Origin of the sequence: Pseudovibrio sp. M1P-2-3 (assembly GCF_031501865.1) — a bacterium.
In the GTDB taxonomy this organism is placed as follows: domain Bacteria; phylum Pseudomonadota; class Alphaproteobacteria; order Rhizobiales; family Stappiaceae; genus Pseudovibrio; species Pseudovibrio corallicola.
This window is the reverse complement of record NZ_JARRCW010000001.1, coordinates 4415001-4472671: the sequence shown is the minus strand read 5'-3', so window position 1 is coordinate 4472671 and position 57671 is coordinate 4415001. Positions and strand designations below refer to the sequence as shown.

General features: G+C 49.0%; 56 protein-coding genes and 1 tRNA gene (2 of these 57 cut by a window edge). 32 read left to right on the top strand and 25 right to left on the bottom strand.

Annotation, left to right across the window (positions count from 1 at the left end; genetic code table 11):
- Positions 1-1153: the 3' portion of a diaminopimelate decarboxylase gene (gene lysA / locus P6574_RS19725; RefSeq protein ID WP_310621909.1), read on the top strand. Its footprint begins 119 nt before the window's first position; the window shows 1153 of its 1272 coding nt (coding positions 120-1272); its start codon lies off the left edge, out of view; it ends in the stop codon at positions 1151-1153.
- A gap of 75 nt (positions 1154-1228) precedes the next feature.
- Complete coding sequence (locus tag P6574_RS19720) at positions 1229-3784, top strand: TIGR02302 family protein (RefSeq protein WP_310621908.1); 2556 nt, start codon at positions 1229-1231, stop codon at positions 3782-3784.
- A gap of 7 nt (positions 3785-3791) precedes the next feature.
- Here the strand turns inward: P6574_RS19720 and P6574_RS19715 are convergent, their stop codons facing one another.
- The 4 genes from P6574_RS19715 to ftsE all read right to left on the bottom strand — a co-directional run bounded on the left by P6574_RS19715 (position 3792) and on the right by ftsE (position 7136).
- Positions 3792-4580 (bottom strand): lysophospholipid acyltransferase family protein, encoded by a 789-nt coding sequence (locus P6574_RS19715; protein ID WP_310621907.1) that lies wholly within the window; start codon positions 4578-4580, stop codon positions 3792-3794.
- Between the two features lie 62 nt (positions 4581-4642).
- Positions 4643-5368, bottom strand: coding sequence for a YdcF family protein (locus P6574_RS19710; RefSeq protein ID WP_310621906.1), 726 nt, complete (start codon positions 5366-5368; stop codon positions 4643-4645).
- 42 nt (positions 5369-5410) lie between these two features.
- Positions 5411-6352 (bottom strand): cell division protein FtsX, encoded by a 942-nt coding sequence (locus P6574_RS19705; protein ID WP_310621905.1) that lies wholly within the window; start codon positions 6350-6352, stop codon positions 5411-5413.
- Positions 6353-6476: 124 nt separating this feature from the next.
- Complete coding sequence (gene ftsE / locus P6574_RS19700; RefSeq protein ID WP_310621904.1) at positions 6477-7136, bottom strand: cell division ATP-binding protein FtsE; 660 nt, start codon at positions 7134-7136, stop codon at positions 6477-6479.
- A 581-nt stretch (positions 7137-7717) separates the two neighbouring features.
- Between ftsE and hpt the strand changes: the two genes are divergently transcribed.
- Positions 7718-8263: a hypoxanthine phosphoribosyltransferase gene (hpt, locus tag P6574_RS19695; RefSeq protein ID WP_310621903.1), complete on the top strand. Its 546-nt coding sequence runs from the start codon at positions 7718-7720 to the stop codon at positions 8261-8263.
- Between the two features lie 390 nt (positions 8264-8653).
- Here hpt and P6574_RS19690 read toward each other — a convergent pair.
- Positions 8654-8730: transfer RNA gene (locus P6574_RS19690), tRNA-Arg, on the bottom strand.
- Between the two features lie 166 nt (positions 8731-8896).
- Here P6574_RS19690 and P6574_RS19685 point away from each other — a divergent pair.
- A complete protein-coding gene (locus P6574_RS19685; RefSeq protein ID WP_310621902.1) occupies positions 8897-9952 on the top strand; it encodes a bifunctional transcriptional activator/DNA repair enzyme AdaA in 1056 nt (351 codons plus the stop codon).
- 78 nt (positions 9953-10030) lie between these two features.
- Here the strand turns inward: P6574_RS19685 and P6574_RS19680 are convergent, their stop codons facing one another.
- Positions 10031-10966: an IS110 family RNA-guided transposase gene (locus P6574_RS19680; protein WP_310618894.1), complete on the bottom strand. Its 936-nt coding sequence runs from the start codon at positions 10964-10966 to the stop codon at positions 10031-10033.
- Positions 10967-11255: 289 nt separating this feature from the next.
- On the opposite strand from P6574_RS19680, the gene P6574_RS19675 reads away from it, so the two are divergent.
- Together P6574_RS19675 and P6574_RS19670 are read left to right on the top strand one after the other, a co-directional pair.
- Positions 11256-11633: a winged helix-turn-helix domain-containing protein gene (locus tag P6574_RS19675; protein WP_310620137.1), complete on the top strand. Its 378-nt coding sequence runs from the start codon at positions 11256-11258 to the stop codon at positions 11631-11633.
- Entirely contained in the window at positions 11605-12210 is a 606-nt protein-coding gene (locus P6574_RS19670; RefSeq protein ID WP_310620136.1) for an IS630 family transposase, read from the top strand. Before P6574_RS19675 ends, P6574_RS19670 begins: the two co-directional genes overlap by 29 nt.
- A gap of 12 nt (positions 12211-12222) precedes the next feature.
- Here P6574_RS19670 and P6574_RS19665 read toward each other — a convergent pair whose 3' ends face one another.
- A complete protein-coding gene (locus P6574_RS19665; protein ID WP_310621901.1) occupies positions 12223-13212 on the bottom strand; it encodes an IS481 family transposase in 990 nt (329 codons plus the stop codon).
- Between the two features lie 172 nt (positions 13213-13384).
- Between P6574_RS19665 and P6574_RS19660 the strand changes: the two genes are divergently transcribed.
- On the top strand, positions 13385-13789 hold the full coding sequence (locus P6574_RS19660) for a VOC family protein (protein WP_310621900.1): 405 nt from the start codon (positions 13385-13387) through the stop codon (positions 13787-13789).
- Positions 13790-13843: 54 nt separating this feature from the next.
- On the opposite strand, the gene P6574_RS19655 is transcribed toward P6574_RS19660, so the two are convergent.
- Positions 13844-14791, bottom strand: a complete 948-nt coding sequence (locus tag P6574_RS19655; protein WP_310621899.1) for a hypothetical protein — start codon at positions 14789-14791, stop codon at positions 13844-13846.
- A gap of 156 nt (positions 14792-14947) precedes the next feature.
- A complete protein-coding gene (locus P6574_RS19650; RefSeq protein ID WP_310622211.1) occupies positions 14948-15145 on the bottom strand; it encodes a hypothetical protein in 198 nt (65 codons plus the stop codon).
- On the opposite strand from P6574_RS19650, the gene polA reads away from it, so the two are divergent.
- Together polA and P6574_RS19640 are read left to right on the top strand one after the other, a co-directional pair.
- Entirely contained in the window at positions 15132-18071 is a 2940-nt protein-coding gene (gene polA, locus P6574_RS19645) for a DNA polymerase I (protein WP_310622207.1), read from the top strand. The two genes, P6574_RS19650 and polA, sit on opposite strands and share 14 nt — an antisense overlap.
- A gap of 52 nt (positions 18072-18123) precedes the next feature.
- Positions 18124-18921, top strand: a complete 798-nt coding sequence (locus P6574_RS19640; RefSeq protein WP_310621898.1) for a hypothetical protein — start codon at positions 18124-18126, stop codon at positions 18919-18921.
- 52 nt (positions 18922-18973) lie between these two features.
- On the opposite strand, the gene P6574_RS19635 is transcribed toward P6574_RS19640, so the two are convergent.
- From P6574_RS19635 to hrcA, 3 genes are all read right to left on the bottom strand, one after another.
- Positions 18974-20218 (bottom strand): serine hydrolase domain-containing protein, encoded by a 1245-nt coding sequence (locus P6574_RS19635; RefSeq protein ID WP_310621897.1) that lies wholly within the window; start codon positions 20216-20218, stop codon positions 18974-18976.
- Positions 20219-20764: 546 nt separating this feature from the next.
- A complete protein-coding gene (locus P6574_RS19630) occupies positions 20765-21571 on the bottom strand; it encodes a HesA/MoeB/ThiF family protein (protein ID WP_310621896.1) in 807 nt (268 codons plus the stop codon).
- Positions 21572-21586: 15 nt separating this feature from the next.
- Positions 21587-22654 (bottom strand): heat-inducible transcriptional repressor HrcA, encoded by a 1068-nt coding sequence (gene hrcA, locus P6574_RS19625; RefSeq protein ID WP_310621895.1) that lies wholly within the window; start codon positions 22652-22654, stop codon positions 21587-21589.
- A gap of 217 nt (positions 22655-22871) precedes the next feature.
- On the opposite strand from hrcA, the gene rph reads away from it, so the two are divergent.
- The 5 genes from rph (at position 22872) to P6574_RS19600 (ending at position 27937) form a co-directional block, all read left to right on the top strand.
- On the top strand, positions 22872-23591 hold the full coding sequence (gene rph / locus P6574_RS19620; RefSeq protein WP_310621894.1) for a ribonuclease PH: 720 nt from the start codon (positions 22872-22874) through the stop codon (positions 23589-23591).
- A gap of 4 nt (positions 23592-23595) precedes the next feature.
- Entirely contained in the window at positions 23596-24228 is a 633-nt protein-coding gene (gene rdgB / locus P6574_RS19615; protein WP_310621893.1) for an RdgB/HAM1 family non-canonical purine NTP pyrophosphatase, read from the top strand.
- 9 nt (positions 24229-24237) lie between these two features.
- A complete protein-coding gene (gene hemW, locus P6574_RS19610) occupies positions 24238-25398 on the top strand; it encodes a radical SAM family heme chaperone HemW (protein WP_310622206.1) in 1161 nt (386 codons plus the stop codon).
- Between the two features lie 370 nt (positions 25399-25768).
- Entirely contained in the window at positions 25769-27037 is a 1269-nt protein-coding gene (locus P6574_RS19605; RefSeq protein WP_310621892.1) for a polyhydroxyalkanoate depolymerase, read from the top strand.
- Between the two features lie 159 nt (positions 27038-27196).
- On the top strand, positions 27197-27937 hold the full coding sequence (locus P6574_RS19600) for a M48 family metallopeptidase (RefSeq protein ID WP_310621891.1): 741 nt from the start codon (positions 27197-27199) through the stop codon (positions 27935-27937).
- Between the two features lie 10 nt (positions 27938-27947).
- On the opposite strand, the gene P6574_RS19595 is transcribed toward P6574_RS19600, so the two are convergent.
- From P6574_RS19595 to P6574_RS19585, 3 genes are all read right to left on the bottom strand, one after another.
- The gene (locus P6574_RS19595) at positions 27948-30167 is read right to left on the bottom strand and encodes a transglycosylase domain-containing protein (RefSeq protein ID WP_310621890.1); all 2220 of its coding nucleotides are present in this window, start codon (positions 30165-30167) and stop codon (positions 27948-27950) included.
- A 143-nt stretch (positions 30168-30310) separates the two neighbouring features.
- Positions 30311-31255 (bottom strand): GNAT family N-acetyltransferase, encoded by a 945-nt coding sequence (locus P6574_RS19590; RefSeq protein WP_405048123.1) that lies wholly within the window; start codon positions 31253-31255, stop codon positions 30311-30313.
- 484 nt (positions 31256-31739) lie between these two features.
- Positions 31740-32126, bottom strand: coding sequence for a hypothetical protein (locus tag P6574_RS19585; RefSeq protein WP_310621889.1), 387 nt, complete (start codon positions 32124-32126; stop codon positions 31740-31742).
- Between the two features lie 303 nt (positions 32127-32429).
- Here P6574_RS19585 and P6574_RS19580 point away from each other — a divergent pair, with 303 nt between their 5' ends.
- Positions 32430-32717 carry a GIY-YIG nuclease family protein gene (locus P6574_RS19580; RefSeq protein WP_310621888.1) on the top strand — a complete coding sequence of 96 codons (288 nt, stop codon included), beginning with the start codon at positions 32430-32432 and terminating at the stop codon, positions 32715-32717.
- 509 nt (positions 32718-33226) lie between these two features.
- On the opposite strand, the gene acnA is transcribed toward P6574_RS19580, so the two are convergent.
- Entirely contained in the window at positions 33227-35905 is a 2679-nt protein-coding gene (gene acnA / locus P6574_RS19575; protein ID WP_310621887.1) for an aconitate hydratase AcnA, read from the bottom strand.
- A 405-nt stretch (positions 35906-36310) separates the two neighbouring features.
- Between acnA and P6574_RS19570 the strand changes: the two genes are divergently transcribed.
- The 9 genes from P6574_RS19570 to P6574_RS19530 all read left to right on the top strand — a co-directional run bounded on the left by P6574_RS19570 (position 36311) and on the right by P6574_RS19530 (position 42803).
- Entirely contained in the window at positions 36311-36763 is a 453-nt protein-coding gene (locus P6574_RS19570; RefSeq protein ID WP_310621886.1) for a cupin domain-containing protein, read from the top strand.
- 83 nt (positions 36764-36846) lie between these two features.
- Entirely contained in the window at positions 36847-37617 is a 771-nt protein-coding gene (locus tag P6574_RS19565) for a cupin domain-containing protein (protein WP_310621885.1), read from the top strand.
- Positions 37618-37682: 65 nt separating this feature from the next.
- Entirely contained in the window at positions 37683-38366 is a 684-nt protein-coding gene (gene ccmA, locus P6574_RS19560; RefSeq protein ID WP_310621884.1) for a heme ABC exporter ATP-binding protein CcmA, read from the top strand.
- A 5-nt stretch (positions 38367-38371) separates the two neighbouring features.
- A complete protein-coding gene (ccmB, locus tag P6574_RS19555) occupies positions 38372-39031 on the top strand; it encodes a heme exporter protein CcmB (RefSeq protein WP_310622204.1) in 660 nt (219 codons plus the stop codon).
- A gap of 115 nt (positions 39032-39146) precedes the next feature.
- Positions 39147-39920: a heme ABC transporter permease gene (locus tag P6574_RS19550; protein ID WP_310621883.1), complete on the top strand. Its 774-nt coding sequence runs from the start codon at positions 39147-39149 to the stop codon at positions 39918-39920.
- Entirely contained in the window at positions 39921-40115 is a 195-nt protein-coding gene (gene ccmD, locus P6574_RS19545; protein WP_310621882.1) for a heme exporter protein CcmD, read from the top strand.
- On the top strand, positions 40115-40726 hold the full coding sequence (locus tag P6574_RS19540; protein ID WP_310621881.1) for a DsbE family thiol:disulfide interchange protein: 612 nt from the start codon (positions 40115-40117) through the stop codon (positions 40724-40726). The genes ccmD and P6574_RS19540 overlap by 1 nt, the downstream gene beginning before the upstream one ends.
- 223 nt (positions 40727-40949) lie before the next feature.
- On the top strand, positions 40950-41702 hold the full coding sequence (locus tag P6574_RS19535) for a DUF1223 domain-containing protein (RefSeq protein WP_310621880.1): 753 nt from the start codon (positions 40950-40952) through the stop codon (positions 41700-41702).
- A 213-nt stretch (positions 41703-41915) separates the two neighbouring features.
- A complete protein-coding gene (locus tag P6574_RS19530) occupies positions 41916-42803 on the top strand; it encodes a cation diffusion facilitator family transporter (RefSeq protein WP_310621879.1) in 888 nt (295 codons plus the stop codon).
- A 595-nt stretch (positions 42804-43398) separates the two neighbouring features.
- Here P6574_RS19530 and P6574_RS19525 read toward each other — a convergent pair.
- The 4 genes from P6574_RS19525 to P6574_RS19510 form a co-directional block, all read right to left on the bottom strand.
- On the bottom strand, positions 43399-43656 hold the full coding sequence (locus P6574_RS19525) for a hypothetical protein (protein ID WP_310621878.1): 258 nt from the start codon (positions 43654-43656) through the stop codon (positions 43399-43401).
- Positions 43657-43899: 243 nt separating this feature from the next.
- Positions 43900-45219 carry an ammonium transporter gene (locus P6574_RS19520; RefSeq protein WP_310621877.1) on the bottom strand — a complete coding sequence of 440 codons (1320 nt, stop codon included), beginning with the start codon at positions 45217-45219 and terminating at the stop codon, positions 43900-43902.
- 24 nt (positions 45220-45243) lie between these two features.
- Entirely contained in the window at positions 45244-45594 is a 351-nt protein-coding gene (locus P6574_RS19515) for a P-II family nitrogen regulator (RefSeq protein ID WP_310622203.1), read from the bottom strand.
- A gap of 890 nt (positions 45595-46484) precedes the next feature.
- Positions 46485-47039 (bottom strand): DUF924 family protein, encoded by a 555-nt coding sequence (locus P6574_RS19510; RefSeq protein ID WP_310621876.1) that lies wholly within the window; start codon positions 47037-47039, stop codon positions 46485-46487.
- Positions 47040-47176: 137 nt separating this feature from the next.
- Here P6574_RS19510 and P6574_RS19505 point away from each other — a divergent pair, with 137 nt between their 5' ends.
- Positions 47177-47422 carry a sulfurtransferase TusA family protein gene (locus P6574_RS19505; RefSeq protein ID WP_310621875.1) on the top strand — a complete coding sequence of 82 codons (246 nt, stop codon included), beginning with the start codon at positions 47177-47179 and terminating at the stop codon, positions 47420-47422.
- Positions 47423-47621: 199 nt separating this feature from the next.
- On the opposite strand, the gene P6574_RS19500 is transcribed toward P6574_RS19505, so the two are convergent.
- Positions 47622-47777, bottom strand: coding sequence for a hypothetical protein (locus P6574_RS19500; protein WP_310622210.1), 156 nt, complete (start codon positions 47775-47777; stop codon positions 47622-47624).
- Between P6574_RS19500 and P6574_RS19495 the strand changes: the two genes are divergently transcribed.
- A complete protein-coding gene (locus P6574_RS19495; RefSeq protein ID WP_310622202.1) occupies positions 47724-48179 on the top strand; it encodes a low molecular weight protein-tyrosine-phosphatase in 456 nt (151 codons plus the stop codon). The genes P6574_RS19500 and P6574_RS19495 overlap by 54 nt on opposite strands.
- Here P6574_RS19495 and P6574_RS19490 read toward each other — a convergent pair.
- A complete protein-coding gene (locus P6574_RS19490) occupies positions 48176-48961 on the bottom strand; it encodes a phosphatase PAP2 family protein (protein WP_310621874.1) in 786 nt (261 codons plus the stop codon). The two genes, P6574_RS19495 and P6574_RS19490, sit on opposite strands and share 4 nt — an antisense overlap.
- 212 nt (positions 48962-49173) lie before the next feature.
- On the opposite strand from P6574_RS19490, the gene P6574_RS19485 reads away from it, so the two are divergent.
- Positions 49174-49797, top strand: coding sequence for a 2-hydroxychromene-2-carboxylate isomerase (locus P6574_RS19485; RefSeq protein ID WP_310621873.1), 624 nt, complete (start codon positions 49174-49176; stop codon positions 49795-49797).
- Between the two features lie 6 nt (positions 49798-49803).
- Here the strand turns inward: P6574_RS19485 and P6574_RS19480 are convergent, their stop codons facing one another.
- The gene (locus P6574_RS19480) at positions 49804-50076 is read right to left on the bottom strand and encodes a PepSY domain-containing protein (protein WP_310621872.1); all 273 of its coding nucleotides are present in this window, start codon (positions 50074-50076) and stop codon (positions 49804-49806) included.
- A 228-nt stretch (positions 50077-50304) separates the two neighbouring features.
- Between P6574_RS19480 and P6574_RS19475 the strand changes: the two genes are divergently transcribed.
- Together P6574_RS19475 and P6574_RS19470 are read left to right on the top strand one after the other, a co-directional pair.
- Positions 50305-50880, top strand: a complete 576-nt coding sequence (locus P6574_RS19475; protein WP_310621871.1) for an isochorismatase family protein — start codon at positions 50305-50307, stop codon at positions 50878-50880.
- Between the two features lie 40 nt (positions 50881-50920).
- The gene (locus P6574_RS19470; protein WP_310621870.1) at positions 50921-51883 is read left to right on the top strand and encodes an AEC family transporter; all 963 of its coding nucleotides are present in this window, start codon (positions 50921-50923) and stop codon (positions 51881-51883) included.
- Positions 51884-51905: 22 nt separating this feature from the next.
- On the opposite strand, the gene P6574_RS19465 is transcribed toward P6574_RS19470, so the two are convergent.
- A complete protein-coding gene (locus tag P6574_RS19465; protein WP_310621869.1) occupies positions 51906-52667 on the bottom strand; it encodes an MOSC domain-containing protein in 762 nt (253 codons plus the stop codon).
- 216 nt (positions 52668-52883) lie between these two features.
- Here P6574_RS19465 and clpB point away from each other — a divergent pair, with 216 nt between their 5' ends.
- From clpB to P6574_RS19450, 3 genes are all read left to right on the top strand, one after another.
- A complete protein-coding gene (gene clpB, locus P6574_RS19460) occupies positions 52884-55487 on the top strand; it encodes an ATP-dependent chaperone ClpB (RefSeq protein WP_310621868.1) in 2604 nt (867 codons plus the stop codon).
- 160 nt (positions 55488-55647) lie between these two features.
- Complete coding sequence (locus P6574_RS19455) at positions 55648-56112, top strand: NUDIX hydrolase (RefSeq protein ID WP_310621867.1); 465 nt, start codon at positions 55648-55650, stop codon at positions 56110-56112.
- Between the two features lie 150 nt (positions 56113-56262).
- On the top strand, positions 56263-56868 hold the full coding sequence (locus P6574_RS19450; protein ID WP_310621866.1) for a DUF998 domain-containing protein: 606 nt from the start codon (positions 56263-56265) through the stop codon (positions 56866-56868).
- 146 nt (positions 56869-57014) lie between these two features.
- Here P6574_RS19450 and P6574_RS19445 read toward each other — a convergent pair whose 3' ends face one another.
- Positions 57015-57671, bottom strand: the final stretch of a protein-coding gene (locus tag P6574_RS19445; RefSeq protein WP_310621865.1) for a M23 family metallopeptidase. Its footprint extends 1305 nt past the window's final position; 657 of the gene's 1962 nt are visible here — the last part of the coding sequence; its start codon lies off the right edge, out of view; it ends in the stop codon at positions 57015-57017.

Below are 57671 nucleotides of genomic sequence, written 5' to 3'. Positions count from 1 at the left end.
TTACAAAGTTTTTGAACAAGCTTTTAGCGGAATAGAACATTTAGTTTGCTATGCAGTCAAGTCCAACTCCAATCAGGCTGTCCTGACACTTATGGCTAATTCTGGTGCTGGCATGGATGTTGTATCAGAAGGGGAATTGAGGCGGGCTTTAAGCGCGGGCGTCCCTGCGAACAAGATCGTATTTTCTGGCGTTGCAAAGAAGCGCAAGGAAATGCAATTCGCGCTGAAGGTCGGTATTTTATGCTTCAATGTAGAATCTGAGCCAGAACTGGAGCGCCTTTCTCGCGTTGCCCGTGAAATGGGAGTAACTGCCCACGTTTCGTTGAGAATCAACCCTGATGTTGACGCGAAAACCCATGCCAAAATCTCCACAGGTAAAGCCGAGAATAAGTTTGGGATTCCTTGGCAAAAAGCCCGAGAAATTTATGCTAAAGCGGCCTCCTTGGAGGGCCTAAAGGTTGTGGGCATTGATATGCATATTGGATCTCAAATTACATCCTTAGAGCCATTTGATAGTGCTTTCTCTCGAATTGGAGAGTTAGTGAAGCTCCTTAAAGAGGACGGTCATGATATCCAGCATGTAGATGTGGGTGGCGGTCTTGGGATTCCCTATGAAAAAGGTGCAGATGTTCCCGAACCTCTGGCTTATGCGGAAGTTGTGCGTAAACATGTCGAAACACTTGGATGTAAAGTAATTTTTGAACCGGGACGTATGATTTCCGGAAATGCGGGTATTCTTGTAACTGAAGCAGTCTATATCAAACAGGGTGAAGCGAAGAGTTTTGTTATTGTTGATGCTGCGATGAATGACTTGATACGTCCTACACTTTATGAGGCCCATCATGAGGTTGATGCGGTCAGTGAAGATCGGGAAAACGGTCCGCAATTTGTGGCTGATGTCGTTGGTCCTGTTTGTGAAACAGGCGATTATCTCGCTAAAGATAGACTCTTACCAAAGTTTGAGGAGGGAGATTTGATAGCTGTGCATTCCGCTGGCGCTTATGGTGCAACACTTTCCTCAACTTATAATACCCGCTTGCTTATACCGGAGGTCCTAGTAGATGGTGACCAGTTTGCCATTATCCGGCCCCGTGGGTCCTATCAAGACCTAATTGGCCAAGATGAAGTTCCTAATTGGTTATTAAATCAGTAAGGCTAATAGACCTAGCCCATACCGTTCTGCGGATTGTCAGGATATTTGCTGAAGCCTAAACTTTTCCCATAATACATGGCAAAAGGTGAGGCTTCAGTGAAGAGTGAAGCACAAACGTCTAGAGCCTCGAAAAAGAGGTCAGACAACAGCATTCAAGTTGCTCCGTCAGGTCATTTCCTCGGGTATCGATTTGAACGGCTTACTTTGCGAGCACGCCTAGTTCTTTTCTGGGAGCACTTGTCACGTGCAGCCCTTTGGCCGTTAATACTCATCATCATATATTGTGGGGTTAGCTTGCTTGGGGTGTGGTTATGGCTACCTTCTGCTCTCACAGTGATACTAATGATAGGAATGCTGACTGCATTCCTATTTTTTTGTAGAGATTTGCTAGCGGTACGCATTCCTAGCAAAATAGAAGCTTTGAAGCGTATTGAAGAAAGGAATTTTCTCTCCCACAATCCTTTACAAGCATTAGAAGATGTTGTCGGAGAAGAGAGGAGAGATAAACGCGGGAAAATCTTGTGGAAGGCTCACCGCGAGCGCATCCTTGAAAAATTACATGGCTTAAAAACTGGCTACCCCAATGCGCGATCATTTGTAAAAGACCCCTATGGATTTCGTGTGTTTGCTGTTCTTCTTTTGGTTGTAGGATTGGGAGGAGGCAGTGAGGACCTAAAGAATGCTTTAGTATCCCCATTTTATACAACTTTGGGACGAGATGAAGTACCTACGCGCGTTGATGCTTGGGTAACGCCGCCAGCCTATACTCAAGAAGCGCCTATTTTTCTGAGTGGAGACCTTGGAAAATTGAGAGTTGAAGGTACTCATATTGTAGTACCACAGGGGAGTGAAGTTCTTATTCGTTCACAAGGGAAACGAGAAATAACGACTATTTTTCAGAGTATTAATGGGGCTAGAAAAATTATCGCAGGCGAAGTGAGATCGGCTCGAATACAAAGTAGTAACGTAAAGCAGCGGGATTGGAACTTTCGACTTCTTGAAAGTGGTATGTTGCAGCTGGAGAGTCCCAAAAACAAGCTCTACTCTTGGAGCTTCACGGTGAAATCCGACTTACCACCACGTGTAAAGTTTATTGAAGATCCTCAAAGGCAATTGTCTGGCAGTACAAAGTTCACATATTTTGTAGAAGATGATCACCGTGTGGTGTCCGGAGTAGCGCAGTTTGAAGTGCCCAAATCACAAGATAATGAAGAAAAAGAGAGGCGCCCCCTCGTAAAAGCACCTTCCTTTTCGCTTTCAGTACCAAATCAAAATATCAACTCTGGTGTGTCAGAGGTTTACAAGGATTTAACAACTCACCCGTGGGCTGGGGCGGATGTTGGTATTTCTCTGGTTGTAGAAGATGATGCAGGGCAAGAAGGGAAATCTCAAATTGTTCACTTTCGGCTCCCTCAAAAGAACTTTAACAAGCCTCTCGCTCGTTCGATTATCGAGCAGAGACGAACTCTTGCCATGGATGCAAGCCGACATGTGCAGGTTATTGATGCGATAGATAGCCTACTCCTTGCTCCTGAGTTTTTCATAAAGGAGGCAGGCCCATACCTTTCTCTACGTTTTGCTTACCAAAAACTGACGGCAGCACATAGCGATGAGGAGCTGGTGCCACTGTTGGATATGCTTTGGACTGTAGCACTTATCATTGAAGGTGCGGGTTTATCAAATGCGGAGCAGGCTTTACGGCAGGCACAGGAAGCTTTGCGAGAGGCGTTGGAAGCTGGAGCTTCAGAGCAGAAAATTACAGAACTTATGCAAGAGCTGCGCAAAGCACTCAATGAATATTTGGTGGCTTTGCAAGAACAGCAGAAACTGCATGCACAGCAAACACAACAGTCAGTTTTTGATCCAGATGCGCGACAAGTTAGGCCTCAGGACTTTGAAGATATGATGCGAAGAATGGAGGAGTTAACTAAGCTTGGTTCATTTGAAGCTGCACGAGAACTTTTAGCTCAAATGCAGGAAATCCTAGAAAACCTTTCCACGGAACAACCGCATTCACTATCTCAGCAGCAGCAACAAACAATGGATCTTCTTAATGGGCTAGAAAACATTATCGAAGACCAGAAGCAGCTTATGGATGAAACTCATAGATACGCTCAAAAAAATAAATCCGAATATGATCTTGAAGGGCAGGAGAGCGCTGAACGAACTGAGGAGCTGAAAGATAAACAGAGGGGAGTATCGGATGAACTACAAAAGTGGCTTGATGAGTTAGCCAACAACGGATTGAAGCCCAATAAAAATTTGAATAATGCTGAAGATTCAATGGCCAATGCAGAGGAGGCGCTAGGTGTAGGGGAGACAAGGCAAGCTGTTGGAGACCAAGGGGATGCAGTTAAAGATTTGCAACAGGGAGCTCAACAGTTGATCGAACGTCTTTTAAAGACAGGTTCGGGACCAGGCGCTCCGCCCAAAAGTGCATTTAATAGTGATCCACTTGGCCGTATGCGGCGAATGGAAGGATCTGAGTACGGCAGTAGAGTAGAGATTCCTGAAGAGGTAGACGTACAGCGTGCGCGGCGCATTCAAGAGGAGTTGCGCCGCAGGCTTTCGAATCAAAAACGCTCCAATACGGAACTGGAATATTTAGAGCGACTTTTAGATAGGTATTAGTCCTGCATTAATTTGCAGTCGCTCGGCTAGCGGTACGTTGCCTTTCACGCGCTTCTTTGATGATAATGTTATCTGGAGTTTCCTGAGCAGCCTCTTCAAAAAGCTCACTTGAAGTAGTTTCAATGCGCCTTTCTAATTCTTGTAAAAATGCACCCATTTCCATCCCGGGATGGATTGGCTTTAAAATCTGCGCCTTAATCGTTCCAGGAAAACGAAAAAAACGTCGTCTGGGCCAATAAACACCAGAGTTCACCGCAACAGGAATTACAGGACAGCCAAGCTCAGCGTACATATGAGCTATACCGACTTTATATCTGGTTTCGGCCCCCGCAGGCATTCTGGTTCCTTCAGGGTAAATGATAATGTTCCGGTCTTCTTCGATAGCTTCTTTCGCTTTTTCCATCATAGCGGCCAGTGCAACAGAACGTTTGCCTCGTGCAACCGGAATTTGCTTAAACTTCATAGTAAACCAACCGAAAAAAGGAACATACTGAAGTTCTTTTTTCAAAATAAATGTTGGGTCATGCAGCTTGGGTAAGAGTGCGAAGGTCTCCCAAGCGGACTGATGCTTCATTGCTATAATGCAACCTGCTTTGGGGATATTTTCCCAACCGGTAATCTCCGACTTCACGCCCGCAATCCACCTTAACCAGAATAGGTTGACGCGTCCCCAGGCTCCAGGAAGCCACATACCCCACTTTCTTGGAAGAATAAGAAGAGGGAGTGCTGCAAGCATCATTACAAGCGTGCAGATATAAAATATGGAATTAAAAATAAGTGATCTAATTGCTGTCATAGGTTCTAGTCACACCAGCCCTAGGAAACATCTATATTCAGAGTTCCTTTGGTAATTAAAAGTTAAGTTGTATGATAGGGCTTATATATACGTCCTACTTCAACCCTTATTCTAACGAGGATATACTTCACATATTCCCGAAATAGAAGCCTTGTTGTTGAATAGCTTTTATACCACTGCTGTAAATTTAACTCCGAATGAAAAACTGGAGCAGGGATCAACTCTACGGAAGGCATTTGTTTATGGAGTTCAAATATGGCCCTTGGCATGTGGTAGGCACTGGTAACGACAATTAGGTTAGAAATATGCTTCTGCTTAACCCAGGTAGCGGTTTCCTTGGCATTGCCAATGGTATTTAAAGCCTTTCTATCTATATCGATGCAGCACTTGAATAGGCCTTCATATTGGGGGGTATTCTTGATTATCTGTTGAATAGTAGTGTGTGGGTTCACCCCGGAAATCAGTAGACGATCAGCCTTGTTATTTGCCAATAGCTCAAGAGAGCGAGAGATTCTCTCCTTCCCACCAGTTAATACAACGATACCTTCGGCTTGTTCTAAAGGTTGTTCCAAATTTATCTTTGTTGTTTCGATGAACCAAAAAAAGCCTAAGCAAAATCCAACCAACATGATGCATATAGTTGCCAGCGTTGTATTTCTAATAAATTTGGGTTTATTTTTACTAGGCTGTACATGATACTTTGTATGAGACTCATCCGTATTTGCGGTCGGCATTAGCTGATCTAACGGTTCCTTCTCCCGAGGCTTTAAAGTTGTATCGTCTTTCATTATTGCACCGTATAGCTGGTCGTTACCCAATAAGATGTGACCTTATTCCATGTTTGCCAAATGGGAATGTACTGCCAATCTCGAAGTTAGAGCTGTAAGAAAGGCAACGAGTAATACAACGAAGATTATTCCCATGTAACCCATAGAGCCTATTGAGATTGAGCCAACTAAAGCCTGCATTTGGCTGGTAGCCTGAGATGCTACTGTACCACTGCTCAAGAGGTGAAGAAGAAGAAAGCACAAAATGGCAATGGCTCCACCTGCACCTCCGCCTTTTAATCCTAGAAACAGGAAGTGTTTTTGAAATTGACCAGCGATGAAACTGTTTTCAGCACCGACGAAATGTAGGACTTCTACAACATCCCTGTTGCCCGCCATAGCTGCGCGTGTAGCGAAAATAACTGAAAGGATCATTGAGCTGAGTACCAATATTAAAATGGCAAACCCACCAAAAACCACCGTATTGGCCATTGCGGATAGTTGCCGTGTCCATGTTCGATGATCATCTAAACTTGCTCCGCGAATATCTCTTTCGACAGTTTTTTTCATGTCAATTATATTAAGTGAACTTGGATCGGCTATTTCGACAAGAATCAAGCGAGGAACAGGCAGTTCCTCTAACGCGAGACCTGTGCCTAACCAAGGCTGCAGCAACTGCTGTGTTTCCTTGTCAGAGTAGGCGCGTGCTTGGCCAACCCCGGGAAATTCTTGGACAAGTGCAATTGTTCGATCTATCTCCTGAAGCATGTTTACCCCATCAGTGGGGCGTATCTGAACAGTGATTTCGCGTACAAGGTCATTATTCCAATCATTGGCTGCGTCACGGACTAAACTTACAAAGCCAACGGTTAAGCAAGCTAAAAAGCTCATGATAGCCACAACTAGAATTAAGGCGCGCCCAACAACTGCTTGTGGGGGAACTATTTGCGTTGAACTCTGTGATTTCAGCCCACCACGCTTTCTGGTTATTTTCTTACTACGCAACGTGTTGGAAGTACTGGACTTCCGTTTGATTGGGAGGGCTTGTCGTTTACTACGGTTTGGCCTGCCTTTGATTTTCTTTGGCCCTCTACTTTGAGGGAGCGTCCGCATAGCTGAAGAGTTGAGCTTAGTCATATATTGTCAACCGCCCTTCACTAAGCACCAAATGGCGTGCGTTTACTTGCTCCAGCAGATGTAAGTCGTGTGTTGCAATAAGAACAGAAGTACCCAGTCTATTCAATTCGATAAATAGGCGCACAAGCCTCCTTGCTAAAGGAGGGTCAACGTTCCCTGTGGGCTCGTCAGCCAGCAGAACTTCAGGTTGCGTGATAAGGGCTCTTGCAATGGCTGCTCTTTGTTTTTCCCCTCCCGAAAGAACAGGGGGAAGTACATGCATTCTATCACCAAGGCCTACCCATTTTAGAAGTTCAATCACATCTGAACGGTATTCATGTTCCATTTTCCCAACAACCCGATGGGGCAAAGCAACGTTTTCATAAGTGGTAAGGTGGTCAAGAAGTCGAAAATCTTGGAATACAACTCCAATCCTTCGACGTAATGCTGGAATATGTGCTTTGGGAATAGTTGCACAATCCCTTCCGAAAACGGATATCAGACCACGTGTTGGTTTTAAGGACATAAATAAAAGGCGAAGCAGGCTGGTTTTTCCGGCTCCAGAAGGTCCCGTAAGGAATTGAAAGGACTGAGGTTGGATATTGAAGGTCAAGTCCTTGAGTACTTCAGAACCCATTCCATATCTCAGACCAACATTCTCAAATCTTATCACTGAGAGCTCCTTCAGGCTAATCCTATGCAATTCATCGGGTAATTAAGAGCTGGCATAAAGTCACGTAAAATTTGTTATTTTCTAGTTCATATTGATCAAGTAGGTAGATCATATAGGAAATTACCATAAATATGCGCAACTATTAACCATAATGAAAAAGACGGCATTTGTGCATTAAAAGCCAATTTTTAGCCCTAAAAACAGTGCTATAAGGCCTCGTTCCTTTTGTGCCTTAAGAGCGCAGCTCTGAAGGTATTGAGAAGGAAAGTGTATAGCTATAACAACTGTGGGCTACCTAAAAAGGCTTTAATTGAAGAACTAAAAAGAAGACCTTTAGAGTCCAAGGATATATAAGAACACTGATTTACATTTTCATTTCCTTCAGGTTTTGATTGAAGGAAATGGAGCCTTCACAAAGAAAGGCTAGCTACACCAACTTGGTAGGGTGATGAATATGCACCTCGCCTGCTAAATAGTTGTTTCACCCGGCTCAGTTAGTGGTTGTTATGCCACCTTATTGAGCTCCTTACAAAAATACTGCGCTTTACAAGCGCCTTAAGAATAAGAGCGACCAATATAAGATGACGGGAGCACCGGAAATACACGTTCTCTACAGCCAAGAAGAGATCGCAGAGCGTGTTAAAGCTATTGCAACCAAGATTAGGCAGGATGAGTTGAAAGACCTGCTATTCGTAGCCGTACTTAAAGGAAGCTTTATTTTTGCAGCAGACCTTGCCCGAGCTCTTCATGAAGTGGGAGTTGAGCCGGAAATCGAGTTTTTGCACCTTTCAAGTTATGGAGCAAATACTGTGTCTTCTGGAACGGTGACGATACTGAAAGATATTGCAAGCGACGTCTCAAACCGGGATGTGATTTTGGTTGATGATATTCTGGAGTCGGGAAGAACACTACGTTTTGCTGCAGATATGATTAAAGAGCGTGGCGCAAAATCTGTACGAGTGGCAGCCCTTCTGGATAAGCCTATGTATAGAAAAGCGGATATTGAAGCAGACTATAAGGGCTTTGATTGTCCTGACAAGTTTGTTGTGGGCTATGGCATGGATATGGGACACGCTTGGCGACAGTTACCTTTTATCGGCTTCATTCCGCAGGATGGTGACAAGTAGCAAGCTACCTCGAAAGGCGTGGGTAGTCCTCGCCGGAATTTGTCATCAATATTCGAGCGCGTCTTGTTGCGCTGCATTCACGATTTAATACCTACTTCCGAAAATAAGTATTTTTCTCGGAGGTAGGCTATAACAGGTGTGCCTAAAAATAGTATTTAATCACTGTTTGTACAGAGCAACCTTATTTATAACTGATTTAGTGGAATTATACTTCGTAATCTACACTTTACTTTATTTGTCGGAAACGTGGCAGGCGGGATATATTGCAACATAAATTTCTCAGAACTTTAGTGCACAGTGAGACAACAGCGAACAAAAGTCGTTCTGCGTACATTGGTAATTGGCAGAAAATTTCCAACTTTACAACTTATTGATATTATTTAAGAAAAATGGTGCACCCGACAGGATTCGAACCTGTGGCCTCTGCCTTCGGAGGGCAGCGCTCTATCCAGCTGAGCTACGGGTGCTTTGGGCGATGAGTCTCGCGAATAAGGTTGTCTTTATCCGATCCAGAGACGGGGAGCAACGTTAGATAGCGTTTGCAGGTCATTTTGTGGATAGAATGGGAGAGAAAACTAAATAGGTGCCCGTTTTTGGGCTGTAGAGTGCGGACTGGACCTGTAGAATAAATGCATGTTGTTCAAATTACTAGATTATGATCGGCTGTATGAAGCTCTTCTCCGCCGTGATGCGGATTTTGACGGACGAGTGTTTGTTGGGGTGAAATCTACAGGAATTTTTTGCCGTCTAACTTGTCCTGCCCGTAAGCCAAAAAAAGAAAACTGTAAGTTTTTTGAGTGTGTTGCTGAATGTATGGAGGCAGGCTTTAGACCTTGCAAACGGTGTAGCCCGCTTACTCCTGCCGCAGAAGTAGATGTCACTATCAAAACTCTGATGAGAGCACTGGAAGACCAACCTTCGCGGCGTTGGCGAGAGAGTGATATTGAGCACCTTGGGTTTGATCCTTCTACTGTCCGTCGCAGCTTTAAGCGTCACTATGGCATGACTTTCTTGGAAATGGCGCGCATTTCTCGATTGCGTGAGAGTTTCACAACTTTGGCTGAAGGAGGGCGCGTAATTGATGCTCAAGTGGACGCCGGCTTCTCTTCTCCCAATGCGTTTCGTACAGCTTTTGCAAAGCTTTTGGGCGAAACTCCTGGAAGCTTTACAGAGGACGCTCTCTTAAAGGCGGATTGGATTGAAACACCTCTTGGTGCCATGATTGCTGTTAGTGATAAGTCTTCATTACACCTCTTGGAGTTTGTAGATCGCAAAGCTTTGCCAACGGAGTTGAATAAGCTGAAAAAGGCAGCTGGTGGACAAATTGGTATTGGCCGGTTTGAACCTATCAAGACGATTGAGGGTGAGCTTAACGCGTTTTTTGATGGAAGAAGCGATCAATTCAAAACACCTTTAACTCTTCATGGCAGTGCCTTTTCTCGGGACGTCTGGCGAGCTTTACGAGAAATCCCTACGGGGCAGACAAAAAGTTACAGCCAAATAGCGCATGATATTGGTAATGCAAATGCGGTTCGAGCGGTTGCAAGAGCAAATGGAGCAAACCAAATTGCGATCGTTATTCCGTGTCACCGAGTTATTGGTGCTGATGGAACACTTACGGGGTACGGAGGCGGTTTATGGCGGAAGCAAAAGTTGATTGAATTGGAGAGAACATTTTCAGGCAAATGAAAATCCTCTAAAGACAGCGGATAGGAGATTGTATCTCCCTAGAGGCTTCTGGGGGAGTACTTAGAGTATCCGTCTTGGTCAAGCCGTTTTTGGTTGCCATTGCCGGTCCGCTTTTATGAGAGCGTTTGCCAGTTCGATTAGCTTACGCATGAGAGCTATTATGGCGATTTTGGGAGGCTTACCAGCCGCTCGCATCTGGTTGTATTTGGCTTTCAGGTCTGGATTATAACGGCTGGCAACAACGGCAGGCATGTAGAGTGCATCGCGTACCGGCTTGCGCCCTGCTTGAATAAAAGCAGCGCCCCGCCAGCGTCCTGACTGGCGGGTCATGGGGGCCAGCCCCGCCAGAGCAGCGGCCTGTTTACGGGATAATTGTCCAAGCTCTGGCATTTCAATCACCAGCGCCGCGACGGCGACCTGTCCCAGCCCGGGAATAGAGTGTAAAATCTTTGCTGCCCGCGCCCTTTGAGGGCTCTGCTCAATTTGCTTTTGAGTTTCGGCGTTAAGGGCCTCCAATTGCTTTCGCACGAGTTTCAGGCGTTGCTGTGTCTGTTTGCGAACCAGGTTCACCCGTTGTGTTTTCAACCGGTTCTCCAGTTGCGTGGCTTCTTTTACAAGAGCTTGACGTGCAACGCGTATCTCTTTGAGATGACATAGGCTTGCATCGACTGGCTTGTCTGGTTCCAACTGGAAATCCTGCCCCATTTGGGCCAGCAGGCGCGCATCAATCCGGTCCGTCTTCGCCCTCTTGCCTTTGGCCTGTGCAAACCGGCGTGCTTGCCATGGGTTAACTTTGCTCAGAGGATAGGAACCCGACAATGCCAACTCAAAAGCGCCGTGATAAGAACCTGTGGGTTCAAAAATAATTCGAGCGACAGGCAGGCCTTTCAGCCAGCTTTTTAACTGTCTGTACCCTGCAGCTGTATTGGTAAACTGCTTGCTCTGCTCATCCGGCAGGCAGTACACATCAAGATGGTCTTTCGAAATATCGACACCAATGGTAACCTCAGACATCTTCGCAAGTATCCTATGCTTGTCGTGCAGAGCTTTGGGCTGCTGCGTATCCGTTCAGGCCTGTTGCGAAGACGGTGGCCGATCATACTCTAAAACGGTCCCTTGTGACCTAGCGCGTCCCGATCCGACCACCGCCACTGCCCTCCCGACTCAATACGGTGGCCATTGGCCTATATTCGCAGAAGACACTAAAAAGCATAAGACAAGCGTGTCGATACAGATTGGGTTCAGGATTCCCTAAACCAGTAATTTGTGATTCCATGTCTTTGAGGTGAGACGGGAGCCAAGCATGGGAAAACCACATCCAATTGAATTGCGAGAACGTGTTGTGTGCATGGTCGCAGAGGGGCACAGTCATCGATCAACAGCGGCACATTTTCGTGTTTCTGTTAAATTTGTGAATGACATGGTCCGTCTAAAACGGGAGACAGGCTCTCTTCTGCCCAAACGACAAGGTAATCCCGGTCGCGGAAAATTGAGTGGAGTTAAGGGGTGGGTCCGGCAACGCTTACAGGAAAGAGGAGAGCTGACCCTTGATGAATTGGTTTTGGAGCTATTCGAGCAACACGCCATCAAGGTGCACCGTTCTTCTGTTGGTCGACTCTTGCACCGCCTCGGGCTAACACACAAAAAAACACTTGCTGGCCGCAGAGCAAAAGCGCGCTGATATCCGCCATGAGCGTCATGTCTGGATTGCTCGTCGCCAACCTTTTATGAAGAGCCATTTGCATAGGCTTGTGTTTATTGATGAAACCAGCCTTAAAACCAATATGGTCAAGACAACCGGTTGGGCACCTAAAGGCGAGCGACTTCTTGATCACGCCCCTTTTGGTAACTGGAATACGCAAACCTTTATCGCCGCCCTCAGGCATGACCGCCTAGAGGCGCCTTGGGTCATAAATGCGCCCATGAACCGTCAGCGATTTGAACGGTATGTGGAAACGCAATTAACCCCAACTTTGAAAAAAGGAGATGTCGTTGTTCTGGACAACCTATCCTCACACAAAAGCACGAATGCGGCAAAAGCTTTGCAGGCTGTTGGAGCTTGGTTTCTATTCCTTCCCGCTTATAGTCCAGACCTTAATCCCATCGAGATGGCATTTGCCAAACTTAAAACTCTTATTCGAAAAATTGCAGCCCGTAGCTATGACGATTTATGGAAAGCTGTCGGCCAAGTATGCGACCTATTCTCAGAACAGGAATGTTATAACTTCTTCAATGCAGCTGGATACAAATCCGATTAAAGGCGACACGCTCTAGATGTTTAGTCCCGCGAGCAGATGGTGTGGTTGTTTTATAAATCTGTCCGGCTCTTGTGTCCATTGTCTGGTAATATAGTCGAAGGGTGTTAGGCCCCGAAGAGCCTTGAGGCGCTTGGCGAAGTTATAGGCCTGAATAAATGTGTCCAGATGGGCTCTTAGTTCGTTGTGTGTGCGGTAATAGTAGCGCCGAACGGTTGCTTCTTTAATGGTTCTGTTCATGCGCTCGACCTGGCCATTTGTCCACGGATGGGCTGGTTTGGTAAGCCGGTGGTCAATGTCATTTTGGGCACAAGCCAGAACAAATGCATGAGCACGAAACAACTGGCCTGTTGTGAGCAAATGTTGAACCTCACTGGCGTTCCAGCTGTACCCTTTGGGGTCAGTGAACTGGGTGCCGTTATCGGTCAGCACGGTATGGATCTTGTAGGGAACCGCTTCAATAAGGGCCCGCAGAAAGGTACTGGCAATCCTTCTGGTGGCTTTTTCAAAGAGTTTGACAAAGGCGAACTTTGAGGTTCGGTCAATGGCAACGAACAAATAGAGCTTGCCTTCTTGCGTACGAACCTCAGCAATATCAAGATGAAAGTAACCAATTGGATAGGCTTTGAAGCGTTTCTTGTTCGCTTTCATATCCGGTGGTGGCAGGCGCGAAATCCCATGGCGCTGGAATAAGCGATGCAGGGACGAGCGGGTCAGACGCGGGATCGTTTCCTGCAGGGCGTAAAGGCAGTCATCGAGTGGCAATAAAGAGTGCTTGCGAAAAGCGACACACGCCGCTTCTTCTGCCACGCTCAGGACTGTGGAGCGGGGATTCTTCCGCCCCATAGGTTGATCTTCCACGCTATTGCGATGTTTCCACTTCATCACCGTTTTGGGATTGATGTTATAACGCCGGCTCAACTCTTTGATGGTTGCATCCGATTTTTGTATGGCTGATCGAACCGCGTGAGTGGTCGTGGCGCTGCCGTGTAATACCTGTCCCATAAGTCCTCCCGAAATGATGAAGTCAATGTTAAACCGATTCCATCTGCTCGCGGGACTAAACATCTAGTACTCTGGAACTATAAGCCTTCGAACCAGAGCTAGTAGAAACGTGCTTTGGAGTTGGTATCAGTCGGATTATTTTTACTAATGTTTGTATTTGAGGAAAGCTGCCATGAACACTCCCGTTACACTAGGTATTGATCATCTTGGTCTCACTGTTAAGAACCTTGAGGCATCTGTTAAATTCTTTACTGAGGTTTTAGGTTGGAGCCAATTTGGTGGTAATCCTGACTACCCGTCGGCCTATGTAACTGACGGGTATTCCAAATTGACTCTTTGGGAGAAAAAGGCTGGTGCCTTTAACGGGTTCGACCGACATAAAAACATAGGTCTGCACCACTTCGCATTGAAAGTTCCCAGTCTGGAAGTATTGCACCATACATTTGACTTGGTGAAAGGTGCTGAAGGGGTGGAAGTTGAATTCTCACCCGAACCTTCCGGTAAGGGACCAAAATTACACTTCATGATAAGGGAGCCGGGTGGCACGCGCTTGGAATTTGCATTTGATCCGAGGTAACATTGAGAAACAGCGGGCCTGCTGTTTTGTGAGCCCCGCCAAGTTGATTGTTTGTTAATTGATGGTTTTCCTCAGGAGAACCAGGTTGTCCAAGATCAGATTAGTGGACCAGATGAACTGAGCATCTGCTTGTTTATCATCAAAAATATCCTCAAAATTTGTGTAGGCGCGTTTGTTGCCTACTCCGACGGTTTCGTTGGAATAAACTGTTGCGTCAGGCCACTGGTTGTCGTTGAAATCAATGGCTTGCCAGTTCCCTGGTATTTTCCAGTGAGCCGCAGCGGAAGAGGAGCCATCGCGTACACCAGTGGTAGAACAAGCTGAACTATCTCGTTTTTGGCCTTCAACTTTCAGGCATTTTCGATTTTTTAAAGGAGCTATATAAAAAGTTTGTGCTTTCCAGCTTCCATCTGTGGTGGTGATTGTATTACCCGCTTCATTTTTCAGCACCATTAGGAAACCAGCGTCTCCGGGATGATAGGATTTACCTTGATTATTTTCTGATCCAAGACCGAGGTTTTCTTCCCAGTCCACGCCCATTACCGCCAATGTAAAAGGGCGATCCACTTTGAAACGAACCACATTACTGTTAAACGGAGTGAAGATAACGGGGTCTACAGCGACTAGCTGCCCATTAACGTTAAGCTCGAAATAATTATCGGCAAAAATATAAGCACTAATAATCTCGCTACCGCCAAGATCTAAAACTTCAAAGGCATCAAAATTTATCTGTTTTGAAGACCTGAGCTGAGTTCCGCCACATTCATTGTAAAGGTCTGCAGCTTTATGGGCATTTTTGAAGTTCACAGGTGCTGGAACAGTCCAGACACTGCCATCTTCTGCGGTGATTTGACCTAGAGAACTGCGGCGCGCGCCTCTGCCTGAGCAAATAACAAGATCGGTTTCAATGGTTTCTGCAAGGCCACTTGAAAATGAGGGCTGTTCAGCTTGTGCAATACCGGTAAAAACCATGGATGCAGCTGCGAGCGCTATATACTTCATCGTATTCTCTCTGTTTTAATTATTATTGGAATGCATGGACCTGTTTGGATTTGCCCTCCAAAAACGATGGGACGGCCCCAGTAAAACCCCGAATGAAACTGGATCAGCTCCACATTTGAGTCAATTTGAAAAATTGTAATAATTTGTGGTAGGTCCTTATCTTCTATGTTCGCTCAACGGCATTATTAAAGCTCTTTTAATACTTTTTTGTTTTGTCGTGGCAGCGTTGCCGATACAAATTGTGAGCTTTTTCATGGAGCGAGCCTTTTGTTGATGCTGACACGTGAAAATCATCAGGAAAGCCAAAAAACAGGCCTTTTCAATGTGCACGGCAACAGGCATGATCGCGCCCATGTCAGCATCATCTATTGCCCCCGAGCTCACCGAGAACGATCATCTTATTTTGGTTGATGGTTCCACCTTTATTTTCCGCGCTTATCATGCGCTGCCGCCGCTTACCCGTAAGCCCGATGGCTTGCCCGTTGGCGCTGTTTCCGGTTTCTGTAATATGATATGGAAGCTGATCCTTGACGGGCCTTCCAAGGAATTGGAAAAGGCGACACATCTTGCTGTGATTTTCGATAAGTCGGGTAAGACATTTCGCAATGACTTCTATCCGGAATATAAAGCTCACCGGCCACCAGCACCGGAAGACCTCATTCCGCAGTTTGGCTTGATCCGTGAAGCGACCCGAGCATTTGGGTTGCCAGCTATTGAACAGCAAGGATATGAAGCAGATGACCTGATTGCCACTTATGCCCGCCACGCAGAGGCCAAGGGAGCAAAGGTGACGATTGTTTCCGGTGATAAAGACCTGATGCAGCTTGTAACCGATAAAATCGGTATGGTGGATACCATGAAGAACAAGATGATCAGCGCTCCAGAGGTTTTTGAAAAATTTGGTGTTACTCCAGACAAGGTTGTAGAAGTTCAGTCTCTGGCTGGTGATAGCGTTGATAACGTGCCCGGAGTTCCCGGTATTGGCTTGAAAACGGCGGCGCTGCTTATTAACGAGTTTGGAACTCTGGAAAACCTGCTGGATCAAGCAAAGACCATCAAGCAAAAGAAGCGCCGTGAGAACCTGATCGAGTTTGCTGAGCAGGCCCGTGTTTCCAAGCGCTTGGTGCAGCTGAAAGAAGATGTTCCGGTGGAAGTGCCGGTTGAAGACTTCTCTTGCAGCGATGTGCACGGACCGACTGCCATTGGTTTCTTGAAGACAATCGGACTGACAAGTCTTACTCGTAAAGTAGCGGAGTACACCTCTGCTGAGCTTGCAAATATTGAGCCACTTGATGTGCCAATAACCGGTTGGGAACCTATTGTAAAAGCTACGGAACAAGCTGAGGAGACTGCGGGGACAGATGAGGATAAAGGTTGGACGGCCTCAAAACTTGCAGAAAAAAATCGACTGGAACAGGCTAATATTCCCGTAGATAATTCCGTATACGAAACAATATCCAGTCTTGAACAACTTGATAAGTGGATAGAAGAAGCCTTTGAAATAGGCTATGTATCTGTGGATACGGAAACAGATGCACTGGATGCCATGCGCTCCGGTCTTGTGGGCGTATCTTTGGCGACTGCGCCGGGAAAAGCCTGCTATATTCCGCTTGCCCATAAAGATGGCGAGGGGGACCTGCTGGGCGGAGGTGGTCTGCTGGAGGGCCAGATCCCGTTGCAGGCCGCTCTGGAGCGCCTGAAGCCCATGTTGGAAGCGCCTTCTGTTCTCAAAATTGCGCAGAATATGAAGTACGACTGGGTTGTACTTTCGCGTTACGGCATCGAGATGGCTCCGTTTGATGATACCATGCTGCTGTCCTATGTTTTGGATGCCGGTGTTGGTGGCAATGGAATGGATGAGCTTTCCAAGCGCTGGCTGGACCATACGCCAATCGCCTTCAAGGAAGTGTGTGGTTCGGGCAAGTCTCAAATCACGTTCGATATGGTGCCGCTGGACAAAGCCACGGCTTATGCTGCGGAAGATGCAGACGTTACGCTTCGTCTCTGGAAGGTTTTGAAGCCACGCCTTGCTGCTGAAGGTATGGCAACCGTCTATGAGCGTCTTGAACGCCCTATGGTTGAAACTCTTGCCCGTATGGAAAAGCGGGGCATTAGTGTGGACCGGCAAATGCTTTCCCGTCTTTCCGGTGATTTTGCCCAAAAAGCAGCTGCACTGGAAGCGGAAATCCACGAGATGGCAGGCGAGACATTCAACGTTGGCAGCCCAAAGCAACTGGGTGAAATTTTGTTTGGCAAAATGGGGCTGCCGGGAGGTAAGAAAACCAAAACTGGTGCTTGGTCCACCTCTGCCTCGGTACTGGATGATCTGGCAGCTGAGGGACATGAGCTTCCAAGTAAAATCGTAGAGTGGCGTCAGCTTTCCAAGCTGAAATCTACTTATACCGATGCCCTGCCAAGCTTTATTAATTCGGAAACGAAACGAGTTCATACATCGTTTTCGCTGGCGGCAACAACCACGGGACGTTTGTCCTCTTCCGAGCCTAATGTGCAGAATATTCCTATCCGCACAGAAGAGGGCCGCAAGATCCGACGAGCCTTTGTCGCAGGGCAGGGCACCAAGCTTATTTCCGCCGATTATAGCCAGATTGAACTGCGGGTTCTCGCCCACATGGCCGATATTCCGCAGCTTAAGAAAGCCTTTGCTGAAGGGCTGGATATTCACGCCATGACTGCCTCTGAAATGTTTGGCGTGCCTATTGAGGGCATGGACCCGATGGTGCGTCGTCAGGCAAAGGCTATCAATTTTGGTATTATCTACGGTATTTCCGCGTTCGGCCTTGCCAACCAGCTGAATATTTCCCGCGGTGAGGCGGGGGATTACATCAAGACGTATTTTGAGCGCTTCCCCGGTATCAAGGAGTACATGGAGGAGACGAAGAAGTTTGTTCATGCCAATGGCTATGTGGAAACGATCTTCGGCCGTCGTGCACATTATCCTGATGTGAATACCAAAAATCCCAATATGCGCCAATTCTTTGAGCGAGCCGCCATTAACGCACCAATTCAGGGCTCTGCAGCGGATATCATCCGCCGCGCTATGGTGCGTATGGATGATGCTCTGGTATCTGCCAAGCTGGATGCTCAAATGTTGCTGCAAGTGCATGACGAACTCATTTTCGAAGTGCCTGTGGAGCAAGTGGACGCCACCAAGGAACTGGTTGTCAGCATAATGGAAAAAGCGGCAGAACCCGCCGTCCAGCTCTCTGTTCCGCTCAAAGTGGAAGCGGAAGCAGCAAGCAACTGGGATGAGGCGCATTAGCGCCTTTCCTCTTTTTGTAGGTTTTTACGCCGCAACTGGTGGGCAGTAGAGTATGTTGTTAAATCAACCAAATAGTGGATATCAGGTAGTTTGGTCCGGTAAGGCCTTTGAACAAGATGTAACCGTACTGTTTGAGACTGAGAAAAATAGAGTGAAGTACTCAGCTTCCCAATCAGAAACGATTGATAGGGAGTGGCGGGTCAGGGAAGAGACTGCAGTCAGTGAGGGGCGTCATCTTTACAATTCAAGTATATTTCGCCTTTCTGCTTTTAATGAGGGCTCGGATGGACAGCTCGTCCTTGAGTTAGGGCTGACTGACTACCGAGAATATGTCGCTACACGTTCATCTGAGAAAGTAATTCCGCGCGCAAATCCGATTGGAACCTGCATAATTCCTGTGACAACGGATGGTTACATTCCAGTCGGGCGTCGCTCCCAGTTCGCGGAGGTCAATCCGGGAAAGTACTTTAGTTTCGGCGGTTTTTTCGATGCAGAATTGGATATATTAAGGAATAGACCCAATGTTTTTTCATGTATTCGCCGCGAAGTAAGAGAAGAATTGGGGCTCGAGTTAAACCACACTGAGATTCAACTGATTGCTATTATAAAAGACCTTGCAAATATTCATCCGGAACTGGCATTTCATGCGGAAATCGGGGTTTCGTGTGAGGAGGTTCGAGCTCTTGACTGGAGTTCTGAATTGTCTGACCTCACATTTGTACATGTTACCGACATCATGAAATTTCTTGATCGTTCCAGAGAGGAAATGACACCAACGTTCATAGGAGCCCTTCAGGTCTTTATGGCAAATTCCTCACTAGCGTATGCTGAGAAAGCAGCCACTTACTGATAAGGGAGGTGGGCGTGTTAAACGGGCAATCACCTTCGACCAAATGAGATATTCAGCTTTCTGGAGCTTCCCCAAGGTGCTTTGCGATGGCTTGCATCATGGAGATGGTTTGTAGCCGCACCCTCAGACCTTTTTCTGCTTCCGAATAGGTTGGATCGCTTGAGGTCTTAACTATGACCACCTTTCGAACCGGATTTACATAGATAAACTGTCCGTAAAGGCCAATTGCAGTGAAGTCTCCACCATCGGATTCCAGTGGCAGCCACCATTGGTATTTGTAGCCCAGCGGGGATGAGCTGTCGGGGTTATTGAAGCCCGGCTGCAGACGAGGACTGTCGGGTGTAACGGAAGCGCGGAGCCACTCTTGCGAGACAACCCTCTCTCCCTTGTGGTTAACACCGCCATCCATGACCATTTTCCCAAAGCGTATCATATCGCGCAGACGTAAGTTAAACCCTCCGTAGACCACCGGCTGTCCTTTGGTGTCCACCAGAATTTTTGCTGATCCCTCAGCCCCTAGTTTTGACCAGAGCTGCTCATTGAACCAGTCCTCATAGGCTTGTCCTGTAGCATTTCGGATAACCCAGCCTAAGACGTAGGTATCAATGGAGGCATAAAGGTTTTGAGTGCCGGGCGCCCTTTCTTTAACCACTTGTTTGGTATAATCATCCAATGACCCGGTGAGAACGGCCACGACGGATTGCACAAGGTCGGAGTCCAGATCTTTATAGTCCTCATTCCAGCGAATACCCGAGGACATTTCCAAAACATCTTTCAAGCGTGCGCCATCATAGGCGGACCCCTTTAATTCAGGAACGTATTTTACCACCTGATCTTCAACATCTTCGATCAGGCCTTTGTCTACAGCTATGCCGGTCAGTACAGATGTGATGGACTTGGAAACCGACATTTGCAATGCATTGGATTCACGGGTGTTGCCGCGCATGTAGCTTTCATAAAGCAGTTTATCGCCTTGTAAGACGGCAAACCCTGTTGTGTGTGAAGCGCTCAAGTATCCTAGTGTGGAGACAGGTTTCCCATCATACATAAATGTCTCTGGAAGTGCGATTGTGCCGAGTGCTTCTTGAAGCTTGTAGGTCTGTGTGGGGGGGGCTATGTCTTTGCTGGGGTAAGATGCGTGAAGTGTACGCATGTTGTTATCAATATTTTCTGGCGTGAAAGCTTTGGCATAGGCTTTGAGCGCTCGCAGCTTTTGAATATCCTCATGGAAATATAGGCCTGTTCCAGCTAAAATAGTTAGTATGCTGGCAGCAGTCCAACTAATCAGTTTGCGCATTGCTTTCTCCTCCCCCCACAAAGCATAGCCCACATGTCCCTTAGGAGGATAAGTGGCTAGTCTCTTCTCACAAGCCTACTTAAGATTTAGTGGGAACATATACCCTTTAAATATAAGAGTCAGTTCAAGAATAGAAGTATAGAGGAATGCTTCGAACCATAAGCTTAATCGTTGCAACGCTCATTAAAGTCTCTGTGGTTTCGGTCCATCGTTCCATATCCTTTGAAAACCGGCGATTTCAGCCTAGCCTTGCGAACATGCGTTCAACGATCCAGCGTTGCGGGATGTAACTCTTTGGAAGATGCCCGCCAGGCTTCCGCGGTCCTGAATACCCGCAGAGTGAACCTTGCTATTTAAAACAAGTCATAGGATATGGCGCTTTCGCCCTTTCACTTTCTTTCCTGCATTATAGCAAATTACGGCAGTGAAGCTTACTGGGGAATGGGGTCCATACTATTCGGGATCTCCAAGTTTTTTCAGAACACGAAAACGAATTTACCCATTCATTCAAGGATTTATTTTTGAACAGACTCTAAGGGTGGATTGCTAGTTTTCTAGCATCTGCTCCCATGTTTTTGGGTCATTCCCGTTAAGCGGGTTATTCTCATTCCATTTGTACTTTATGGTATTAAAACGCATGCTGCTTGTATCCATGAGAAGCAAACGCCCCAGTAGGCCTTCGCCAAATCCTACGATTTCTTTTATAGCTTCAAGAGCTTGCAAAGACCCAACAACGCCCGTTAAGGCCCCTAATACTCCTGCCTGTGAGCACGTTGGTAAGGTGTCAGCCTGAGGCTTTTGCGGGAACAGGCAACGATAAGTGGGGTTGGGTGTTCCCTCTTTATTCTCTTCATAGGGTTTGAGTAGGGTCAGAGAGCCATCAAACTGGCCCACGGCCCCTGTGACGAGTGGCTTCTTTGCGAAATAGCACGCATCAGAAACTAGATATCGCGTATTGAAGTTGTCGGAGCCATCAATCACAAGATCATAGTTGGAAATAAGAGCCATAGCGTTTTGGCCAGCTATGCGTGTTGGATAGGGCTCTACTTTTACATTGGGATTTAGGCGGGCGATTGCTTCAGCTGCACTGGCAACCTTTGGCTCTCCCAGTTGATCCGTATCGTGGATGATTTGGCGTTGCAGGTTAGAAAGTGAAACTGTGTCATCGTCTACAATGCCCAGCGTACCCACACCAGCGGCGGCCAGATATTGTAGAACAGGCGCACCCAGTCCACCGGCTCCGATTACGAGGACACGTGCGGCTTTGAGTTTTTGTTGTCCGGGGCCCCCCACATCACGCAGGACAATGTGGCGGGCATAACGTTCCAGTTCGGAAGGGCTGAGGGTTTGCAAAAGAGTTACTCCAAACTATCCGAGAATTCGGCTTATAAGGCGTGCAGTATAATCCACCATTGGAATAACACGGGCATAGTTTAATCGTGTCGGACCAATTACCCCCAGAACTCCGAGAATGCGCTGCTCGCTGTCTCGATATGGTGAAACCACAACCGAGGAACCAGAGAGAGAGAAGAGGTTATTTTCTGATCCGATAAAGATACGAACGCCTTCTCCTTCCTGAGACAATTCCAGAAGCTTGATGAGTTCACTTTTGTTCTCAAAATCATCAAATAGAAGTCGAATACGCTCTAAATCGTCTTCTGCGCCAACATTTTGAAGCAAGTTAGAGCGGCCCCGTACGATGAGGCTCCGTTTATGTGATTGCTCCCCACTCCACAAAGCAATGCCTTGTTCCACCAGTTTTGAGGAGAGTTTATCAAGCTCAGCTTTGTTGTCCTTTTGTTGCTTTTCCAGTTCCGCCTTGGCTTCTGTAAGGGTTTTACTGCGAATAACCGAGGTTAGGTAATTTCCGGCTTCAACGAGAGCTGACTGGGGAAGGCCGGGGGGAAGGTCTATAACCCTGTTTTCAACGGAACCATCCTCACTTACAAGAACAACAAGGGCTTTTAGGGGTTCAATACGGACGAACTCAACATGGCGCAGAGTGACATCCTGCTTTGTTGCAAGAACAACGCCAGCTCCCTGACTCAAGCCGGAAAGCATTTGGCTTGCTTCAGTCAGGACGTTTTCAAAGGATGTTTCACGTTCTGATGCCTTGATTTGGACGGCAATCTGCTCTCGCTCTTCCTTTGTCAGGTCACCAATTTCCAACAGGCCATCCACGAAAAGCCGCAGGCCTGTTTCTGTGGGGAGCCTACCTGCGCTTGTATGAGGCGAGTATAAAAGCCCCATATTCTCCAGATCGGACATCACATTGCGAATGGAAGCCGGTGAAAGCGGCGCAGAAAGGCCACTGGCCAGAGATTTCGAGCCGAGAGGGTCTCCGGTTATCAAATAATTTTCGACGATTCTGCGGAAAATTTCCCGAGAACGCTCGTTGAGATTTTTGACGGGAGCGGAAGGTGGGCCACTGGTCACGCTCTATGAATTCCTTATTTGGGAGCAACTTATAGGTAGATTAATCTGAACGACAACATTTTTGCAATTCCATCAAGGTGATTGAATCTCCTATTAAACAAGGGGCAACTAGTAAAAAATTGGATCGAGCCTTTGCGTCTGTGGTGTTACATGTCTAAAAGGCATTAAGATTTTCCTGTGTTTGTACCTTTGCCAAGCCAATTTATGGAGAAAGACTTTGAAACGTCCATCCAAGCGTGCACCTGAAGAAACGCGGCCAGTTACCCTTGAACGTGGTGTGACCAAGCATGCTGAAGGCTCCTGCCTTGTAAAATTTGGTGATACCCATGTGCTTTGCACTGCCAGCCTTGAAGAGCGTGTTCCGCCTTGGCTGCGTGGACAAAACCGTGGTTGGGTGACCGCCGAATATGGCATGTTGCCCCGCTCGACCCACGACCGTATGCGCCGTGAAGCTTCTTCTGGCAAACAGTCTGGCCGCACGCTGGAAATCCAGCGCCTTATTGCCCGCTCGCTGCGTGCAGTTGTGGACCTGAAAGCCCTTGGAGAGCGTCAGATTACTGTTGATTGTGATGTGATTCAGGCGGATGGCGGTACGCGTACAGCCTCTATCACTGGAGCTTGGGTTGCACTGCACGACTGTCTCAAGTGGATGGAAGCGCGTGATATGATTAAGACTGACGAAGTCTTGAAAGATCATGTTGCTGCGATCTCCTGCGGTATCTATGAGGGTGAAGCTGTTGCTGATCTGGACTATGACGAAGATTCATCTGCTGATACGGATGCAAACTTCGTGATGACTGGAAAAGGCGGTCTGGTTGAAGTTCAGGGTACTGCCGAAGGTGAGCCTTTCTCCGAGGAAGAATTCCTGAAGTTGATGGGCCTTGCGAAAAACAGCATTTCCAAGCTTGTGGAACTGCAGAAGCTGACAGTTCTTTAGGAGTTTGACTGTGTCCCATAGAAAGTTGGAGCCTTGCCGCCTTGTTTTGGCGACCCATAACAAGGGCAAGCTGAAAGAGATACAGGACCTTCTGGCGCCTATGGGCTTTGAAGTCATCTCTGCTGGAGGTCTTGGCTTGCCGGAGCCTGTTGAAGATGGGGATACGTTCGAAGCCAATGCTGCCATCAAGGCATTGGCTGCTGCGCGTGCTGCCAATTTGCCTGCTCTTGCTGATGATAGCGGCTTTTGCGTGAAGGCCCTTGATGGTGATCCGGGGATCTTTTCTGCGCGCTGGGCGGGGCCTGAAAAGGATTTTGCCGTGGCTATGCAGTCTGTTGAAGACAAGCTGCAGGAAAAAGGCGCTCAAACTCCAGAACAGCGCGGAGGCCATTTTGTGGCGGTGCTGTGCTTGGCATGGCCTGATGGGCATACCCAGCACTACCGCGGCGAAGTTCATGGTGAAGTCGTCTGGCCACCTCGTGGTTTGGAAGGCTTTGGCTATGATCCCGTGTTCCAACCCGAGGGCTTTGACCGGACATTCGGCGAAATGACCAAGGAAGAAAAGAAGGGCATTGGCGAAAGCTTGTCTCATAGGGCGCGAGCGTTTGACCTGTTTAAAGCTGCGATATCTAGTTAAGGCTTGATGATGGTAACTGAACCGGATGGTGGCTTTGGAATTTATGTGCACTGGCCTTTTTGCTTGGCTAAATGCCCTTATTGCGACTTTAATTCCCATGTGCGCCATCGTCCTGTTCAGCAGAGCGACTATGCAAATGCGCTTGTTCAGGAACTGAAACATTTTGCCCAGCTAACGCGTGGGCGAACAGTTGGGTCTATCTTCTTTGGTGGTGGCACGCCTTCATTAATGGAACCTGATACTGTCGAAACGGTTCTTGAAGCCATTTCCAAAGAATGGTCCGTGGCAACTGATGTCGAAATTTCCATGGAGGCAAATCCTACAAGTGTGGAGGCCACGCGCTTTGCAGGTTACCGCGCTGCTGGTGTGAACCGGCTTTCCGTTGGCATTCAGGCTTTGAACGATAAAGACCTGAAAGTATTAGGACGACAGCACACTGTTTCGGAGGCGATACAAGCTGTCGAGATTGCTCGCAAGACCTTCTCCAGAATCTCGTTTGATCTGATTTATGCGCGGCCAGAGCAGACACTGCAAGGTTGGCAGGATGAAATCAACCTTGCTATAGACCTCGCTGCAGACCACCTTTCAATGTACCAGCTGACCATAGAGGAGGGGACAATGTTTCATCGCCTCTACGCTGCCGGAAAAATGAAAGAGCTGGATGCGGATACTTCAGCCGACCTGTATGAGCTGACGCAGGAAATAACAGCACAGCGGGGACTTCCCGCCTATGAAGTTTCAAACCACGCTGTACCGGGTGCGGAATGTAAGCATAATCTGGTCTATTGGCGTTATGGCGACTATGTGGGCGTGGGGCCGGGTGCTCACGGGCGGATCACGAAGTCCGACGGGGTTAAACTGGCTACATCCATGGAAAAGCACCCTGAGCAATGGATGAAAGCCGTTGAAACCAGTGGCACTGGTCTCATTGAAGAGACTGTCTTAACTCACGTAGAGCAAAGCGATGAACTGGCGCTCATGGGACTGCGGCTTGTTGAAGGGTTGGATGTGAGACGCTATGAGGAGCTTGCCCGCCGCTCCTTCAATATGGAAAGACTTTGTGAGTTACAAGCAAACGGCCTCATAGAGTGGATGAGTAACTCTCATATTAGAGCAACTGCCCATGGACGGGCATTACTTAACTACGTCATCGCGGAGATGGTTTCTTAAGATTATCCTAAGTGGCCTTTCTCTTGTCTTAAAATTGTTGATTCTCAGGGTACTAGATTTTGGAGTATTTCGCCTAGGGGAACTTCAATTGAAATGTTACGTAGCGTAATATTGTAAAATTCTAATTTTGCTTATAGTTTTACCATGTAATTTTTGCACTGCACCATTTAAGTGTATTTGATCATGGGTCGGTATATTGCAATGAAATTGGCGATATATACAAAATGTTGATGGTTAGTATTTAGTTCTCTTAGAATTTTATTGAATAATCCTATTCAATTTATTAATATTGTTGCGATGCAGCAGGATCGTCCTATGGATTTTGTTGTTGCAGACGTAGAAGAAAAACAACTCTTTGGAGGGCGATCAGGTGCTCTATTATCAGTTCTATGAGCTTAACCATGCTGCGATGACGCCCGTTAGAGCTGCGGCTGATGCTACCAAACTTATGTTTCAAAACCCTTTGAACCCCGCAACGCATACCTACTGGGGAAAGAACATTGCCGCCTCCTGCGAGTTGCTGGAACGAGTGACGCGCCGCTACGGGAAACCTGAATTTGGTTTGGCAACAACGCTGGTAGCTGGCGAACGAGTGGATGTTGAAGAAGAAGTTGTCTGGGAGCGACCCTTTTGTAACCTGCTCCATTTTAACCGGAAAGTTGATAGCCGCCGTAAGAAAGATCCTAAACTGCTGATCGTGGCACCTATGTCCGGTCATTTTGCAACACTGCTGCGCGGAACGGTTGAAGCCTTGCTGCCTGAGTTGGATATTTATATCACCGACTGGGTGGATGCCCGTCAGGTCCCTGTAACCGATGGGCCTTTCGGTTTGGATGATTATATTGATTATACAATCGATATGCTTCACCACCTTGGCAAGGATGCCCATGTACTGGCGGTTTGCCAGCCATCTGTTCCTGTGATGGCGGCTGTTGCGCGCATGGAAGAGGAAAAAGATCCTTTTGCTCCATGTACAATGACGCTTATGGGCGGGCCAATTGATACACGAAAAGCCCCAACCGCTGTGAATGATCTGGCCGTGGAGAACGGAATTGACTGGTTCAAACGCAATGTCATTATGGATGTTCCGTTTCCCCATAAAGGGATTACACGAGAAGTGTATCCCGGGTTCTTGCAGCTTTCCGGTTTTATGAGCATGAATCTGGATCGGCACATGGTGGCCCACCGTGACTTCTTCCAGCATTTGATTGAAGGGGATGGTGACGGGGCAGATAAGCACCGTGAGTTCTATGATGAGTATCTGGCTGTTATGGATTTGGCAGCCGAGTTTTATCTTGAAACGGTAGAAGCTGTTTTCATTGAACATTCCTTGCCAAAAGGCGAGCTCCGCCATTATGATAAGCTTGTGGACCCCTCCAAGATTACAAGAACGGCCTTGTTCACGGTTGAAGGTGAAAAGGACGATATCTCCGGTATCGGGCAAACCAAGGCTGCGCATACAATAACACCCAACGTGCCGGAACATAAGCGGGCCCACTATGAACAACCCGGTGTTGGTCACTACGGTGTCTTTAATGGATCTCGTTACCGAGCCGAAATTGCCCCTCGAATTGTTGATTTTATTCGCTCCCATCCAAAACTGGATACAGAATCTAAACGTCAAAAAGTCGGTGCGTAAGACGTGCAATTGAAATTGTAGTCTACCGTGATCGATATTATTTTAAGGCCCCCTTCTAAAGGGGGCTTTTATGGCAAAGAGGCGGTATTACTGCCGTGGCAATGCCATTGATATTTGTGATTTCCCTATTGTTCTCCTTTGATCTCCAGCAGGTTATTTTTGACAGGAAATTTAAAAAGTGACGGGCTGTCCAGTGAAGTCATCTGCCTTTCAGGCGATGGTCGGGACGTTCATGTAAAGCTGAAACATAACATCCGCGCAAAGCGGTACATTCTACGTGTTCCGGTGGATGGAGACCTGCCGGTTTTGACAGTTCCCAAAGGCGGAACAGTTAAGACTGCTCAACAGTTTGCACAGCGACAGTACATGTGGTTGCTCCAAAAACTGGAGAGGACTGCAGAGCGGATTCCTTTTGATGAAAATGCGCTGATACCCCTTCGCGGGCTTGCACACACCATTCGATATTCTGGCAACCTTAGAGGCTTAAGTCGGTCCTTCATAGATGAAGGGGAGAAAGCGGTTATCTCCATATCGGGTGCGCCAGAAAGTATCCAGCGCAAGACACTGGAATTTTTAAAAAAACAGGCATCAGCAGACCTTCAAGTTGCGGTTTTGAAGCACTGTGCATCGCTGCAGCTCTCTTACAAATCTATTAGCCTCAAAGATACTAAATCCCGCTGGGGGTCTTGTTCGTCAGATGGGCGTCTGTCATTTTCCTGGCGTTTGATTTTGGCTCCTCCGTTTGTGCTGGATTATGTTGCTGCACATGAAGTCGCTCACTTGGTTAAAATGGATCACTCACCAGAGTTCTGGCATGTCTGTGAGAAGCTCGCCCCTCAAACGCCTGAGGCGAAACAATGGCTGCGCCAAAATGGAGCGAAGCTTCACCTCTACGGGTAGGCTAAGCGTATCACTGTGAATTGGGGGGGAGAATAACTGCCTGTGTGTCGCGTTGTGACGGTTTCTGCATACTTGCCATTTGGCTGGTAGGAGCTGGTGTAGGTGCAGGAGTTTCTGGCGGCTTTTTATTCAGGACAAGCGGAACCCCCGGCAACAGCGAGACGGGGGTATTCTTAAGCGCCTTTGTCATCATACGTTGCCAGATTATTGCGGGCAATCCGCTTCCACTCACTTCGTTTGTTGGTGAATTGTTGTCGTTTCCAACCCAAACCGCTGTAGTTAAAGACCCGGTAAAGCCAATGAACCACGCATCGCGAAAGTTCTGGCTAGTTCCTGTTTTACCGGCAACTGGGCGCCCTTTGAGGCGCGCCTTTTTACCAGTGCCAAAAGCGACTGTGTGGGCCAGCATGCCATTTATTTCACTGAGTTTGTCGCCACGTATAACTCTACCCGGGCCACTTCCCTTTCGAGAGTAAACCACTTGCCCCGAGTGCGTTTGAATACGGCGGACCACATGGGGAACGACGCCAAAGCCTCCATTGGCAAAAGGCACATAAGCCGTTGCAATTTCTAGCGGCGTCACTTCCGACGTACCAAGTGCTATGGAAGGGTTGGCCTTTAAGGGCGATGTTATTCCCAGCCTGCGTGCGGTTTTAACAACGCGGGTGGGGCCGACTTCGTGAGCCAGACTTGCTGCAACCGTATTGATGGACTCTGACAGGGCTTGGGTGAGGGTTATCGAGCCGTAGTATCGTTTCGTATAGTTTTTCGGGCGCCAGCCGTTGATGGATATGGGTTTGTCTTGCCGAACTGTTTCCGGCTGCATGCCGCGCTCCAGTGCGGTGAGGAATACAAATGGTTTGAATGCTGATCCAGGTTGGCGGCGTGCATAAACAGCGCGGTTGAACTGGCTTTGTGTGTAGTTTACACCGCCGACCATTGCGCGAATTGCTCCCACATTGTTCAAGGTTACAATAGCTCCTTGCTGAACGCGCAATTTTCTCCGGTTGGCTTTGATGGTTCCAAATAGTTCCGCCTCTGCTGCCTTTTGCATATTAATATCGATTGTTGTGTGAACGATGATATCTTCGTTTATGCGTCCCACATAGCTGGGTAGAAGCTCCATGACGTAATCTGCAACATAATTCTCGCTTCCCCGATTGAAGCGCTGAGCTACCTTGGCTGGGGAGATAAAGGCGTCTTTTGCTTCTGCCGCGTTAATATACCCTTGTTCGTGCAGAGCGGCGATAACTAAGTGAGAACGACTTTCGGCAAGTCCCGGGTTGCGCGTTGGTGCATAGCGGGAAGGGGCCTTTAACAGCCCCGCAATTGTGGAGGCTTCCGCAATGGAAAGGAGCCGCGCCGACTTGCTGAAATAGCGTCGGGAAGCTGCATCAATCCCGTAGGCACCTGCACCTAGATAAACACGGTTGAGGTACATCTCCAGAATTTCGTCCTTGGTGTAGTTGGTCTCCAACCATAGGGACATCACCACTTCCTGCATTTTGCGCTGAATGGTCCGCTCCGGATTTAAGAAGAGGTTCTTTGCAAGCTGCTGGGTGATTGTGGAGCCGCCTTGTACGGTCCGTTTGCTGGTGTAGTTGATGAATAGGGCACGGGCTAAACCAATAGGATCGATTCCGAAATGATATCTGAAACGCTTGTCTTCGATAGCGATAACAGCATTTGGAACATAGCTGGGCAATTGTTCCAAACGTACTGCCTCGCCGCCCGTGTCTCCTCTGTTTGCGATCAAAGTTCCATTGGAGGCCAGAATGCGAACATTGGGGGGCCTTTGTGGAACTGCCCACTCTGATGCGGGGGGCAGATGGGCTGCATAATACACCAGCAGGCCACTGACGAAGATAAATGCCCAAATACCGAGAACGAGGGACCAATAGGCTGCGAACCTGAATATACGCCATAACCAGCTTGGGCGCTGTGCGTTTGCGCCCTTTTTACCTTTGATAGCGGCATCAAGGGCCTTGAGTGTTTGCTTTTTAGCGGCGCGAGACGGCTTTGGTTTGGATTTGTTTACGGGTTTTGCCCGTTTCTTTTGTTGCTGCTGTTGCGGCGGTGAAGAGCGGGGTTTGCGCTGTTGTGCTTGTGAACGGCTTTCGGATTGCTGGGTTGCCGCAGCCTTTTTTTTAGGCGTGCTTGCCCGCTTCGGCGTGGCCTCCTCTTTAAACGTGGGTTCTATTCTACGTTGGCCGGGACGGCGGGGAGCCATAGTTAAATTTAACCTCAAAACAATTCATTAACGCGCAATTTACCCTAGATAAATGAGCTTAAGGCTCGGTTAAACAAAATCTAAAAATACTCAATGTCTAAATTGAGTAGTGCGCATAAAATTGCAGCCTGAGGTGGTTAAGTTCAACTTGCGTAGCGTTGTGCCCGATCGCCATAGTAATTGAGATGACGTTGATTAAGCCGGGATACGGGCATGATGATGAGCACATCGGTTGTTCCGAACTGATGATCCACCACGGCTCCGCTGCCAATGCTGGCACCAAGGCGCAGGTAACCCTTTATGAGGGGTGGAAGGGCGCGAAGGGCCGTTTTGGGGTTTATCTCGTCCTTGGGCAGAAGGTTCATTTCCTCATAATATTCTGGTAGGGCGGAGACTTTCCATTCATCATCGGGCTGGCAATAGTGGTGCAGGAAGGAAAGCTGTTCTTTGAGCCGTTGGGGATCTGTTCCCTCAATCGAGGCGCAGCCAATCATGACATCCACGTTGTTCATCAGCACATATGACCAGATGCCGTGCCAAAGCAGTTCGAGGGTTCGCTTGTTGCGATAGGGTTTTATCACACAGGAACGGCCAAGTTCCATGAACCGCAGGTTGGCGTGTCTGTCTATCAGGGGCTGAATATCATATTCGCCAGCGGTATAGAAGCCGCCGTTCAGCTCGGCCACATCCTGTTGCAGCAGCCGGTAGGTGCCAACGATTTCCGGCTGGGCTTTGGAAAAGGGTCTGGATTTGACCAGATGATCATTATCAACAACGATCAAGTGGTCGCATAGAGGGTCAAACTCGTCCTGATCCCTGCGGGTGAACTGGGTATGGGAATCCGCAATAGCCGACATTTCCTCATAAAACACACGGTAGCGCAATTTTTGGGCCTGTCTCAGCTTTTTCAGGTTGTGGGTGAGAAAAACCTCAAGGGACCCCACGTGCCCGAGCGTCATATCGTCCTCAGAAAGCCATTTTTGGCGAAGCGGAAAGGGGGCCCATTTGGCTGACTGTAAAGATTGGGGTTTGAAAGTTGATAGCTTTCTAACAAGACTGCTGGGAGATATTCGGCTTGTTTTTGTCATTCTTGAGTTCGCCTCATCCTCTTCTTTCCTAACCCTTTTAAAACATAGGGTTACCACTGATTGGACGCAATAGTGAGTGGCCGTTAATTCTTAAACATGGTTACACTGCAAATGTGTGACACTGTCTTGAAAGGCAGAATTCCGCCAATTTTAGTATAATTTCGTTTAAGAATAGGTGAGCCTAAGGCAATCAGTCTAATTGAAACAGGACAAGTTGATATTATAGTTATAATTTAGTTATTCCTGTGGCTTTTATCATTGTAAGCGTTTGTTGTACTTGAGCTTTGTTTCTACTGACGTGACTTCGCAGGTTTATGCCTCCGGAGTTTTTGGGAGCTTAAGTTGCGCGGGTCAAATCTATTATGATTCTATTTGTTAGCATTGAAAAATAGCGGCTGGTTTTTGCATAACGATATGCGCGGGTCACAATATGCCGGCTAATGGGTTAAAGCCGTGGAGAGCCTTTATTGTAACGAAAACCGCTTTAACGCGCTATGTTGGAACTGGGGAAGAAACCGCCTGTAGCACCGCATGGAGGCCATGCAGTGGGAACGTGGGTCTCGCGGAAAACGAGAGTGGCAAGGTGAGCAGGCCAAGCCTGCGCGGTTGCTATGAGTGAAGTGGCTTGGTCTTCCACCTTGCCCGGGCTTTTTTGGCGGCGAACGTATCTATTCTTTGGATAGGCGCGATAAGACAGTTTCCTGTCACCACTGTACGCCACCCAAGCTGATACATGCCTTCCGGGAACCTGTGGCCTCACCCCGGAAAGGACCCGCTTGCCGAACCCTCCGGAAAGATGCGTTACCTCTCCCCGTTGGCTCCACCCGGCCCATAACTGAGCGACGGACGGTCCGCCACTGCTCGTCTTCATGGGCACGAGGAGAATGATAGGCGAGAGACGCGGGAGGGGGATAAGATTTTTGGAGCGTAGGCCATCCCTTCGGCTTTCATCTTGCGCTTGATACGGTATCCAGAGTGTCCTCTCTGGTGTTTGCGAGTGTAGCACTGGATCCCGGCTCGGGGGCCGGGATGACAGCAGTGCTTAGTGCTGGGCCTAACCCCACCCGATGGCGTCATCCTCGACTTGATCGGGGATCCACTAGAATCCGCAATCAAAACAAACTGGGCAAATTATACCAGTTGCCGCTTTCCTTGCTCCTCCGCACAGTAGGTCATGCCATTTTACGTTTACATCCTAGCAAGCAAGCGCAACGGTACCCTCTACACTGGTGTGACGAATAATCTGGCTCGCCGCGTTTTTGAACATAAAACGCAGCAAGGGAGCCGGTTCACCAGCCAATATAATGTGTCGCGACTGGTTTATTTTGAGGAATTCCAGAGGGGTACTGATGCCATAGCCCATGAAAAACGGCTGAAACGCTGGCGTCGGCCTTGGAAGATTGAGGCGATCGAGCGGGGAAATCCAAACTGGGATGACCTACTCCCACCCATAAACTCGTGAGTACTTTGAAGGGCCGCAACCGTCATCCCCGACTTGATCGGGGATCCATACGATCAGCCCTACCGCTGTGCATTGTGGCGCTGGATCCCGGCTCGGTGGCCGGGATGACCTCGGAGTTTTAGGCTGGGCCTCGCACCACCCGCAGCCGTCATTCCTGACTTGATCAGGGATCCATACGATCAGCTCTACCACTGTGCGCTGTGGTGCTGGATCCCGGCTCGGTGGCCGGGGTGACCCGCGGAGTTTGAGGCTGGGCCTCGCACCGCCCTTAACCGTCATCCCCGACTTGATCGGGGATCCATACTGTCTGCTTTTACGGTTGTGCATTGTGGTGCTGGATCCTGGCTCGGGGGCCGGGATGATGGCGGAGTTTGAGGCTGGGCCTCGCACCACCCGCAGCCGTCATCCCTGACTTGATCAGGGATCCAGAGAGCATAAGCTGCTATAAACATATAAAAACAGGCCCCGTAGGGCCCGCCTTTTTCTTATTAATCCCAGTCAGCTAGCTCCTAGCTATTCACCAAATTCCGCAGCACGTACTGCAGGATGCCGCCGGCTTTGATGTATTCCAGTTCGTCTTCCGTATCGATGCGGCAGAGGAGTTCGATGATTTTTTGGGTACCATCTGCGTAGGTCACTTCGATGTCTACCATCTGGCGTGGTTTCAGGTCGGCGACGCCGGTGATGGTGACGTGTTCGGTGCCCTCGATGTTGTGGGATTGCCAGCTTTCGCCTTCTTTGAAGGTGAAGGGCAGCACGCCCATGCCCACGAGGTTGGAGCGGTGGATGCGCTCGAAGGATTGGGCGATGACGGCGCGAACGCCCAGCAGTTTGGTGCCTTTTGCGGCCCAGTCGCGCGACGAGCCGGTGCCGTATTCCTTGCCAGCGAAGACGACCAGCGGCGTGCCTGCGGCCTTGTATTCCATGCAGGCATCATAAATCCATTCCTGCTTGCCGTCTTTCATGGTGACGCCGCCTTCCACGCCCGGCACCATTTGGTTTTTGATGCGGATGTTGGCGAAGGTGCCGCGCATCATGACCTCGTGGTTGCCACGGCGCGAGCCGAAGGAGTTGAAGTCTTTTGGCGAGACCTGATGCTGCTCCAGATATGTACCGGCCGGTGAATTTGCCTTGATGGCACCAGCGGGTGAGATATGGTCGGTGGTGATGCTGTCGAGGAACAGGCCCATGACTGCGGCACCGTTAATGTCTGTGAGCGGCTGCGGTTCCATGGTTATGCCGTCAAAGTAAGGCGGGTTCTGAACATAGGTGGAGGCTGCGGGCCAGCCGTATGTCATGCCGCCTTCAACCTTGATGGACTGCCAGTGCTCGTCGCCCTTGAACACATCGCCGTAACGCTCCTCAAACATCTCCTGTGTGATAGACGAGCGGATGAGATCGGCAATCTCGGTGGAGGTGGGCCAGATGTCTTTCAGATAGACGGGCTTGCCGTCCTTGTCTTCGCCCAGCGCGTCGGTGGCCACATTGATGTTGAGCGAGCCCGCGATGGCATAGGCCACCACCAGCGGCGGCGAGGCCAGATAGTTGGCGCGCACATCCGGATTCACACGGCCCTCGAAGTTGCGGTTGCCGGACAGGACCGAGCAGGCCACCAGATCGTTCTCGTTAATGGCTTTGGAGATCTCCTCGGGCAGCGGGCCGGAGTTGCCGATGCAGGTGGTGCAGCCGTAGCCGGTGAGGTTGAAGCCAAGGGCGTCCAGATCACTCTGCACTCCTGCTTTTTCAAGGTAATCGGTGACCACCTGCGAACCGGGGGCCAGCGACGTTTTCACCCAAGGCTTAACGGTGAGGCCCTTTTCCAGCGCCTTGCGGGCCACCAGCCCCGCGCCGATGAGGACGGAGGGGTTGGAGGTGTTGGTGCACGAGGTGATGGCGGCAATGACAACATCGCCGTTTCTAAGGTCGTGGTCGCGCCCTTTAACCGGTACGCGCTTGGCCTCTTCACCAGCCTTTTTGAACTCATCTGCCATGGTTTGGGCAAAGCCTGTGGCGGCATCCTTCAAGGAAATGCGATCTTGCGGGCGTTTTGGACCGGCGATGGAAGGCACAACGGTGGAGATGTCCAGTTCCAGCGTGTCGGTGAAGATCGGATCCGTGCCGCCGCTGGTCCGGAACATGCCCTGCGCTTTGGAATAGGCTTCCACCAAGGCAATGCGCTCTGCCGCACGCCCTGTGGCTTTGAGGTAGCCCAGCGTGTCATTGTCGACAGGGAAGAAGCCGCAGGTGGCGCCGTATTCGGGGGCCATGTTGGCAATGGTGGCTTCATCTTCCAGCGACAGACTATCAAGGCCCGGACCAAAGAACTCAACGAACTTGCCAACAACGCCCTTCTTGCGCAGCATTTCAACGACGGTGAGAACAAGGTCGGTGGCGGTGATGCCCTCGTTCAGCTCTCCTGTCATTTTGAAGCCGATCACTTCTGGGATAAGCATGGAGATAGGCTGGCCCAGCATGGCCGCTTCTGCCTCGATGCCGCCAACACCCCAGCCAAGCACCGCAAGGCCGTTGACCATTGTGGTGTGGCTATCGGTGCCAACCAGTGTGTCAGGATAGGCAAGGGTTTCGCCGTTCTCTTCCTTCGTCCACACGGTTTGAGCCAGATACTCAAGGTTCACCTGATGGCAGATGCCCGTTCCTGGAGGGACAGCGCGGAAATTGTCAAAGGCAGATTGGCCCCAGCGCAGGAATTCGTAGCGCTCTTGGTTGCGCTCGTATTCTCTTTCAACATTGAGGGCAAAGGCGGAGGCAGTGCCGAAATAGTCCACCATCACAGAGTGGTCGATCACAAGGTCGACGGGAACCTGCGGGTTCACCTTTTTCGGATCGCCCCCCAGCTTCACAGCCGCATCGCGCATGGCAGCAAGATCCACAACAGCGGGAACGCCGGTGAAATCCTGCATCAAGACGCGGGCAGGGCGGTAGGAAATTTCGTGGGTTGAGGTGCGCGAGGTCAACCATTGGGCAACAGCGGTGATGTCGTCTTTGGTAACCGAGCGGCCATCTTCAAAGCGCAGCAGGTTCTCAAGAACAACTTTTAAAGAATTGGGAAGTTTGGAAACGCCGTCCAGACCGTTCTTTTCAGCGTCGGGAATAGAGAAATAGGTATAGCTTTTGTCGCCGACTTGAAGGGTCTTCTTGGCGCCGAAGCTGTCGAGTGAAGTTGACATGGCTAGCGGTCTCCTATTGCCTTTGAGTTTGCTTGCCCGCCGGTGTGTCACCCCGCCGTAATTGGCAAGGGAAGACGTGGCAAGCAGCTCTACAGGTTCCTTAGCACTGGGCACGCATGGCTTAAGCAGGCATCTTGTCTCGTGAGAGAGACATCAGATGCTCTGCTTTAAGTGTGTGTCTTTATAGCGTTTTTTATATGGCTAATCCAGCAAGTAGCCCCTAAGGTAACTGATAGAATAATGGGTTCACTATGATTTTCCCGAGGTGCATTTTATCGGAAATACGAATCTCTAGTTTAGTATACATATGTATACAATTATGTCGAGGAGGAAATTTAGAGAGTTTCTAATTTTTGTAGGCTAGCGTCCAGTCAGATGTTTTGGCAAGAAAGACTGGAGCCTGAAATGAAAACGCATTTGCTGCCTGTAGGGTTGGGAGCTGCCTTGATGCTCGCCGTGTCTGCTACCCAAATCAGCGCACACGAAAATGACCTTTATGGCAAGACGACGATTCTGCTGGATAAAGCAACAAAAAACAATATCGGCCAGCCTTTGGCGTATCGCAGTGATTTTCCTGCCGCAATCACATCCATGATCGTTCCCTTGGAACCGGGGCAAAAGATTAGAAAGCATCTCCATGTGGTTCCTGTGTATGCCTACGTTCTGGAAGGCGAGATCACGCTCACGTACGAGGGAGACAAGACACGGACCTATAAACAGGGAGAGGCTTTCCTTGAAGCAACGAATACATGGCACTACGGTGTGAACAACGGCAAGGAGCCAGCGCGTATTCTTGCGGTGTTTCTCGGCGCCGAAGGCTTGCCCAATGCGATTCCCCAGCCGGAAAGTGGCCAGTAGCCAACCTTATATACGGTATTTGACCCGAAACGGGCCAAGTGTATCTCCAGACTTCCGGCAATGTTCAGCGTGAGGCGAAAACAATGCATGATGATCATGATGTCTACGAGCATATGGCAGTTCTACTGGATGGAGCCCAGCTTACAAATACCGGAGACCAACTGACGTACCCCGGTCTCTTCCCCCCTTCCATCTCGTCAGTGATCATCACTCTGGCTCCGGGGGAGACGTTCAAAAAGCATCTCCATGTTGTGCCTGTTTATGCCTACGTTTTGCAAGGGGAGGTTACGATGACCTATGTGCAAGACCATGAGGAAAACGTAGTGCAGACCTATAGGCAAGGTGAGGCTTTTCTGGAAGCGGCCCATACTTGGCACTACGGGATGAACAAGGGTAAGGAACCCATGCGTATTCTTGCTTTGTTCTTGGGGGCAAAGGGCCTGCCCAATTTCATAGACCAGCCAGTTATGGGTAAAAGGCAGGAGCAGGCCAGGCATAACATTCATGGGGATATGAAAGTGCTGCTGGAGGATGTGGACGCGACCAATACAGGACAGCCGCTGGCTTATCCGAGCAAGCCCCCTGCAGCGATCACCTCAATGCTGATTACATTATTGCCCGGAGAGGAGATCCAGCCCCATATGCATGTAGCACCTGTCTTTGTTTATGTACTCGAAGGGCAAGTGACTTTGGACTATGAAGACACCCACACGCACACCTACAAACAAGGGGAAGCCTTTATCGAGGCGGTGAATACGTGGCATCACGGTATCAACAGCGGCAATGTGCCGCTGCGGGTTTTGGCTGTATTTATAGGGGCCAAGGGCTTGCCAAATACTATTCTGCCGCCCTAAGCAGATGTACGTGATGGAATTTTCAGGTAAGGGCAATCTCTTAGCTGAATATCGGGGTAGGGCTGTTGAAGCTGAGCTGTAATAATCTGACTTGTGACAGGGGCGGGCGACGCGTCTTTCACAAAATATCGCTCCACGTAGAAACGGGTGAAGCGCTTATTGTTCGCGGACCAAATGGCTCGGGAAAATCCAGCCTACTTCGAGTGATTGCAGGCTTCGTTGGCAAGGCCGGTGGAGAAATTGCCCTTGAAGGCGGTGATAAAGAGCGCTCGGTTCCAGAACACTGCCACTACTTTGGGCATCAAGATGCGTTGAAACCAGCTTTGAGCGTGCAGGAAAACCTGAGTTTCTGGCAACAATTTTATGAGCCGGTGCCCTATGAAACGGGCAATAAGAACACCACCCTTTCCATAGAAGAGGCTCTGGACACGCTGGGTATCCTTCATACAGCGCAGTTGCCCGCCGGCTTTTTGAGTGCAGGGCAAAAGCGCCGTCTGTCTCTGGCAAGGTTGCTTGTGGTTTCCCGACCCATCTGGATTATGGATGAACCAAGCGCTGCACTGGACGCTGCCTCTGAAAAAGTACTACTGGGTTTGATGGCGGAGCATTTGAACAAGGGTGGGCTTTTGCTGGCAGCAACGCACTTGCCCTTGGACCTGCCCAACACGCACTTTCTGGACATCGCCAGTTCTGACTCCTTAGAGGATGAAGATGCACGAAGTGACGATCAGGGGGACTATTGGCTATGAGCTGGATGACAAGCTTATTTATACGTGAGTTCCGGCTTGCAGCACGTGTGGGCGGTGGGGCATTGATCGGTGTTCTGTTTTTCCTCGCAGTCGTGACGGTGTTTCCCTTTGGCGTGGGGCCAGATTTGAAAATGCTGGCGCGCATTGGCGCGGCAGTTCTGTGGATTGGTGCTCTGCTGGCGACACTTCTGGGTCTGGACCGGCTGTTTCAGGCAGATCAGGAGGATGGAACGTTGGACCTTCTGCTTCTTTCAGGTCGCCCTGCGGAGTTGATCGTTCTTATCAAATGCGCTGCGCACTGGGCAGCAACGGGGTTGCCGCTGGTAATTGCGACGCCCGTTCTGGCGCTGTTTGTTAATTTGGAGCCGGCTGCAATTGGTGCGGTGGTGCTGACGTTACTGGTGGGAACACCTGCCCTAACCCTCGTTGGGGCGATTGGGGCAGGGGTGACTGTGTCTTTGCGGCGCGGTGGGGTGCTGCTTTCCATTTTGGTGATTCCGCTTGCGATCCCGATTCTCATTTTTGGTGTGAGCGCTGCAACGGCGGCTGTTGGCGGTTCGACCCCATTTCTGACACCTTTTTTATATTTAAGCGCAATCACTCTTGCCGCATTGGTCATTGGGCCTGTGGCGGCGGGGGCTGCACTGCGTGTTTCGGGTGACTAGGTGTTGCCATAATTACTGGGTGGGTTTGTGCGACAATGCGTCCCAAAACGGGACTTCATCGCTGGAATCTGCACTCGCTTGTTGATGCATAGACAATGAAAGCTTAAAAAGCCCTATGACTTTTTATGATCTTGCAAACCCAACTCGTTTTCTGGCTCTGGTCCAGAAATTGTTGCCGTGGCTTATCGGTGCCTGCGCTGTGACTATGGCTGCAGGCATTTACATGGCCTTGTTTGTCGCTCCCCATGATTACCAGCAGGGAGTGACGGTGCGGATTATGTATATTCATGTTCCATCCGCATGGCTGGCCCTGTTCTGTTATGGAATGATGGCTTTGTCCTCTATCGGTACTTTGGTCTGGAAACATCCTTTGGCGGATGTGTCTGCAAAGTCAGCTGCGCCTCTTGGAGCCTGTTTCACATTCCTTGCTCTTTGGACCGGTGCAATCTGGGCCAAACCCATGTGGGGAACTTGGTGGGTATGGGATGCAAGATTAACGTCGTTCCTTGTTCTCTTCATCATGTATTTGGGCATTATCGCTCTTTGGAAAACCATTGAAGACCCCATCAAAGCGGCTAAGGCAAATGCGATCTTGACCCTTGTGGGTGTGATCAACCTGCCGATCATCAAGTTCTCGGTGGACTGGTGGAACACACTGCATCAACCGGCCAGCGTGTTCCGTGCGGATGGGCCAAGCATGCACAGCTCCATATTGATCCCGCTGTTTGTGATGGCCATCGGGTTCACATTGTTCTTCACTTGCGTGCACCTGATGCTTATGCGCAACGAAATCTATGCGCGCCGTATTCGGGCCATGCGCCTGCGGGCTGCCTCTAAAGCGCCTTCTGCAAGTGTCAAAAACCAAGCTGCTGCACAGGGGGCCTCATAAATGTTCTTTGAAAGTCTCTTTACGGATCTCCCGCGCCATGCTGGCTATGTAGCGGCATGCTACGGTATGGCGGGAGTTATTATGACGGGCTTGGTTGTCGCTGCGTTCATCGCGAAAAAGAAACGTCTTGCTGAACTTGCTGCGCTGGAAGCCTCTGGTATTCGCCGCCGTTCCGCTGCTACTGGTAAAAAATAATGTCCACTGATGCTCAAAATAATAAAGCTGGAGAACAAGAACCCCGCCGCGGTTTTCCGGTTTTCGCTATTATTCCGCTTGTGATTTTTGGTGTTCTGGTTGTTCTCTTTCTCACCCAGCTGCTTTCGGGAAATAACCCTCAAGAACTGCCTTCTGCTTTACTGAATAAGCCTAGCCCAGAGTTTTCCGCCGTGCCGGTGGAAGGTCTTTTGAGGGATGGGCAGCAAATTCCGGGAATCTCCAACGAGAGTTTCAAGGACAAGGTGACAGTCTTTAACGTGTTCGGGTCCTGGTGTGGTCCATGCCGTGCGGAACATGAATACTTGATGGACCTGTCCAAGGATCCAAGAATCCAGATGGCTGGGCTGAACTATAAAGACAAACCACTGGCCGCCATTCGCTTTTTGAAAGATCTTGGAAACCCTTATGACTTGGTGGGCGCGGATTCCGGGCGCATTGGCATCGAATGGGGTGTTTATGGCGTACCGGAAACATTTATTGTCGATGGACAGGGAAATATTCGCTATAAATTTATTGGCCCGCTTACAGCTACAAGCTACAGGGATGTTTTTCTTCCCGAACTTGAAAAGGTCATTTCTCAGACAAAATAGTTTGCTACCCCTTTGACAGGATAGGAAAGTTTAGAGTGTATTTGAGCAAATCCCCTTTGTTCTCTATGCTCTGACTTTTTGGTTTAAGCGTATTTTTTGTGAAAGGGCCGACTGGCCTTTCTAGATGCCAAAGTAACTGCGTAGATCACCTGCTTGTGATTTTCCTTTATTGAATTGCATCTATATTGTTAATGCGCTGCTAACTTTAATTGAAGGGTTGGGAATGAAACTGAGACCTGCTGTCAAAACGCTTGCTATGCTCGCGTTTGTATCAACTTTTGCTCTTTTGAATGTTGGCATGGTCTACGCGCAGCCTGTCAAAGCTGTGGTTGAACTGTATAGCAGCCAAGGCTGCGGTTATTGCCCACCAGCCAATAAACTCTTGTCCGAGCTTTCCAAAAAGCCGAACGTGATTGCCATGGACTTCCATGTGAATATTTGGGATTTCATGGGCTGGAAAGATACTCTGGCCAACAAAAAAAACACGGACCGGCAGAGGGCTTATGCCTTATCGCGCCACGACAAGGGCGTTTACACGCCGCAAGCAATCATCAACGGAAAGCAGGATGTTGCAGGCAATGACCGGCAAGGTCTTCTTGAAACCGTGGAAGCCCAAACGCCTCTTTCTCTGGATGTGAATGCACGTATTGATAAAACCATGCTGGATGTTTCAGTAAGCGGCAAAGCGCATCCCCTTGAGCCCACTGAAGCCGATATCTACCTGTTGCGTCTCACCAAAAAGAAAGAGGTTGATATTCAAGGCGGTGACAATGCCGGCAAGGATATGCAATATGTGAATGTGGTAACCGATATAATTCCGATTGGAATGTGGATGGGTAAAGATACAGTACTCCGGTTTCCAAAATCTGCACTTGGAGAGATCAACGACAATACGCAATGGGTTGTTCTTGTGCAGTCTATGAACACCAAGGGGCCGGGGCCAATTCTTGGCGCGACAAAGTTTGAGGGTATTTGAGCTTTTCAAGTTGAGCCAGACTTGCGCTAAACACCAAGGCGTATTTTCAAATGTTGTGCCAGCCCTTTTTGCCTGTACGTCTCCAGATACATAGGTGAGAGCCATATTACAAAGATATGCTTAATGGATGTTGATATGCTCTCATTATCTGCTAAGGCTATCGCCAATTAAAAATCCGGGGCAAGGGCGCCGTAGTCTAGCGGGCAATAGAACATGAACGAGAGCATGCGTTTTGCTATCGGCAGTATAATAGTTGGACTGCTGATTTTTGGGATAAAGTACACAGCATTTGTGATGACAGGGTCGATCGCATTCCTGTCTGATGCGCTGGAATCCACCTTGAATATCGCCAGTGCCATTGCTGCCGCTGCCGCCCTTTATATGTCCCATAAGCCTGCGGATCATAACCACCCCTACGGTCACTACAAGGCAGAGTATTTCGCTGCTGTGCTGGAAGGTGTGCTTATTGTTCTGGCGGCTATCTTTATCCTTCGTGAAGCCTATCTGGGATTTCTCAATCCGCCACATCTGGAAGCTTCCCCCGAAGGGCTGGCGCTCAACGGCATTGCGACGGTAATTAATGCCAGCTGGGCCATCGCTCTTGGACGCATTGGCCGAAAGCACCGCTCTCCGGCATTGGTGGCTGATAGCAAGCACATCATGACAGATGTTTACACTTCAATCGGAGTGTTTGTAGGGGTGGCTCTGGTCTTTGCCACCGGTTGGGTGCACTTTGACCCGGCACTTGCTGTTCTGGTAGCCGTGAATATTCTGTGGTCCGGCTGGAAGCTGGTTCGCGAATCCATTGGCGGTTTGATGGATGAAGCTGCACCGGAAGGAGAGCAGGACGCTCTGCGTAAACTTATTTCCAAGTATGGGGAAGGGGCCATTGAAGCCCATGATTTACGCACCCGCCATGCAGGCCATGTGACGTTTGTGGACTTCCATCTGGTTGTTCCAAGCCAGCTTTCGGTGCAAGATGCCCACGAAATCTGTGATCGAATTGAAGAAGGCATCGCAAAGGATATGCCAGGTGCCCGCGTGACTATTCACGTTGAGCCAGAACATCATGCCAAGCATAAAGGAATTGTGGTGGTTTGATGTTAGCTGTTTAAGAAAGCCCCGTAGCCACTGAATGGGCTGCGGGAGAGTTCTATTTGTTGCTGATCCGCCGACGTATTGCCAGATAGAGGCTACCAGTAAGAACAACGAGGCCTCCAATACCTGCTGCGATTGGTAGAATGGCGCATCTGCAGGAGTATCCCCGTCACAAAAACCGGGAATGCAAACTCCACCGTTATTCCCTTCATCAACGATACTTAGATCTTGCGCACATGCTATGTCACTAACACTTAGAATAATAAATATTGAAAGTGCTAATAATAGTATTAATCTCATGGAGATTGCTAAATCATAGTTTTATTTTTGCTATAATTACGTTAAATATCCATTTAATGAGCGAAATTACCACAAAATATATTTTATTAAACTTATAAAGTTGAATTTATATTAGTAAATTACTTGTTAGATAATGTTGTTATTATATCGAATGATACTCTGAGCGATTCCAAATGATAGGAGAGGCTCTCGTTTTAACAGTGGAGCCTCACCGTTACTCTGGGACTTTAAGGCTGATTAGAGTTGCACCTGTCAAATAAAGCGGCGGGCTGACGTTTGCATCAGTCCCAATAGAACTTTACTTCGAGGTCATACGCCACCGTATTGCGCCATAGATTGCACCCACGATCACGACGATAGCTGCAACAATGGTTGTGATATGCCAAGCGGGTTCCAGCCGTATCACGTGCTCGCGGCAGGAAAGTGTATTTGCATGCTCAGGTTGGCTGCATAAATCACTTGCCTGATCCTTAGGCAGGTCTTGAGCCGAGACTATATCACCAAAACCAAAAATGATAATGACTGCCGTTGCCAATAGAAGAAAAGATAGTTTCACGATGTTCCCTCCCTTTGTCTTCATTTCAGAAGGTTATTTGTCTGGTGAGGTCCATTGTGTTGATGGGGTGTTAAAGAAGATAGACGATCACCAGTGCTCTAGAGAGACTATTCTTTTTTGGTTAACTCTTTTAGCTCTAGAGCCTACAAATTGTATCAATAGGCCGTGATGGATGGAAAAAGGCCCGATGTGAACACCGGGCCTTGAAGCTTGTATCAGCATACAATGTTGCTTGTGCGTTTCCTATAGGCGCTGGGAGCCTTGGCCGAATTCCGGATAGGCTTCGACACCAATTTCCACTTTGTCCAAGCCCATAGCCTCTTCCTCTTCGCTGACGCGGATACCCACGAGAGTTTTGAGAAGGAACCAAAGAACTGCAGAGACGCCGAAAGTGAATACGCCATAGGCAGCAATACCGATTGCCTGCACACCAAATGATGCGTCTGTGTTGGAAAGGGGAACAATCAATGTGCCCCAGATACCAGCAAGAAGGTGAACCGGGATCGCACCAACAACATCATCAATTTTCAGCTTGTCCAGCATTGGAACAGCAAAGACAACGATGGCACCACCAATACCGCCAATAATGACAGCTTGAAGTACACTTGGCGCGAGTGGTTCAGCAGTAATCGCCACTAGACCGGCAAGTGCGCCGTTGAGAGCCATTGTGACATCAACTTTTTTATAAAGGACCTGTGTGAGAATAACCGTTACGACAACACCGGCAGCGGCTGCCATGTTGGTGTTGGCGAAGATGCGGGAGATATCTGTCGCATCGCTGATTGTGCCCATTGCCAACTGGGAAGCGCCGTTAAAGCCGAACCAGCCAAGCCATAGGATAAACGTTCCCAGTGTTGCCAAAGGCATGGAAGAGCCCGGCATTGGCGTGACAGAGCCGTTGGCGTTGTATTTTCCTGAGCGTGCACCAAGAACAAGCGCACCGGCAAGAGCTGCCCAGCCACCTACGGAGTGCACCAGAGTGGAACCGGCAAAGTCAGAAAAGCCCATCTCAGACAACCAGCCTGCACCCCACTGCCATGAACCGGCGATTGGGTAGATGAAACCAGTAAGAACAATAGTAAACAGCAGGAAAGGCCAAAGTTTAATACGCTCGGCAAGCGTGCCGGAAACAATGGAAGCGGCCGTTGCGACAAACACCATCTGGAAGAACCAGTCGGATGCTGTGGAATAGCCGGTATCAAGCGCATCGCCGCCCACTGGGTCAAATGAGTAAGGGCCGAACGAACCGATAAAACCGCCATCAACACCCGTATACATGAGGTTGTAACCGGTGATCCAGAACATTAAACCTGCAATGGAATAAAGCGAAATATTCTTCAAACACTGCATGGAGACGTTTTTGGTACGCACAAGGCCGGCTTCAAGCATGGCAAAACCAGCAGCCATCCACATAACCAGAAAACCGCCAATCAGAAACAGTAGTGTATTGAATATGTATTGTACTTCCGGAGAGACCGGAGCTGTATCTTGAGCCAGTGCCGGTGTGGAACCTAGCGCCAACCCAAGTGCGGCGACACCCGCAAGTGTTTTTGAAATTTTCATAATATTTACCCCGATTTTCCGACCCTAGATGGCCTCTACACCCGCTTCACCCGTGCGAATGCGAACCACTTGCTCAATGTCGTAAACAAAAATCTTACCATCCCCGATCTGGCCGGTTTTTGCTGCGCTTGCGATAACTTCGACTGCTTTGTCGGCAAGGTCTGAAGTAACGGCAATTTCTACTTTTAACTTTGGAAGGAAACTGACCGCGTATTCGGTACCACGATAGATTTCTGTGTGGCCTTTTTGACGTCCGTACCCTTTGACTTCGGTTACTGTCAGCCCCTGTACCCCGATGCTTGTGAGCGCATCGCGCACGTCATCAAGCTTGAACGGCTTGATGATTGCCATAATAATTTTCATGCTCCACCCCATATGCTGTGTTTCGTTCATGTCGAAGTCGCCCCGGACATGAATTTTATCTAAGCCCCACTTAACCTCATGAGCCCATTTAGATCGGGACAGCGAGGTGAAGGACCGGCACGTCACAACCTTCCTTTCAAGTAACGTGCCAAGTTAAGGAGGAAGGAATTGGAGGGGGGAGGGAGAGTAGATAAAAGTTATATATTTCAAATAACTATAGGTGGTGATCAAGCAAAGATGACGTGAAATTTTGAGTGGTTGCTTTCGAAGTTAATGAAACTATTGGTTAAAATATAGGCGAATAATAAAAAATACTATGCCTAAAAATAAGGCGATTTGGGGTGGTAATATACCAGCACAGTTTTATCTGGATGCCATGGGGGCGATGCATTTGCGTCCTGTGAGCCAGTAGATCCTCTAGCACACATAAAATCATCAGAAATCGTAAGTGCATTAACTCCAAAGATTTTAGGATTATCAGCCAAGTTTGCTATGTATTTTGAGAGGTGATCAGATATCAATTATTTTGAAATACTTAAATTATAGGAATTTTTTTCAAAAATTGTTGTTGTTCTGCCTTAGGCTGAGCTGGTTTGAGTATTGCTACATAGCTTTAATTTATAAGGTAACCAGTTTTATTTGCTTGCTATTGGCGAATATGGTGTTGCTTGAAAAAACAAAGTAGCCATTCTCAATGAATGAGACAAAATGGAACGATATGCGGAAACCACAGAACCTTTCATGAGCGGTGCAATGATAAACTAATGGTTTGAAGAACTGCTCGATATTTCTATTCTTGAACAGACTCTGAGGCCGTGAAATATTGAAGGAAGGCATCTCACGGCCTTGATATAGTTTCTACGTATATTTCCAAAAATGAAAATCAGCCTTCGGAACGGGCTTTAGGCTCGGAAGCCACCTTCTTCCAAAAAAGTTACCTCTTCAGGGGTAGAAACTCGTTCCAGTGCTTCGTTGCGATGTGGGAAGCGGTTAAATCTGCGGATCACGTCCATATGGACGAGTGCATACAAGTAGTTCTGTTCGTTGCAATATTTGCGAAATAGATCAACGGCAAGGTCCTGATGTTCCATTTTTTCGGAATGCTCGAAGGGGAGAAAGAAGAAGGCCCGTTGTTCTTGATTGAATGCGCGGAAGTCTCCTTTTTGTAGGGACTTCTCGGCGATGACCAGAGCCTTTTCGTCCCCTGAAAAAGCACGGGCGGAGCCACGGTAGATATTACGGGTGAACTGGTCCAGCAGTAGAAGGAGGGCTAGTGTGCTGTGCGGTGACTGTGTCCAGTGATCCAGCTCACCTTCACAGGCTGCTTCAACAGCTTTGGAAAATTTTTGTTGGATTTGACTGTCAAAGTCGGATCCACCTTTGAACCAGCTTTCCGGGCCTGCTTGCCACCAGAAATCCAAAATATCAAGGGGAAGGGAATTGGAAATTGAACTCATTAAGGACTCCGGATCAACTATTTACTCAATCTAAAAAAAAAGTTAGCTACTGGCTGTGTCGCTTGTGGCTAAAAGGGTGTTGGCTTCACCTTTAGCAAATCTGTTAGCATAGTTTGCAGGAAAAATTGGAATAGCTGTTGGAAAAAGAAATCGTAGTCTTGGATGTTCTGGGCCTCAATTGCCCTTTGCCAGTGATGAAGGCTCGAAAAGCGCTTGCAAGAATGCACACGGGAGAGGTGCTTAAAGTTGCGGCAACTGACCCAATGTCTGCCATCGATATTCCTCATATGTGTAACGAGGATGGCCATACACTGGTATCGCTCTTGAAAGATGGGGACGTCAGGTATTTTGTGATTAAGCGTGGGGTGACCGCTGGAGAATAACAGCGGGTGAAACACAAAAATATGAAGAAAAGTTAGACCCCACAGTGCTGTGGGGGGACCGGACTTTGGAGGAGGACTGGTAGGTATGTTCGTTAATGCTGCATAAATGTGCTGGGAAGATACCCGATGCTTGGATTTCTTATTGAAACCGTCCTTTCTCCCTAGGTGCAAAAGGCCTTTGTCTGCTTTGTTGTTTCCTTTATTGTATTGATAGGGTGATCTGGAAGACCTTCGGTTTTTTAGGAAGAGAGTTGGCAGAAGGAAGATATTCGTGGGTGAAAAGCAACTGAGTGTTCTTTTTGTGTGTCTGGGAAATATCTGCAGAAGCCCGCTCGCGGAAGGTTTGTTTCGACATCATGTCCAATCTGCGGGACTCCAGAATAAATTTCAGATAGATTCTGCAGCAACGTCCCAATGGCACTTGGGTGAGCAACCTGACGAGCGGAGTGTTGAATCTGCTTGGCGCCATGGAATTGATATTTCATCACTGCGATCACGCCAGTTACATGCCTCCGATTTTGACAGGTTTGACTGGATTGTTGCCATGGATCAAGCCAACTTGGACGTGATTAAAAAAAACGCTCCAGAACCTTGCAAGGCAAACCTCCAGCTCCTGTTGGATGCACCAGATAAACGAGATGTGCCAGACCCTTACTTTGGAGGGGCGGATGGGTTTGAAAAGGTTTTCTCCTTGATCGATAAAGGCACCTTGAGCCTGCTGGTGAGGATCAACTCTGGCGAAGTACAGGCGAACTAACGATACTTATTGGATAGCACCCGAAGCCGTTTGCCTGCAGATTTTATGGCCTTTGGAATGATGTAGTGGAGCTTCACACCTAACCGGCTAAAGAGATTATCTAAAGCCTGTGGTGTATTCCAGTTTGCTTTAAGCTTGTACACTATAGCGTAACCGACCAGCAAAAAGATCATATTCAGGCCCCACGCCAGCAAAATGTCCGAGAGGAAGTGGCGACCAAATGCAATGCGATTGACAGAGAGCACAAGGCAAAGGACTCCGATGCCAATGCCCAGCGGCATTCGCCAGTGTTTGGGGGTGATAAAGACAAGCCCGAATAGCCAAAAGGCTGAAGATGCCTCTCCCGAGACAAACGAGCAGTTCTCAGGGCAGATATTGGTTGGTGGCCAGATACTGGCAAAAGGCGCGGAGCCACCGAAGACCTCCGTTTGAAATGGACGCGGGCGCCCCCAATAATCCTTCAGTCCCCAATTTACGAAGAGAAGTGGGCCCGCAAAGCAGGTTCCCAGCAAAAACAAAGGTGCACGTAAGTCCACCAAAGGCTTACTGTGGGGGAAAATGAGCTTAAGCAGCAGAATAGAAAGGGAGGTGAGAAGCACCAGTGTGACGAGGAGTACGCCTATTTTTCGCAGGGTATTCAAGAGGGCAGACTCTCGTGCAGGAAAACTGCTGTTGCCCCCATAAAACAACTGGGACATGGAGAGATCTACCTCGGGGAAGCTAAGGAAAAAACTGGTAGTGATAAGCAGATAAAGCCCTGTTGCAATAAATAGGGAAGCCATCCAAGAACTGGTCGGGATCGTCTGTTTCTTTTTCACTCAAACACCTGCCGATGAATATCGTATTTTACGCCAAACGCTCTTTGCTGGTCTGTGCCTGTTTTTGCCGATACGCTAGCAAGGCCAGACTCAAGAATTTTACAGGGCTGGGTGGGTTCGCAATACTGTCTATACTAACACCGCTGACAGTATGGGAAGGAAAACGGGGGGGAGTGATGATAAAAGAAAAACGGTCGATGCCAATAGTGAGTTTCTGGTATGAGTTTGCCTCTCCCTATAGTTACCTGAGCGCGATGACACTTGCGCCACTGGCGCAGGCGCGCGGTGTGAAGGTTGTCTGGCGTCCCTTCCTCCTTGGGCCTATTTTTAAAAAGAAGGGCTGGGAGGATTCTCCCTTTAATCTTGATCCAGTAAAGGGGCGTTATATGTGGCGGGATATGGAGCGCTGCTGTGAAGCCTTGGGCCTTCCATTCGTCAAGCCGAGCAATTTTCCTCAAAACAGCTTAGTGGCGGCCCGCATTGCTTACTTCGGGCAGGACAAGGCGTGGGGGGAGACGTTCTCCAAAGCGGTCTTTCACGCACAGTTTGGCCTTGGGGAAGATATCGCGAATCTAGATCTGCTTGCGGGGATTTTAAACGAGATTGGGGCACCTTCAGAGCAGGTTTTGCGAAACTGTGAAAGTAATGAAGTGAAAACCGGATTGCGGGCGGCGGTAGTGGAAGCCGAGGCGCAAGGAGTTTTCGGGGCTCCCACTTTTGTAACTGCAGAGGGAGAGCTTTACTGGGGGCATGACAGAATGGATGACGCCATAGAGAGTGCATTTGCCCTGTTGGTTTAGGGGGCGCTAGTTAAAGGTTATTTGGATTACTTTTCCGGAGGCCTTGTCCACCTTGATCACCAGTGCGTTATTGTCCTTAATAGCTTCGGCGCTGATTGAGTTCACATCCACATGAATTTCATCAACCGTATACCCTTGAGCTTCCAATGCATCCGCTATCTGGGAAATGGAAGTTCCAAGCTTTGTCCCAACAATGATTTTTGCAAGGCTTGGGCTGCATATTCCAACCAATATTCCCAGTGAAAGCGCTAGTGCTGTTAGCTTTCCGTGAATTCTCATATGTTTTACCTCCTGTTCGAATAGTAAGATGCATTCCTATTCAGCTTATTCTCAGAGTTTGACAGAGCTAAAAGCAGTTCATTGCGGAAAGGTATACAACCATGATTAGGTTTAAGTTGTTGAAGTAGATTGGGTTTTGGTTAAATTTTTATGTTGGGTCAGATCTGTATTGTGTGGATGGGGAGAATTGCCTACTACTGTTAGTCCTAGTGAGGGAAAGCCGGAAAATTGTTAGACAGTGTAGATGTTGACCGCAATCCAGTGCCTCTTGTGGTGCTTGATGTCCAAGACGCGATTGACCAACCCGTCTGGGATGGAAAAAGCAATCCGGACTATATAGAGAATATTCAGCGTTTTTTGGGGCTTTGGCGGGAGAAGGGATGGCCTGTCATACACATCAAGCATGATGAAGCTACGCCCACATCTACCTATCACACCTACGGTCCTTGGAACGCCATTAAAAAGGAAGTTAAGCCGGTCAAAGGTGAAGTCATTATCATAAAACAACAGAACAGCGCCTTTATCGAAACGGACCTGCACAGTACTCTCAAAACTATGGGAGCAAAGCAGATGGTTTTGACTGGTGTTGTTATTCATAACAGTATGGATGCAACTGTTCGGGCGGGAAAAGCGCTGGGCTACAACATTATCTTACCCTCGGATGCGACGACCGCAGTGCCGGTGACAAATAAAAGCGGGCAGACGTGGGATGCGAGGACAGTTCATGATTTGACAGTCGCTATTCTTGAGGGGGAATACGCTATGGTCGCTCCATCGGCGGCCATCCTTGAACACTTTATCTGAAACAGCCTACTCGGGTCTTCGCCCAGCGGAATATTAGTTTATGATTGATGCAGTGGTGCACTTGGTTGCACCGATTTTTCTTATAATCGCGCTGGGTTTTGTTACAGCCTATTCAAAAATTCTAAAGGAAGGTATGGGGGATACGCTAGGAAACTTCTGCGTTTCCATTCTTGTTCCGCTACTCATTTTTAGAACCCTTTCCCAAGCAAACCTTGGAGCTGTGTTTCCAGCCCCTCTATGGGGGGCATATTTTGGCGGGTTGCTGAGTGTTTATCTGCTTGGTGCTATTATCGTTCGATATCTTTTCAAAAGGGAGGCGAGGGCTGCTGTCATCGGCGGTATTACAGCGAGCTATGGAAATACTGGGCTTGTGGGTATTGCGTTGATCACGTCTCTGTACGGGGAAGATGGTTTGGTGCCGCTCTCGCTTATTATTGCCCTGCACTTGCCTATTGTTGTTTTCCTTTCAACGATCTTGATGGAAAGAGCCGTCGTTATGGATGGCTATGGGGCTCCTCCGCCATTGGGGCAGGCCTTCAAAGGTGCTTTCCTAAGCCTTTTGAAGAACCCGATCATCATTGGTATTATTGCAGGATTACTTTGGAATTTTAGTGGCTTGGCTATGCCTGCCCTCGTTGAGACTGCGCTTGTGTCTCTAGCGAAGTCTGCAAGTCCTGTGGCCTTGTTTGCGGTTGGTATGACGCTTCTGGACTATGGGATTCGTGGCACGCTTGCCATAGGCTCGGTGCTCAGTCTTTTGAAAATCATCATCATGCCACTGCTGGTCTTTTTGCTTGTCTCTCAGGTTTTTGTGTTGCCGCCCCTTTGGGTGAGTGTGGCAACCATTGCTGCAGCTTGCCCGACGGGCGTGAACGCCTACTTGATGGCCAGCCAGTTTGGAACGGGACACGCAATGTCTGCAAATGCGATTACATTGACAACATTTGCAAGCGTCGTGTCTGCTAGTGGCTGGCTCTACCTTTTGGATGTAATGGGGTACTGAGGCTTTTCGCTCCCCAACTTGATCAGGCAATCACAAGATCATCGCCGCAGGACATGGTTCCGCCTTGCATAACTTCCAGATAGACGCCCACGCTCATATGGCCGTGGGTTTTGAAAAGGTGAGAGGGAAGCTTGGTGTCGCGCTCGGCGGTTTCCGGGTTCACATCAACAGCGGCGCAGCGCTTGGTTGGCTTGTGGAAACGGAATTTTACATCTCCTGATGTGATGGACTTTTCTGCCCATTCCAACTCGGAGAACGGCGGAATATCTTCTATGAGGATATTGCCGCGAAAGCGGGATGGGTCCAGATGAATGCCTGTTTCTTTGCTGAGCTGCTTCACGGTTTCAAGGTTGACCACATGGATGCGTTTTTCGCGAAGGTCGGAGAAAGAATGCCCGTCACATTGTAGAACCTTTGCAGGACCTGAGAGAACGGCTGCCATTTCAATATTGAAGAAAGTTTCCACAGCGTGTCGGCCCACGGGAGTTTGCAGGTTTGCATGGCAAACTTCTTCGCACTCCTGAAAAATTCTGATCTCATGCGTTTTCAGGTCAAAGCGGCAGTGCAAACCGGCAAGGTTTGCGAAGCGGGCAAGAACAATGAACTTTGTTTTGGCAATGTGCTGCGGATTGGCTGGATCGAATCCTGTGGGTCCGTTTTCGATTGCGTATGCCCGATCCAGAGGAAAGGTGCCACCAACTTCAACTGTGACCTGTTCTAGTCGGTGAGGACTAAGGCCTTTTATGGGATGGGTGGCGAGTTCTTTAATCTTTGCAATCTGCATTTGCAGCTTTAATCCTTCATTCCATTAAAATTTACGAAACCAGTTTTCGTAGTTTCTCCCAGAGGATTCTTGAAGCTAGCCCCTTTTCACTCCATTTTGAAGACCTATATCAAGGGTGCAGGAAGAGTTTCCTGCTTCGGGTGCTCCCTAAATGAGGCCCTTAATTTTCCGCGTGTCACCTACGCTTCGGGTGGGCTGGCAGAGAGGAGAGACATTATGGATTTTGAAAAGTACTCTGAAAGAGCTCGTGGCTTTATTCAGTCAGCGCAGACCTATGCCTTGGGGCAGGGTCACCAGCAATTCACCCCTGAACATATTCTGAAAATCCTTCTGGATGACAAGGAAGGCATGGCCTCTGGTCTGATCCAGCGTGCGGGCGGGCAGGTTCAGGATGTGCGGCTGAAACTGGAAACAGATCTGGCAGCAATGCCCAAAGTGAGCGGCGGTAACGGCCAGCTCTACCTTGCGCCGGCAACTGCCAAGCTGTTCGAGCAAGCCGCAAAAATCGCTGAAAAGGCAGGGGATTCCTTCGTCACCGTGGAGCGGCTGCTGCTCGCTCTTGCTATGGACAAAGACAGCAATGCGGGCAAGGCCCTTGCGCAAGGCAAGGTGACGCCGAACGCGTTGAATGATGCCATTAATGAGCTGCGCCAAGGGCGTACGGCGGATACAGCTTCCGCTGAAAGCCAGTATGACGCCTTGAAAAAGTTCGCCCGCGACCTGACACAGGACGCGAAAGACGGCAAGCTGGACCCTGTGATTGGCCGTGATGATGAAATCCGCCGTACCATTCAGGTTTTGTCCCGCCGTACCAAAAACAATCCAGTTCTGATTGGTGAGCCCGGCGTTGGTAAAACCGCCATTGCGGAAGGCTTGGCCCTTCGCATTGTGAACGGGGATGTCCCTGAATCCTTGAAGGAAAAACAGCTTCTCGCCCTTGATATGGGCGCGCTTATCGCTGGCGCAAAGTATCGCGGTGAATTTGAAGAGCGTTTGAAAGGTGTCCTTTCAGAAGTGCAGGCCTCTAACGGCGGGGTTGTCTTATTTATTGATGAAATGCACACGCTGGTTGGCGCGGGTAAAACAGATGGTGCCATGGATGCGTCCAACCTGTTGAAGCCCGCTTTGGCGCGCGGCGAACTGCATTGCGTTGGTGCAACGACGCTGGATGAATACCGCAAGCACGTTGAGAAAGACGCCGCCTTGGCCCGTCGTTTCCAGCCGGTGTTTGTGAGCGAGCCAACGGTGGAAGATACCATCTCCATCCTGCGCGGTATCAAGGAAAAGTATGAGCTGCATCACGGCGTTCGCATTTCTGATAGCGCGATTGTGTCCGCAGCCACGCTTTCCAACCGCTATATCACGGACCGGTTTCTGCCCGATAAAGCGATTGATCTGGTGGACGAGGCTGCCAGCCGCTTGCGCATGCAAGTCGATTCCAAGCCAGAAGAGCTGGACGAGCTGGACCGGCGGATCATTCAGCTGAAGATCGAACGCGAAGCGCTGAAAACAGAAAATGATGAGGCGACCAAAGACCGCCTGTCCAAGCTGGAAAAAGAGCTGACGGATCTGGAAGATGAGTCAGCTGCCGTCACCCAGCGCTGGCAGATGGAAAAAGACAAACTGAACAGCGAGCAAAAGCTGAAAGAACAGTTGGACGAAGCCCGCATTAATCTGGAAAAAGCGCAGCGCACAGGTGATCTGGCAAAAGCTGGTGAGCTGGCTTATGGCGTGATCCCGAAACTGGAAAAAGAGCTGGCAGAAGCAGATAAGAACGAATCTGCTGAGGCAATGGTCAAGGAAACTGTCGGTAGTGACAGCATTGCCCATGTTGTGTCCCGCTGGACCGGTATTCCCGTTGATAAGATGCTGGAGGGCGAACGCGAAAAGCTTCTGCGTATGGAAGATGAGCTTGCCAAACGGGTTGTTGGTCAGGCCGAGGCGGTTGGAGCAGTCTCTACTGCAGTTCGCCGTGCCCGCGCCGGGTTGCAAGATCCCCACCGGCCAATAGGTTCCTTTATGTTCCTTGGCCCAACAGGGGTGGGAAAAACAGAGCTGACCAAAGCGCTGGCCTCCTATCTGTTTGATGATGATAGTGCCATGGTTCGCATTGATATGTCCGAGTTCATGGAAAAGCACAGTGTGGCTCGCCTGATCGGTGCGCCCCCCGGGTATGTGGGCTATGAAGAAGGCGGTGTTCTAACCGAAGCTGTCCGTCGTCGCCCCTATCAGGTGGTGCTGTTTGATGAAATCGAAAAAGCCCATAGCGATGTGTTCAACGTACTGCTTCAGGTACTCGATGATGGCCGCTTGACCGACGGGCAGGGCCGCACCGTGGACTTCCGCAATACACTCATTATTCTGACGTCGAATATCGGCTCGGAATTCCTTGTCGCACAAGGCGAAGGAGAGGATGCAGACGCCGTACGTGGACCTGTGATGGAGGCGGTGAAGGCGCATTTCAGACCCGAGTTCCTCAACCGGCTGGATGAGATCATTCTGTTCCATAGGCTTAAAAGGAACCAGATGACTGACATCGTCAAAATCCAGCTCAAACGCCTGCAAAAATTGCTGGATGAACGGCACATCACTCTGGATCTGGAGGATGCCGCGCTCAACTGGCTTGCGGACAAAGGCTATGACCCTGCCTACGGCGCCCGCCCCCTGAAGCGGGTGATCCAGAAACAGGTGCAAGACCCCATGGCCGAAATGCTCCTTTCCGGCAAGCTGCTGGACGGGCAAACCGTGAGCGTGGCGGCTGGAACGGACAGATTGCTGTTTAATGCGCAGCAGCACGAGGAAAAACAAACGGCAGCTTGATGAAAGGGCGGCTGTAAAGCGCGAGAGGGTGTGCAGAGTGCCAGCAACGATGAGTTTTTTCATCGGGAGCTGGAGGCTCGCACACCCTATTTTGTTTGTAGGCGCCAACAAAGTCTCCTAGGTTGAATGGAAAGAGACAAATATTTGCGATGAGAGTTTTATGAAAAGCATTCCGGTTAACGTGTTTATCAGCTCCGTTTTTTCCATAAGAAACAGAGAAACCAGACCTGAAGTTCTGCTTTTGAAACGTACGCAGGGACTGGCTGGTGAGTGGTGCCAAGTTGCAGGTAAAATCAAAGAGGGCGAAACCGCCTGGCAAGCAGCCCTGCGCGAATTGGGTGAAGAAACGGGCTTAAAGCCTCTTTCACTTTATCGGGCTGATGTTTGTGAGCAGTTTTATGAGCCTGCTCGGGACGCAATTACGATGACGTGTGTTTTTGTGGCTTTTGTAAATGCCAATGACACAGTATCGCTCAATCACGAACACAGCGCCTATCGTTGGTCCAGTTTTGAAGATGCAATCGAACTGGTTCCCTTCGGCGGTCAGAGGCGGGTGCTTCGTGCGATAGAGGAGGACTTTGTGCAAAGAAAACCTAGCAAGCACCTTCTTATAAAAGAACTATAGCGGTGAGATGTTTCATTGAAACACTTCACCGCTATAGTTGTTGTTTTTGTGCGTATCTCAATCCGAAAACCGGAGTCCACTTTTCGCGATACGCTCTAGAAAGTTCGCAGAATTAAACCAGCGGGTGTCATTTCTTGCGGGGGCAGGGTTATGAAAAAATCTGATCTGGCAGTTTTATTTGCAGCACTCAGTTACATTTGGCTCTTCACCACTGTTTTCTTGGGTGGGGCGTTCTACCCAAATTACAGCCATACCTCTCAGTTTATGAGTGTTTTGGGAGCAAATGGTGCGCCGTTTGGTCAAGAGGTCAACCTGTGGGGCTTTGCTGTGGTGGAGCTTCTTCTTCTACCCAGCCTCGTTCTGTGCTTTGTCTATCTCATGCGTACAACGCAGGAGCGCCTTGGACTGGTCATTTTCGCAGGCTATCCGCTTCTCCTCATTGTTGCGGCGTTCTTCCCCTGCGATTTTGAATGTAAACCGGATGATCCCACAAGAACGCAGCTCATTCACATGAGCGCCGGTTTCCTTAGCTATCTTTGCGCAATTGTCGGCCTGAGTTTCTTATCCTGGACACGGAGTGAAAGACCTTATTGGGGACTGCTCAGCTTAGTGCTGGTGGTTATGCTCTTGAACCTGTCCCCTGATAACGCTCTTGCGGGCCTCACGCAAAGGGCTTTGGAAACTGGCATATATCTTTGGTTTATGGGGCTTATATTAAGCAGGCGCCAGCAAGAGGGGCGGGCGATGCCACGCTGATGTTTCTACGACCAGCGTGACCACTATTAGAGAGACTGTCATTTGACTTAATTCAATCAAGCGCCAAGAACTCGCTTAGAATATAAAAACTAGCGTGCGAAGCGCAAATGCGAATGAACGCGACGTACTCTAAATAAGGCCCGGGCTTATTTGCTTAGAGATGCAACCAGATTGCCGGAGTAGCCCTGATCCATCAGCTTGTTGATGCGGTCCCGTTCTCTTTGAAAGGCGGCGAGGGTATTTCCTTCAAGCGAGCGACCCTTGGGCATCTTGATCTTCATGGGGTTCACAAACCGCCCGTTCACTTTTACTTCGTAATGCAGGTGGTTGCCGGTTGAGAGCCCGGATGTGCCCACATAGCCGATTACCTGACCTTGACGAATTGGCTCGCCTTCTTTCACAATAGAGTTGATGGCGCTCATATGGTTATACGTGCTCACATAGCCGTTCTTATGGGCGATTTCCACGCGCCGGCCATACCCGCCAGTCCAGCGTGCTCTTTGAACCAAACCATCGCCCGCTGCCAGAATAGGCGTCCCGCGGGGGGCAGACCAATCGACACCACTATGCATACGGCGGGTTTTATAGACAGGGTGGCGGCGCATTCCAAAGCCACTGTTAAACCGGCCTGCAGCAATGGGCTTGCGCAATAGGAACTGCTTTGCGCTTTTTCCTTCTTCGTCATAAAAATCCGTATACCCGTCCTCAGGCGTCCGGAACCGGTAGAATTTGTAGTCCCTTCCATTCAGGTGAATGGACGTGAAAAGAATTTCCGGCGGGTTTTCACTTTCCTCTTCAGGCTG

Coding starts and splice junctions, on each gene's coding strand:
- P6574_RS19720 (WP_310621908.1), top strand. CDS start 1,229: ATGGCAAAAGGTGAGGCTTCAGTGAAGAGTGAAGCACAAACGTCTAGA.
- P6574_RS19715 (WP_310621907.1), bottom strand. CDS start 4,580: ATGACAGCAATTAGATCACTTATTTTTAATTCCATATTTTATATCTGC.
- P6574_RS19710 (WP_310621906.1), bottom strand. CDS start 5,368: ATGAAAGACGATACAACTTTAAAGCCTCGGGAGAAGGAACCGTTAGAT.
- hpt (WP_310621903.1), top strand. CDS start 7,718: ATGACGGGAGCACCGGAAATACACGTTCTCTACAGCCAAGAAGAGATC.
- P6574_RS19685 (WP_310621902.1), top strand. CDS start 8,897: ATGTTGTTCAAATTACTAGATTATGATCGGCTGTATGAAGCTCTTCTC.
- P6574_RS19680 (WP_310618894.1), bottom strand. CDS start 10,966: ATGTCTGAGGTTACCATTGGTGTCGATATTTCGAAAGACCATCTTGAT.
- P6574_RS19675 (WP_310620137.1), top strand. CDS start 11,256: ATGGGAAAACCACATCCAATTGAATTGCGAGAACGTGTTGTGTGCATG.
- P6574_RS19665 (WP_310621901.1), bottom strand. CDS start 13,212: ATGGGACAGGTATTACACGGCAGCGCCACGACCACTCACGCGGTTCGA.
- P6574_RS19660 (WP_310621900.1), top strand. CDS start 13,385: ATGAACACTCCCGTTACACTAGGTATTGATCATCTTGGTCTCACTGTT.
- P6574_RS19655 (WP_310621899.1), bottom strand. CDS start 14,791: ATGAAGTATATAGCGCTCGCAGCTGCATCCATGGTTTTTACCGGTATT.
- polA (WP_310622207.1), top strand. CDS start 15,132: ATGATCGCGCCCATGTCAGCATCATCTATTGCCCCCGAGCTCACCGAG.
- P6574_RS19650 (WP_310622211.1), bottom strand. CDS start 15,145: ATGGGCGCGATCATGCCTGTTGCCGTGCACATTGAAAAGGCCTGTTTT.
- P6574_RS19640 (WP_310621898.1), top strand. CDS start 18,124: ATGTTGTTAAATCAACCAAATAGTGGATATCAGGTAGTTTGGTCCGGT.
- P6574_RS19635 (WP_310621897.1), bottom strand. CDS start 20,218: ATGCGCAAACTGATTAGTTGGACTGCTGCCAGCATACTAACTATTTTA.
- hemW (WP_310622206.1), top strand. CDS start 24,238: ATGGTAACTGAACCGGATGGTGGCTTTGGAATTTATGTGCACTGGCCT.
- P6574_RS19595 (WP_310621890.1), bottom strand. CDS start 30,167: ATGGCTCCCCGCCGTCCCGGCCAACGTAGAATAGAACCCACGTTTAAA.
- P6574_RS19590 (WP_405048123.1), bottom strand. CDS start 31,255: ATGACAAAAACAAGCCGAATATCTCCCAGCAGTCTTGTTAGAAAGCTA.
- P6574_RS19585 (WP_310621889.1), bottom strand. CDS start 32,126: ATGAAGACGAGCAGTGGCGGACCGTCCGTCGCTCAGTTATGGGCCGGG.
- P6574_RS19580 (WP_310621888.1), top strand. CDS start 32,430: ATGCCATTTTACGTTTACATCCTAGCAAGCAAGCGCAACGGTACCCTC.
- acnA (WP_310621887.1), bottom strand. CDS start 35,905: ATGTCAACTTCACTCGACAGCTTCGGCGCCAAGAAGACCCTTCAAGTC.
- P6574_RS19570 (WP_310621886.1), top strand. CDS start 36,311: ATGAAAACGCATTTGCTGCCTGTAGGGTTGGGAGCTGCCTTGATGCTC.
- P6574_RS19565 (WP_310621885.1), top strand. CDS start 36,847: ATGCATGATGATCATGATGTCTACGAGCATATGGCAGTTCTACTGGAT.
- ccmB (WP_310622204.1), top strand. CDS start 38,372: ATGACAAGCTTATTTATACGTGAGTTCCGGCTTGCAGCACGTGTGGGC.
- P6574_RS19550 (WP_310621883.1), top strand. CDS start 39,147: ATGACTTTTTATGATCTTGCAAACCCAACTCGTTTTCTGGCTCTGGTC.
- ccmD (WP_310621882.1), top strand. CDS start 39,921: ATGTTCTTTGAAAGTCTCTTTACGGATCTCCCGCGCCATGCTGGCTAT.
- P6574_RS19540 (WP_310621881.1), top strand. CDS start 40,115: ATGTCCACTGATGCTCAAAATAATAAAGCTGGAGAACAAGAACCCCGC.
- P6574_RS19535 (WP_310621880.1), top strand. CDS start 40,950: ATGAAACTGAGACCTGCTGTCAAAACGCTTGCTATGCTCGCGTTTGTA.
- P6574_RS19530 (WP_310621879.1), top strand. CDS start 41,916: ATGAACGAGAGCATGCGTTTTGCTATCGGCAGTATAATAGTTGGACTG.
- P6574_RS19520 (WP_310621877.1), bottom strand. CDS start 45,219: ATGAAAATTTCAAAAACACTTGCGGGTGTCGCCGCACTTGGGTTGGCG.
- P6574_RS19515 (WP_310622203.1), bottom strand. CDS start 45,594: ATGGGGTGGAGCATGAAAATTATTATGGCAATCATCAAGCCGTTCAAG.
- P6574_RS19510 (WP_310621876.1), bottom strand. CDS start 47,039: ATGAGTTCAATTTCCAATTCCCTTCCCCTTGATATTTTGGATTTCTGG.
- P6574_RS19500 (WP_310622210.1), bottom strand. CDS start 47,777: ATGTCGAAACAAACCTTCCGCGAGCGGGCTTCTGCAGATATTTCCCAG.
- P6574_RS19490 (WP_310621874.1), bottom strand. CDS start 48,961: ATGGCTTCCCTATTTATTGCAACAGGGCTTTATCTGCTTATCACTACC.
- P6574_RS19485 (WP_310621873.1), top strand. CDS start 49,174: ATGATAAAAGAAAAACGGTCGATGCCAATAGTGAGTTTCTGGTATGAG.
- P6574_RS19480 (WP_310621872.1), bottom strand. CDS start 50,076: ATGAGAATTCACGGAAAGCTAACAGCACTAGCGCTTTCACTGGGAATA.
- P6574_RS19470 (WP_310621870.1), top strand. CDS start 50,921: ATGATTGATGCAGTGGTGCACTTGGTTGCACCGATTTTTCTTATAATC.
- P6574_RS19465 (WP_310621869.1), bottom strand. CDS start 52,667: ATGCAGATTGCAAAGATTAAAGAACTCGCCACCCATCCCATAAAAGGC.
- clpB (WP_310621868.1), top strand. CDS start 52,884: ATGGATTTTGAAAAGTACTCTGAAAGAGCTCGTGGCTTTATTCAGTCA.
- P6574_RS19455 (WP_310621867.1), top strand. CDS start 55,648: ATGAAAAGCATTCCGGTTAACGTGTTTATCAGCTCCGTTTTTTCCATA.
- P6574_RS19450 (WP_310621866.1), top strand. CDS start 56,263: ATGAAAAAATCTGATCTGGCAGTTTTATTTGCAGCACTCAGTTACATT.